The sequence below is a fragment of the Nonomuraea purpurea genome, assembly GCF_042650645.1.
Lineage (GTDB): Bacteria > Actinomycetota > Actinomycetes > Streptosporangiales > Streptosporangiaceae > Nonomuraea > Nonomuraea purpurea.
In genome coordinates, this window is the sequence record NZ_JBHSBI010000008.1 from 57672 (window position 1) to 114323 (window position 56652).

The window sequence follows — 56652 nt, forward strand, 5'->3', positions numbered from 1 at the left end:
CGGATGATGTCGCCGTCGGCGAAGTCCTGCCAGACGACCGGGTTGGTGTAGTCGCCGGCGGCGGAGGCACTCTGGTTGCCGCTCGCAGACGCCGGGGCCGTGAGGAACACGCCCATGAGAAGCAGAGACGAGACAATCGCGAGCACCCGCCTCACAGGAACCTCCAGAGGTTGTTGTTCGAGCCGTCGTCGTCGGCGAGCACGACCTGCGCGCCCTGGGACGTCCCGCCGAGGCCGAGAACCCGTCCGCCGTTGGCGCACTGGATGCGGAAGGCGGCGGCCGACCCGTAGCGGAGCCGCCAGCGGTGGTCGGCGGTGCCGTTGTCGGTCCACTGGACGGCCGGACCGCCGTCTGCGGTGGACATGTTCTGGATGCCGAGGGCCAGCCCGCTGGCCACGTTGAGCAGCCGGAAGGTGGCCGCGCCGGTACCGCCCTGGCCGGCGGTGTTCCAGTAGACGACGTAGTTGTGGTCGTGGGCGTCGTAGAACGGCCCCAGCTGGACCGATGTCTCATTGGCGGTGGCCGTGAAGGCCAGGGACGAGGTGCTGGTGCGGGTGATCGATGCGGCGGTCAGGGCCGGGGCCGAGGACAGGCTGGTGTTGCCGTAGTTGCCCGACAGTACGACAGGGCCGTAGGTGACGGCCTGCACGTTGGGGTTGTCGTTGGCGGCCTTCATGACCGCCCGCATGGGCAGCCGCACGGTCACGGTGTCGCCCGACGTCCACGACCGGGTGAGGTCGGCGTAGGTGCCCGGGGTGACGGAGACGTTCTGCTGCGCGCCGTTGACGCTGATGGTCGCACCCTGGGTCCAGGCCGGGATGCGGATGCGCATCGTCCACGATCCGCTCGCATTGCCGGTGACCTGCAGGGACGTGGTGTCGTTGACCGGGTAGGAGGTGGTTTGGGTGACCGTGATGCCGCGTTGGCTCCAGTTGAGCGTGGAGGGCGCGAAAAGGTTCACGAACAGCGTGGTGCCGTTGTGGAAGTAGATCGAGTCCATCAGCTTGGTATTGGTCTCGATGCCGGTGCCCTGGCAGCACCAGAAGGAGTTGTAGTCCGTGCTCCAGGTGCCCCCGCCCCAGGCCGGGCCGACGCCCCGGCGCCCGCCGGGGTTGAGCGGGGTGAAGTAGGTGACGTGCCCGCGTGCGTCGGCCGGGTTCTGCTGCCCGAGCAGATGGTTGAGCAGGGCGTTCTCGTAGTAGTCGAAGTAGTCGGCCCGGGTCGGCGACAGCAGCCACAACTCCCGGGTCAGCTTGAGCATGTTGTAGGTGTTGCACGCCTCGCCGGTGTCCCTGGCCAGGTGGGCGGCGATCGCGTTGGGGGCACGGAAGAACTCGCCCTGGCTGTTGGAGCCGTTCGCATACGTGTGCGCGCCGATGGTGATGGACCAGGCGTTGGCGGCGATGTCGCGGTAACGGGTGGTGCCTGTCGCCTTGTACTCCCGGGCCGCCCCGATCCATTTGGGCACCTGGGTGTTGGCGTGCAACCCGTTGAGCTGGTCCTGGTTCGCGGCCAGCGGGTTGAACACGGCCGCGTGGTCGAACCGCTGGGCCGTGGTCAGCCAGCGGGGGTCGCCGGTCATCTGGTAGAGGTCGGTCAGCACGGCGTTCATGCCGCCGAACTCGGTGCCGAGCATGGTCTGCATCTGGCTTGAGCTGAGCCGGGACGTGCGGGTGTCCACCCAGCCGGCCAGGGCCAGCAGGACGGTCCTGGCCTGGGTGTTGCCGATCAGCCGCCACACGTCCAGCAGCCCGGCCAGGGTCTTGTGGATGCAGTAGTAGGGCACGTTGCCGTTGGTCAGGGTGCGGTTCTCCAGCGCTGTGATCTCGGACTCGGGGAAGCCCGACAGGTAGCCGCCGCTGAACCCGGCGGCGCCGTTGTTGGCCTGGCATTTGGCCAGTTCGGCGACCATCTGGTTGGCCTTGTCCCGGCAGACGGTGTCGCCGAGCACGGCATGGGCCTGAGCCCACGCCGTCAGGAAATGGCCCTGCATGTGGGACCGGAACGGGAAGCTGGGCGCGTCCCAGCCTCCGTTGGACGCCGCGCCGTTGGTGGACAGGCGGTGGTTGGCCCGAAAGACGTACAGCAGCCGGTCGACATCGACGAATCGCAGGTAGTTCAGGGTGCGGTTCTGGTTGTCCAGCAGGCGGCCGGAATTCAGCCGGACCTGGCCGAGGTCGAACTCGTAGGCCGAGACGCCGATGTCGGATCTGGCCCAGGGGAGTGCGGCCAGAGCGGGGGACGCGCCGACCACCTGGCCGGCGGCCGAGAGCGCGACGGTCGCGCCGGCGGCCTGTAAGAGCTGACGACGGCTCAGGGACATGCGGAGCTCCTTCGGACGGGGCGGTGATCCGGCCGTGGCCACGCAACCGGTTCACCGGATCAGGCCGATGGAGCGACCGGCCATGGCTTTCGGCGCGGATACGCCTGGTGTTAGCGATAACATTCGATCCTGCAAAAGTGCGCGGCGACTCCGGTGACGGAGTACACCCGATGGTCGGATGCGGCGTCAACAACGGGCGTTTCTTGCTGCCTGGGCGTTGCTGTCAGAGCGTTGCCCCGCCTGGACGTTCGTCCGCCAGGAGATCACTCTGCGGTTCCCCCGCATGTGAAAGTTTCACAGAAGTTGCCAGGCCGGCATCTGGGCAATTTGCCGTCATGTTGAGTTAACTTGCCGCTCGGCCGCCGGGTGCAACCGCCGCTCACCGCCCTGTGGACGGTTGACGAGCCGTAGCAGGGGCTTTACCTTCCCGCTGGAGATGTTAACGCGAACAAGGGCGGGGCTCCCGAAAGTTTCGGCCGTCCGGCACCTCCTGTCGAAAAGACAACTGCGTAGCCATTCTGAAGAGGAGGAGACATGACGCAAGGCCGGAACGAGCTGAGCCGGAGAACCGTCCTGGCGACGATGGGGGCCGTGCCGGTCCTCACGGCCACGACGTCTGCCGCTGCGGCGATCATTGATGCGTCGGCGCAGCGGCAGACGATCCGAGGCTTCGGCGGCATGACCCACACGGCCTGGATCGGCGACCTGACAGCGGCCCAGCGGGACACGGCGTTCGGCACCGGCGAGGGCCGGCTGGGGTTCTCCGTGCTCAGGATCCCCGTCCCCGAGAACCAGGCGGACTGGAGCCGTGACCTGGCGACGGCGAGGCGCGCGACCGAGCTCGGGGTGAGCGTCATCGCCTCGCCGTGGAATCCTCCTGCCCGCATGGTCGAGACCTTCGTTCGCGGGAGTCAGACCGATGCGAGACGTCTCAGGTACGACATGTACGGCGCCTACGCCCAGCACCTGAACGACTTCAACGGGTTCCTGCGGAACAACGGGGTGAACCTGTACGGCATATCAGTGCAGAACGAGCCCGATTACGCGCATGACTGGACATGGTGGACTCCCACAGAAATAGTCAGATTCCTTAGGGAGAACGCCGGATCGATCGGCACCAGGGTCATCGCTCCCGAGTCCTTCCAGTATCTGAAGAACATCTCGGACCCGATCCTCAACGACGCCACGGCACTCGCCAACGTGGACATCATCGGGGCTCATCTCTACGGCACGCCGTTCGCGAACTTCCCGTATCCCCTCTTCAAGCAGAAGGGCGCGGGCAAAGAACTCTGGATGACCGAGGTTTACCACCCGAACAGCAGCGATTCGGCGGACCTCTGGCCGCAGGCGCTCGACGTGGGGGAGCACATCCACCGCGCCATGGTGAACGGCGAGTTCCAGGCCTACATCTGGTGGTACATCCGGCGCAGCTACGGCCCCATGCGGGAGGACGGTCAGATCAGCAAGCGCGGCGCCAACATGGCGCACTTCGCCAGGTTCGTCCGCCCCGGATATGTGCGGATCGAGGCGACGGCGAACCCGGCGTCGAATGTCTACGTCTCGGCGTATCGGGGTGGCAGTTCCAAGGTCGTCGTCGTTGCCGTCAACAAGGGGACCTCCGCGGCGAGCCAGCAGTTCACCCTGGTGAACAGCGCCGCCGCCAATGTCTCGTCCTGGCTGACCGACGCGAGCAGGAACGTCGCGCCCCAGGGCACGGCCGGCGTGTCGAACGGGTCCTTCACCGTCACGCTTCCCGCTCGAAGCGTGATGACCTTCGTGGCCGGCTGACTATGGTGGGCTGATACGGATGGATCGGGTGGTGGTCGTCGGGGCGGGTGGCAGCGGCAAGTCGTACGTGGCCCGCGAGCTCGGCCGGATCCTGGCGGCTCCCGTCACGCATCTGGACGCGCTCTACTACGACGAGGCGTGGAACCCGCTCCCGCCCGAGGAGTTCGAGGCCGCACAGCGTGAACTCGTGGCCGGGTCACGCTGGATCATGGACGGCAACTACAACAGCACCTTGGAGACCCGCCTGCGCGCCTGCGACACCGTGGTGATGATGGATGTCTCCACCTGGACGGCGATGCGTGGCCTGTTGTCCCGTCAGGCCCGTCACGGGGCGGGGCAGCACCCGTCGGGCGTCTACAACCGCATCAACTCGGACGTGATCGCCTACGTGCTCGGCTACCGGCGCCGGATGCGGCCCCGGGTGCTGGCCAAGATCCGCGAGTTCGCGGCCGGCAAGGAGGTGGTGTTCCTGAAGGGCCGCGTCCGGACGCGTCGTTGGCTGGAGGAGGTAGCGGGCCGCTGACAGGCGGCTCAGTCTCCGGCCGGTGCGGAGGCGGTGGAAGCGCGGTAGACCATGGACACGGGAAGGATGACGTCGTCCGGCGGTGTGCTTCTGGACGCGATGCGTTCGAGGAGGAGACGGACGGCGGCCGCTCCGGCGTCGAAGAACGGCATGTGGACGGTCGTCAGCGGCGGGATGGTCCGGGCGGCGACCGGGTGGTCGTCACAGCCGACGACCGAGCAGTCGTCAGGGACTCGGCGCCCTCGCTCGTGCAGCGCGTTGAGCACGCCGACCGCCATGAGGTCGTTCTGCACGTAGATCGCGGTGATGCCGGGGGCCCGGTCGAGCAGCCGGTGGGTGGCGGCGTATCCGCCCTCGACCTCCCATTCGCCGTCCTCGACGAGGAGGGGATCGTAGGGCAGGCCGTGTTCGGTCAGCACCTGCCGGTAGATGGCGGTGCGCCGCTGCGCGCTGTGACGTCGCTGGAAGCCGGTCACCATGGCTATCCGGCGATGACCGAGCGCGAGCAGGTGGCGGATCGGGAACGCCGCGGTGCCCTCGGACTCGAGGCCGACGAACGGGACGCCGCCGCCGGCGATGTCGTGCAGGCTGACGGAGGGAGGCCCGGCACGCAGCAGTCGGCCGACCTCCTCGTCCTCCTCGGTCGCCGGGGCGTTCATGATGATCCCGTCGACCCGGCGCTCCATCAGCACGCGCAGATAACGCACGCAGTCGGAGCCGTCCGGCTCGAGGCTGCTGAGGATCACGCTGAGGCCGTGCCGCCGTGCTTCGCGCTCGATGCCGACGAGGAACTGCGCCGGCGTCGTGTTGCTGAAGTCGACGGTGATCACTCCGAGGGTCAGGGAGCTGCGTGACTGCAGGCTGCGGGCCAGCGCGTTGGGGATGTAGCCGATTTCTTCCGCGGCCTCGATGATGCGTTGCCGGGTGGCCGGCGTGACGTTGCCTTTGCCGTTGAGCACTTTGCTCACCGTCTGGAAGCTCACGTTGGCGCGCGCGGCGACGTCCCTGAGCGAGACACTGGCCACGGCGGTTACCTCCGGAAGGCGAACGTTCGCATTGTAAGCGACATTACCAGTTGGTAAACAGCTCTTCAACGCCATGGCTTTCAGGGGTTGACGGAGTCGCGTGGGGTGGCACAGCATAGGCGAACGTTCGCCTTGGGATGTCGCCAGTGGCGAAGTCTTGCCCATCACCCCCCATCTCAGTTCTCGCGCATCGGTTCCGGCGGGAAGGAGAGGACCTCCATGACGACGTTCGGCCGTCGGCGATTCCTCGGGCTGTCCGGTGCCGCTCTCGCGGGCGCCCTCGGCGTCGCCGGGTGCACCCGCACCTCGCAGCAGGAGGCCGCCACGGCGGCCGGCGGCGGCGTGATTCGCTGGTGGGATCACTTCCAGCCGCTGAAACCGTTGAACGAGCGCATCTTCGCCGAGTACGGCAAGGCCCACCCGGGCGTTCGGGTGGAGCACGAGGTGTACAACCCCAACGAAATGGGCCAGGCGCTGCAGCTCGCGTTCAAGAGCAACCAGATCGCCGACGTGCACTCGATCGCCGGACTTGGATCGTCCGAGGCGTCCCTGGTCGCGGGCGGCTGGTTCTCGCCGCTGGCGGGACAGGACGCGATCCGCGCGAAGCTCCCCGCCGACAGCCTGCTCGAAGGGCTGCACGTCTTCGACGGCAAGCTCTACAGCTTCCCCATCTTCAGCGCCCGGCAGTACGCCACGCTCAACTGGTTCAACCGCGAGCTGGTCGAGAAAGCCGGTGGCGATCCGGACAACGGCCCGGCGACCTGGGACGAATTCCGCTCCCTCGCCGCGCGGATCACCAAGGACGGCGGCGGACGGGCCTACGGCTGGATCCAGGGCCTGCAGTTCCACGAGCGGCTGCAGAGCCACGTGATCGAGCTGGCGATGTCCGCCGGCGCCCCGCTCGCCATGGCCCAGGGGGAGAACACGATGGGTCTGGTGGACCCGCGGACCGGCGAATACGCCTTCGCGGGCGAGCCGTTCGTCCAGGCGCTGGAGTTCCTGCTGTCCCTGGTCCGCGACAAGGTCGTGTTCCCCGCCTCGACCTCGCTGGACGCCAGGACTGCCCGGGCCAGATGGGCGACCGGGGTGGCGGGCATGTTCTTCGACGGGTCCTGGAACATCGGGGTCGTCAACGGGCAGTTCAAGCAGTTCATCGACAAGGTCGGGATCGGTCCCATTCCCTCACCCGACGGCAAGCCGGTCCTCTACGGTGCTCCCGCCTCGGGCCAGTTGTTCGTGTCCAGCCAGTCGAAGCACGTGGAGACGGCCTCGGACCTGCTCGCCCGGTTCACCGGCCCCGAGTTCTCCAAGGGGCTGGCCACGTTCATGGACCAGGTTCCCCTCGACCTGGAGGCCGTGGCGACGGCGGAGGTGCATCCGTCCTACAAACGCGCGGCCGAGCTGTTCGGCCGGACCGTACGGCTCGCGCCCAGCCCCATCGCCCGCAACCCCGCCGTCGCGCAGGTGATGAACGAGATGAAGGCGCCGAGGCCCACGCTCGGCGAGATCACTCAGGGCATCCTCAGCGGTGAGGTCACCGACATCCGGAAAGCGTTGCGCGAATACAGCGGAAAGCTCACCGCCGAGCGGGAACGCGCCACGCGGGTCGTGTCAGGCAAGGGCGTGAAGGTGAGCCTGGACGACTGGAAGTTCCCGAATTGGCAGCCGGGCAAGGACTACACAGCGGAGATGTACCAGTAGCCATGAGCAGCGTGACGCGAAAGAGCTCGGGCCTCGCCTCCAGGATCTGGGCGGAGCGGTGGGTATACCTCTTCCTGCTGCCCACCCTGCTGTTGTTCGGCGCGTACACGGTCTGGCCGATCATCTCCAGCCTGTACTACTCGATGCTCGACTGGAACGGGCTGGGCAGCGAACGGCAGTTCATCGGCCTGGCCAACTACCGTGAGGCGTTCGGCGACCCGCTTTTCTGGACGTCGCTCGGGATCACGTTGACGATCATCGGGGTGACCGTGCCTCTGCGGGTCGGGCTGAGCCTGCTGGTCGCGCTCGTCCTGAACAACCCCAGGCTGCCGCTCGCCAAGCTGTTCAGAACCGCGCTGTTCGTTCCGGCGGTGACGACGACGGCGATCATCGGCATCGTCATGGGGTTCATCTTCGACCCCTCCGGCGGGCCGGTGAACCAGTTGCTGCTCGACCTCGGGATCGTCGACCAGCCGATCGACTTCTTGGGAGACCCGGGAACGTCCCTGTGGACCGTGATGGGCGTTCACATGTGGAAGTGGTTCGGCATCACCCTCGTCTATTGGCTCGCCGCGCTCCAGACGATCCCGACCACCGTGTACGAGGCCGCCAGGACGGACGGCGCGGGCAGCTGGGCGGCGCTGCGCCACGTGACGCTTCCGATGCTCAAGCCCTTTCTGGTCATCATCGTTCTCCTCACGGCCATCGAGACCATGCAGATCTTCGACCTGGTCCTGACGATGACCAACGGCGGGCCGTTCTTCTCCACCCTCGCCACGGAGGTCTACATCTACCAGCAGGCCTTCGCCAACTCCACGCCCCGGCTCGGATACGGTGCGGCGCTCGGCGTGCTGTTCGGGCTCGTCACGCTCGTTTTCGCCGCGATCCAGGCCATCGGCATCCGCTACGCCAACCGCGCCAGGAGCAACTCATGAGCGCCGCCGCCAATCGCCGCCGTCTCGGGATCTGGGCACAGGTGATCGTGCTCGCCGTCATCAGCCTGGTGTGGATCTACCCGTTGTTGTGGATCGTCTCGGCGTCGCTGAAGGATTCGCTGGGAGTCTTCTCCGGAGGGCTTGGTCTGATCCCCGAATCGTGGCACTTCGAGAACTACGTGCGTGCCTGGCAGGACGCCGAATTCGGGCTGTACACCGTGAACAGCGTGGTCGTCACCCTGGGAACGGTGGCGCTGGTCGTCCTGCGCTGCGCCCTGGCCGGCTATGTCATCGCCCGCCGGAACTTCATCGGCAAGCGGGCGGTGGTCGTCGTGCTCGTCGCGACGCTGTTCGCGCCGGGCGCGCTCACCATCATCCCGGTGGTCGAACTCAGCGACCTCATGGGACTGCTGAACTCGCGCACCGGCATCATCCTCGCCCTCGCGGGCAGCGGCCACGTCGCCGCCGTCCTGCTCTACGCCGGCTATTTCAGCCGCATCCCGCGTGAGCTCGAAGAAGCGGCGATCATGGACGGCGCCGGCTTCCTGCGCACGTTCTTCCGGGTCATGCTGCCGCTCGCGGGACCGGTGACCGCGACGGTGGGCGTCATGACCTTCCTGGCGGCCTGGAACAACTTCCTCCTGCCGCTGGTGTTCACCTTCAGCCGCCCGGACCTGCGCACGCTCTCGGTGGGCATGCTCGCCTTCCGCGGCACCAACTCCACCGACTGGTCCGGCCTCGCCGCCGCGGGCACCATCTCCCTGATTCCGCTGCTCCTCGTCTTCCTCGCGCTCCAGCGCCACTTCGTCGAAGGCGTCGCCGGGGCCGTGAAGTCCTGAAGCGCCCAACTCAAATGAGAGAAATGAACCGACCGAACATCCTGCTCATCTGCACCGACCAGCAACGCTTCGACGCGATGGGCGCCTACGGCAACGACGAGATCGACACGCCCAACCTCGACCGCCTGGCAGCCCAGGGCGTGCTGTACGAGAACTGCTACGTCCAGAACCCCGTCTGCGGCCCCTCCCGCGCCAGCCTGATGTCCGGCCGCTACGTCCACGCGCACGGCGCCTGGGCCAACGGCGTCGGGCTGCCCGCACACGAGCACCTGTTCTCGCGCACCCTGGCCGACCACGGCTACGACTGCGGCCTGGTCGGCAAGTTCCACGTCGGCGGGGCCTGCTTCGGCGGCCGTCTCGAACCGCGCCTGGACGACGGCTTCCGCGTGTTCCGGTGGGCGCACGACCCTTACCCGGGATCGTCCGAGAACGCCTACCACCGCTGGCTGCGGGCCGCACGCCCGGACCTGTACGAGGCCGCCGCCCAGCCCGATTCCGGGACGAGCTTCGACACGCTCCCGACGGAGTTCCACTACAGCCGGTGGATCGGCAACGAGACCATCGACTACCTGCGGCACTCGCGTGACGCGGACAAGCCGTTCTTCTTCGTGGCCAACTTCTTCGACCCGCACCACGGGTTCGGCGCGCCGAAAGAATACGTCGATCGTTACCGAGAAAAGCCTCTGCGGCGTCCGATCACCCGGGACCAGGAACTCGCCGGCAAGCCGCCCGTGCTGACCGAGGCCTCGCACCGCTCCTACGCCGGCCACGCCCGCGGCTATACGGAGTACACCGAAGCCGAGCTCCACGATGTCAGGGTCAACTACTACGCGATGGTGAGTTTCGTCGACGACGAGGTCGGCCGGATTCTCGCCGCTCTCGACGAGGCGGGCCTGACCGAGGACACATTGGTCGTCTTCACCAGCGACCACGGCGAGATGCTCGGTGATCACCAGCTCATGCTGAAGGGTCCGATGATGTACGAGTGCGCCGTCCGCGTGCCGCTCGTCATGCGCTGGCCGGCCGGGTTGCCCGCCGGTGAGCGGCGGGTCGAGCTGGTCCAGTGGATCGACCTGGCGACGACGTTCCTCGCGGCCGCGGGCGCGCCGCCGCTTCCCCGCGGGCAGGGGCTGAACCTCCTGCCGCTGGCCCGAGGGGAGCGGGACGCGCCGGTCAGGGGGTGGGCGCTGTGCGAGTACCGCAACAGCGGCCACCCCTATGAGGAGCCCGTGCACACCACGATGCTCAGGCGCGACCGCTGGAAGGTCGTCGTCTACCATGGCGCGCCGTCCACGACTCGGGCGCGCTGCGGCGAGCTGTACGACCTGGAGGCCGATCCGATGGAGCTGGACAACCTGTGGGACGACCCGGCTCATGCGACGACCCGGGCCGAGCTACAGGAGATGCTGCTCGACGTCCTGGTCGCCACCGAAGATCGTAGCCAGCCACGGACGGCGCACTGGTAAAGGTTCAGCTCCGCTGCAGCGCACGGAAGTCGTCGAGCCAGTAGCCGCGCCCCGACAGGACGCCCCGGGGCTGCACGGTGTAGGGGGCGTAGACGCTGTTGAGCAGCCACGGGGCCTTGTCGGGGCCGAAATTGGCGACCATCAGGTCGTCCTGCTTGAAGCCGTACGTGGCGACCGCGAGCCGCCCGGTGCCCCGGTACAGCTCCATCTGGTCGCGCAGGAAGCCCGCCTGGCTGGTGAACCACGGGCTGCCGGCCAGGAACTCCTCCCACTTCCGCTCGCTGAACGGCTCGTCGATGGCGGCCTTGATGACCTGCCAGACCTGGGTGCCGGGGGCGAAGCCGTACTTCTGGGCGAACTGGGCCGGGACCGGGTCCTTCAGGTGCTGCTGCCAGTACCAGACGAGCGAGAACTCGGTGACCAGGAACGTCTGGTCGGGACGCATCCGCGGCAGGATGTAGTCCAGGAACGGCTGAGCGTTCTCCGGCGCGGGGATGTGCGGGTGGATGTCCACGCCCTCGATCTCCGGCGTCTCGCGCACGAAGGTCATCCAGCGCTCGGCCGCCGGCGTGCGGCGGTCGGGCAGGTCGAGCCGGTTCAGCGCGCCCATGTAGAGCGTGGTGCCGCAGTCCGCGCCGCACCGCTCACGCCGGTAGTCGATCACGTGCCGGGCGACGGTCTCGTAGAAGGTGTTGAGCCGCTGGTCACGTTCGGCGGGCAGGCTCTCGATGAAGGGCTCGTTGCCGATCGTGAGGATGTCCACCTTGCCCATCACGGTGGGCAGCACCTTGTCCAGCCGGGCGAGCTCGGCGGCCATCTTCGCGCTGCCGGGTGCGGGGAAGGACGTCGCGTCATAGGGGAACTTCAGGCTGAAGACGGTGTCGAAGCCGCGTGCGGCCGCCTCGGTGATGGTGCTGATCGCGAAGTGCCCGGCGGGGTCGCCCTGGTCGGTGGCGGGCATCGGGAAGAACCCGCGGACCCACTGGGCGCGGGCCTCGCGCAGTTCCCGGTAGTCGAGGGCGTCGAGGTTCTGGTTGAAGTTGGCTCCCAGAGCGCCGTACGCGAGCGGTTTGTCGGTCACGGGTTCGGCTCCTTCCGCCGCGGCGGCGTGGGTGATGGTCGAGACGGCGAGGATCGCCGTTAAGGCGATGGCCGGCAGACGGCGCAGCATGTGACCTGCTTTCTCAGAAGGGGGCACATTCATGTTTGCGCTAACTTCAGCGGCCTGTCAACGGCCCCGGGCGGTGGGGGTCAGCGGCGCGGCGGCGCGGTGGAGGCCCGCACCACCAGCTCCGGCAGGACGAACCTGCTGGCCGGAGCGGGCGCCTCGGCCCTCTGCGGGGCCTCGATCTGCGCGATCAGGTGCTCGAGGCAGCGGCGGCCCACCGCGGCGAGGTCCTGGCGGACGGTCGTCAGCGGCGGGGTCAGGAACGGCGCGACGTCGAGGTCGTCGAAGCCGACGACGCTCAGATCGCCGGGAACCCTGCGGCCCAGCTCGGCCGCCGCCCGCAGGACGCCCACGGCCATCTGGTCGTTGGCGGCGAAGACGGCGGTCACGTCGTCGCCGGCCAGCAGGCGGCGCGCGGCCTCGTACCCCGACTGCGGGGACCAGTCGCCGACGGCGGGCGGCGGGGCGGCGCGGCCCGACCGCTTCAGCAGCCGCTGCCAGGCGTCCCGGCGTCGCTGCGCCGGGTTCGAGCCGGTCGGCCCGGCCACGTGGTGGACGGTGGCGTGGCCGAGCCCGAGCAGGTGATCGACGGCGGCGCGGGCGCCGGCGGCCTCGTCCGTGCCGAACGTGGGGTGCCGGTGCGCCGACCTGCTGTCGACGATCACCACCGGCACCTCCTCGGGAAGCTGCAGGTGCGGGGTGTCGAGCACCCGGGCCTCGATCACGATCACGCCGTCCACCGCGCGGTCGGCCAGGCCGCGGACGGCGGCGCGGATGTCCTTCTCGGTCGGGCCGTCGACTATCGCGACGCTCACCGAGTAGCCGCGGGCCTGGGCGCCGGTCACGACGGCCTCGACGATGCGGACGTTGAGCACGGCGCTGAGGTTGAACATGACGACGCCGATCGTGCCGAACCGGCCGGTGGCCAGCGCCCGCGCGGCGATGTTGGCGCGGTAGCCGAGCTGTCTCATGGCCGTCTCGACCTTGAGCCGCGTGGCGGCGGTGACCCGGTCGTTGCCGTTCACGACCCGCGAGACGGTCTGTCCTGACACACCGGCGAGCTTGGCGACGTCCGCCATCGACGGGCCGCCGGACGCCCCCGTTCCTGGTTGCCGAGCCACGCGGGTGCTCTCCCTTCCTCGTAGCAGCGCTGAACAAGGTCAGGCCAGGCCCTGGTGATTGGCCCCTTCGAAGTCGCTCAAGGACGTGTCGTAGTCCTTGCCGCCGACAGCGTACATCGACGTCATCCAGTGGTGGAAATTGTCGCCGGAGGCCCTAAGCCGCTGGTAGAGACGGCCGATCAGCGCCGACTGGACCTCGCCGAGCGCCGGGTCGCCGTAGCGGTTGGTCAGCTCGGACGGATCTTCTTCCAGATCGTAGAGTTCGTTGACGCTCTCCGGGTTGACCACCAGCTTGAACCGGCGTGTGCGCAGCATGCGCTGCGGATAGGGGAAGTGGTGGCCGTGGAACTCCGCGGTGATGTCCTCGCGCCAGCCGGCGGGTTCTTCTCCCAGCGCGAACGGCACCAGGCTGCGGCCGTCGGCGTCCGGCTCGGGGCCGGCCCCCGCCAGGTCGAGTATCGTCGCGGTGAAGTCGACCAGGCTGACGAAGGCCCCGGTCGACCCGCCGCCCGGCGAGCCGGGCACACGCAGCAGGCCGGGGATGCGGTAGATGTCGTCGTACATGGCCGGGCCCTTGTCGTGCAGGCGGTGGGCGCCGGTGAACTCGCCGTGGTCGGCGGTGAAGGCCACGGCCGTGCTGCCGGTCAGGCCGAGCCGCTCCAGGGCCTCGGTCAGGCGGCCGACCTGCTCGTCGATGAGCGTCACATACCCCCAGTAGGCGGCCACGAGCCGGCGCGTGGTCTCCTCGCCGAGCGTGTCGTGCGTCCAGTGCTCGCTGTAGCGCCGCTGGACGGGCGGCTTGTTCTCGAACGTCTCCTTGATCGACTCGGGCAGCTCGACCAGGTCGGGCGAGTACATCTCCAGGTACTCGCGCGGCAGCAGGTAGGGAAGGTGCGGCCCGTAGAAGTGCACGGCCATGAAGAAGGGGCGGCCGTCGCGGTGGTGGTCCTCGGCGTAGCGTTCGAGCCGCTCGATCGTGCGGTCGGTGAGGAAGCGCTCGAACGTGGCCTCCGCCGGCTGGTGCAGGACGCCCGCGAGCAGGTTGCCGGGCTCCCCGTTGGGGAAGACCCCGCGCACCTCTTCGCTGATCTCGGGTTCCGGCAGGCCGTGGCGCTCCAGCCAGGCCAGGTAGTCGGGGTGCCCCACCGGGTTGTGCCAGCCCGGGTAGTGGGCGCCGTCGAAGCCGAACTCACCGGGGCCGCGCCGCCGCCCGACGTGCCACTTGCCCTCGATGCCGACGTTGTAGCCGCGCTCGCGCAGGCGGCGGGAGAAGGGCGTGAACTCCTCCGACAGCTCCTCCGAGTACCCCACGTTGCGCTCGTAGTTGGCCAGCAGCCGGTGCCGGAACGGCAGCACGCCGGTCAGCAGGCTGGCCCTGGCGGGGGTGCAGATGGCCGACGGGGTGAAGCAGGCGTCGAAGCGGGTGCCCGAGGCGGCGAGGGCGTCCAGGTGTGGGGTGGACACGTGGGGGTTGCCGTAGCAGCCGAGGGTGTCGACGCGGTGCTGGTCGGTCATCAGGAAGAGCACGTTCGAGGGTTGGCTCATACTGGGCCTCCATGCTTGTTTCCGCAAACATCGGATTCGCCGTCAGCGGTGAAGGTCATGGCGTCTGAGCTGCTTTTCAAAGAACCTCACCGTCATGACCTTGACGTTGATAGGGGACGGCCATAGGTTAGCGCAAACATAGATCCGCTTCGCGGGGGGTCCCTGAAGATTCAGGGCCGGGCGGGATCGTGACCGAGCCGACCACGAAGAGGAGTCGCCATGGGGTCGCATCGCCGGATCCTTGGAACCATGCCCGGCATGGCAGGCGCCGGGCGCCGTGACGTCAGCCGCCGCCAGTTCCTCGGCGGCACGAGCGCCGCCGTCCTGGCGGCCGCGCTGACCGCGTGCACCGGCGGCGGGCAGATGAGCCGCCAGGGCCAGGCCGCCGGCAACGCGCTGCAGTGGTGGGACCAGTTCAGACCGCTGACCAAGATGCTGGAGAGCGACCTCTTCACCCCCTACGAGCAGAGCCACGCGGGCGTCACGATCGAACGGCGCCAGATGGACCTGGCCGACCTGGGCCAGGCGCTGCAGGTGGCCAGGCGCAGCAACCAGATGCCGGACGTGCACTCGCTGGCGGGGCTGGGCGGAGTCTCCCCGGCCGCCCTGGTCAGCGAGGGCTGGTTCCAACCGGTCGGCAAGCTCGCCGACTTCGCCGGCAGCCCGGTCGCCGACCAGCTTTATGACGGCATCCACCGCTTCAACGGCGAGATCTACTCCATCCCGCCGTTCTCCGGCCGCTGGCACGAGGCGGTGCCGTGGTTCAACACCGCGCTGCTCCAGGAGGCCAAGGTGGACGCCGAGGACGAGCCGGCCACCTGGGACGACCTGCGCGAGGTCGCCCGTCGCGTGACCAAGGGGACCGCCGACGACGTGTACGGGATGGTGATTCCGCTCAAGGACCCCGCGTACCTGGAGGCGCTGGTGCACCGGCTCGCCATGGCCGCGGGCGCCCCCGGGTTCGGTGCCATCGACTGGACGACGGGCGCGTACGTCTTCGACTCCCAGCCGTACATCGACGCCATCGAGTTCCTCGTCTCGCTGCAGAAGGACAAGGTCGTCCACCCGGCGTCCGCGTCGATGGGGCCCCGCGACGCCCGCGCCCGCTGGGCCGCCGGGCAGGCGGCCATCTACCCGTGGGGCGCGTGGTTCATCGGCGGCCTGCGCGTGGACGAGCCCGAGGCGGTCGAGCGCGGGGTCGGCGTGTGGCACATCCCGTGCCCCGAGACCACCAGGAACTTCATCTACAGCCCGCCGCAGCCCGGCACGTTCTGGGTGTCGAGCCAGTCGAAGAAGGCCCAGGCCGCGGCCGATCTGCTGCTGCGGATGACCACCAAGGAATTCCAGCTCAAGCTGGCCGCCGCCATGGACCAGCCGCCCGCGCTGGCCGAGGTGGTGGAGGAGGCGCAGGTGCACCCCGCCTACCGGCAGTGCGTCGCCAACTTCCAGGACGACGTGCGCATCGGACCGGTGCCCGAGGTCGGCACGCCGGGTGTGTGGCAGGTGCTCGCCGAGATGCGCGACATCCAGCCCAACCTCGGCGGCATCGTCCAGTCGGTGCTGACCGGCGCCAACGTCGACGTGGGCGGCCGGCTCCGGCGCTTCAAGGACCAGATCAGCGCCGAGCGCGAGCGCGCCATCAAGGCGGTCAGGGAGGAGAAGGGGGTCGAGGTCAGCCTGGACGCCTGGGTCTTCGCCAACTGGGACCGCAAGAAGGACTACGAGCAGCAGGATTACGCCGACCGCTGAGAGGCGGCCGGACAGGAGCGCCATGACGACAACCCACGGGCAGACCCCCGCGCACTCCCGGCCAGGATGGCTGAGACGCCTGCGCGAGGACTGGTGGATCTACCTCTTCCTGCTGCCGACCCTCGTCGGGTACGGCGCGTACACCATCTATCCCCTCCTGGCGTCGTGGTGGTTCGCCTTCCTCGACTGGCCGGGCTTCGCCAGCGCCGGGACGTTCATCGGCGTCGAGAACTTCGCCCGGCTGATCGAGGACGATCTGTTCTGGAACGCCTTCTGGAACTCGATCGTGTTCCTCGTGATCGCCGTGCCCCTGCGGGTCGGGCTGGCGCTCGCGCTGGCGATCGTGCTCAACCGGAAGAAGACGCCGTTCAAGGGCTTCTTCCGCACGCTGTTCTTCCTGCCGGTCGTCACCACGGGCGCCATCGTCGGCATCGTGTTCACACTGCTGCTGGACGCCAGCGGCCCGGTGAGCATGTCGCTGGTCTGGGCCGGCCTGATCGAGTCGCCGGCGAACTTCGCCGCCGACGCCGGCACCTCGCTGTTCGCCGGGATCGCCGTCTGGGTGTGGAAGTGGCTGGGCATCACCCTCATCTACTGGCTGGCCGCGCTGCAGACGATCCCGCAGGGCATCCACGAGGCCGCGATGATCGACGGCGCGGGTGCCTGGGCGGAGTTCCGGCGCGTCACGCTGCCGCTGCTGGTGCCGTTCCTGGTGATCATCACGTTGATCGACACCGTGGCGGCGTTCAACGTCTTCGACCTGATGCAGACCCTCACCGGCGGGGGCCCGTCCTTCTCATCCGAGGTGATCGAGATCTTCATCTTCCGCACGGCTTTCCAGGCCACCGTCCCCCAACTCGGGTACGCCTCCGCCGCGGCGGTGCTGTTCGGGCTGATCACCATGGCCCTCGCGATCGTCCAGGCGCTGGGCATGCGCTGGGCCAGGAGCCGGATGGGCTCGGCATGACCGCGCCCGCGGCCACCGGCCGCCTGCTTGTCGGACGGGCGGCCCCGCGCCGCCGGCCGAGCGCCGGGCAGGTGGTGACCGTCGTCCTGCTGCTCGTGCTCGGCGCCCTGTGGATCTACCCGTTCGTCTGGCTGGTCTCGGCGTCGCTGAAGACCTCGCCCGAGATCTTCGGCACGGGGCTCGGCCTGCTGCCCGAGGAGCCGGTCTGGGAGAACTACGCCCGCGCCTGGAGCGAGGTCGGCTTCGCCAGGTATTTCGTCAACACCCTCGTCATCACCGTCGGCACGGTGGTGCTCGTCGTCGTGCGCAGCGCCCTGGCGGGCTATGTGCTGGGCCGCTACGACTTCATCGGCAAGAAGTTCATCATCGGCCTGTTCCTGGTCACGTTCTTCCTGCCCGAGGGGTACACGATCATCTCGATCACCCAGCTGACCGACCAGCTCGGGCTGCTCAACACCCACGCCGGCCTGATACTCGGCCTGGGCGCGGGCGGGCAGATCGCCTCGACCCTCCTCTACGCCGGGTTCTTCAGGAAGCTGCCGCAGGAACTGGAGGAGTCCGCCCGCCTGGACGGCGCGGGCCACTTCACCGTCTTCTTCCGCGTGATGCTCCCGCTGGCCTGGCCGATCACCGCCACGGTGGTCATCCTCACGTACCTGTTCGCCTGGAACGTCTACCTGCTTCCGCTGGTGTTCACGCTCAGCGAGCCCGACCTGCGGACGCTGGCCGTGGGCATGACGGTCTTCGTGGGCGAGCGGGAAACGGACTGGTCGGGGATGGCCGCGGCCGCCGTGATCTCGCTGATCCCGGTGATCGCCGTCTTCGTCGTCCTCCAGCGGAAGTTCGTCGACAGCATCGCGGGAGCGGTGAAGCAGTGACAGGAACGGAGTTCTGAAACATATGTCTGTCCATGGCCGTGAGGCACTCGTGACGATCGACACCCGCCACCCGGCGGGCCGGATCGACGACGACGTCTACGGACATTTCCTGGAATCGGCGTTCTTCGGCAACATCGAGGGCGGCGTGTTCGACGAGGGCTCACCCCTGTCCGTCGCCGAGCCCGGCCTGCTCAACGGCGTCCGCACCGACGTGCTCGACCTGGTCCGCGAACTGGGCCCGGGGCCGATCCGCTGGCCGGGCGGCAACTTCACCTCCGCCTACCACTGGGAGGACGGCATCGGCCCGCGCGAGACGCGGCCGAGCCGGCTGGAACTGGCCTGGGGCGGGCAGGAGTCCAACCGCTTCGGCACCGACGAGTTCCTGGCCTGGTGCCAAGCGGCGGGCGCGGAGCCGTACCTGGTGCACTCCTGCAGGAACGTGGACGACGCCGTGCGCTGGGTCGAGTACACCAACTCCGCCCGCGCGACCACGCTCACCGGCCGCCGCGCCCAGAACGGGCGGGCCGAGCCGTGGAAGGTGCGCTACTGGGGCGTCGGCAACGAGGTCTACGGCCCGTGGCAGATGGGCCACCGCACGGCCGAGGAGTACGCCGCCGCCGCCCGCGAGCACGCCCGGTTCATGCGCCTGGTCGACCCCGAGATCCGCCTGATCGGCGTCGGCATCCCCTGGCAGCAGGAGCAGTGGACGCGCCCGCTGCTGGCCCGCGCGGGCAAGCTGCTGGACTACCTGTCCCTGCACCTGTACGGCGCGAGCACCCACCTGTGGACCGGCGACGACTATGACGCCATCGTGGCCCAGGCGCTGTACTTCGAGCGGGAGATCCACGCCTACTCCCAGCTCGTCACCGAACTCGCCGCCGAGGTGGGCCTGGAGCGCCCGCCCGCGCTCACGCTCGACGAGTGGACCATGCGCCACCTCGAACCCGAGGACTGGCCGCAGCCGCTGCCCGGCGACGACGGCGGCGTGGCCGCACGCGAGCTGCCCGAGGCGGGCGACGGTCCTGGACGCCGGGTGCGGGTCAACCGGTGGAGCCCCCGCACGGTCGCCGACCTGGTCTTCTGCGCCGGAGTGTTCCACGCCGTCCACCGCTCCGCCGGCCTGCCCGCGCCCGTGGCCATGGCCAACCCGGTCAACCTGGTCAACGCCAACGGCCTGGTGGTCGCCCGTCCCGGCGGAGCCCTGCGCTCGGCGATCTACCACGTCTGGCACCTCTACCGGCACCACACCGGCAGGACCGTGCTGCCGTCCGAGGTGGACGGCCCGGCCAGGACGGCCGCGGTCCGGCTCGGCGACACCTGGGGCCCGGACGGCCGGCTGCTCACCGCGCCCATGACCGTCCCGTACATCGACGTGTCGGCCACCCGCGCCGACGACGGCTCGGTGCGGGTGGCCGTCGTCAACCGGCACCGCGACGAGAACATCCGTGTACGGCTCGTCCTCGACGGCAGCGCCGGCGCCACCCCCGCCCGCGCGCACGTGCGCACCGTCGGCGGCGACGTCCCCGGCCTGGGCGCGGTCAACACGCTCGGCGCGCAGGACACGATCGCCGTGCGGGACCTGGGCGAGGTCGAGGCGAGCGGCGGGGCGTGGGACATCGCGGCCCACTCGGTGACCGTACTGACCCTTCTCGAGGAACTTTCGTGACCCACGCTTCCGACTACCCCCGACCCCTCCTCGTCCGCCCGCACTGGCAGGACCTGTGCGGCGAGTGGGGCTACGCGACCGACGACCAAGACCGCGGTCTGGCCGAGGGCCGGCACCGCGACGCCGGGGCCTTCACCCGCGCGATCACCGTGCCGTACCCGCCAGAGAGCGAGCTGTCCGGCATCCACGAGCCCGAGCCGCACCCGATCGTGTGGTACCGCCGCACGCTGCGCCTGGAGCGCGAGCCTGGGCCGGACGAGCGGCTCCTGCTGCACTTCGGGGCGGTGGACTACCGGGCGCGGGTGTGGTTCAACGGCGAGTACGCCGGCGAGCACGAGGGCGGTCACACGCCCTTCACCTTCGACGTCACCGAGGCCATCGTCCCCGGCGAAGAGCAGGTCGTGGTGGTCCGCGCGCAGGACGAGTGCGACGACGCGACCCAGCCGCGCGGCAAGCAGGACTGGCGCGGGGAGCCCCACGACATCTGGTACCACCGCACCACCGGCATCTGGCAGCCGGTCTGGGCGGAGGTCGTGCCCGGCCTGCATGTCCGCGGTCTGCACTGGACCCCCGACGTCCCCGGCGCGTCCGTCACCGTCGAGGTCGAGCTGTCCCGTCGGCCGGACCCCGCCGTGGACGTCCGCGTCGTCCTCAGCCTGGGCGAGGAGATCCTGGCGGACCAGAGGTGCCGCACCGACCGGCGGGACGGCCGCTGGACGATCGCCATCCCGGCAGCCCGGCACCAGATGGAGCAGGGCCGCCTGCTGTGGACGCCGGAGCGGCCGACCCTGCTGGCCGCCAGGGTCGAGGTGATCGGGGGCGACGGCTCGCCGATCGACGCGGTCACCTCCTACGTCGGCCTGCGCAGCGCCGGCATCAGGGACGGCCGTTTCCTCCTCAACGGCCAGCCGCGCTTTTTGCGCCTGGTCCTGGCCCAGAACTACTGGCCCCGCTCACACCTGGCCGCGCCTGACGCCGCCGCGCTGCGCCGGGAGGTCGAGCTGGCCAAGGAACTGGGGTTCAACGGCGTCAGGATCCACCAGAAGGTCGAGGACCCGCGTTTCCTGGCCTGGTGCGACCGGCTCGGCATGCTGGTGTGGAGTGAGATGCCCAGCGCGTACGAGTACGCGCCCCGCACCGTCGAGCGGCTGACCCGTGAATGGCTGGAGGTCGTGGCCCGCGACCGCAGCCATCCGTGCGTGGTGACGTGGGTGCCGTTCAACGAGAGCTGGGGCGTCTGGCACGGCGCGGACGTACCCGAGCAGCGGCATGCCACCGCCGCGCTCTACCACCTCACCAAGGCGCTTGACGGCACCCGGCCGGCGATCTCCAATGACGGGTGGGAGCACACGGAGAGCGACATCTGGGGACTGCACGACTACGCGCCGACCGGCGAGTCGATCCGCGAGCGCTACGCCGGCCCCGAGGCGCTGGGGCGCATCCTCGGCGACCGCCCGCCCGCGCGGCGCGTCGCCCTGCTCGGCGACCCGGTCCGGCGCGGGCAGCCGGTGGTGCTGTCCGAGATCGGCGGCACCAGCCTCCGCCCGGCACAGGACGAGCCCTGGCACGGGTACGGCACCGTCGGCTCCACCGAGGAACTGGCCGAGCGGTTCCGGCAGATCGTGGACGCGGTCCTGGACAATCCGGAGCTGGCCGGTCTGTGCTGGACCCAGCTGACGGACACCGAGCAGGAGAGCAACGGGCTGCTGACCGAGGACCGCGAGCCCAAGGTGGCCGCGGAGACCATCCGCCGCATCCTCACCCGCCCGGCCCGGTCGGCGCCCGCCGAGGCCATCGACGCGGCCCGCCGCGCGGCCAGGGACCGCTAGGTGACCGGTGCGCGATCCGTCGGGGACTCGGATCAGCTCCGGTGGGGGAGATCGTGCGGGGCCGGCGTCCGGTATCGGCCGGGCGCCACACCGAAGGTTCGACAGAACGCGCGGGAGAAGGCGAACTCCGAAACAGGGCCTGGATTTCCATTCCAGAAGTTCTGTTCGGCTTGACCGCAGGTAAGCGCTCGGTAGCTCCGTGCTCGTCAGGTGGTGCGCTGCGAAGATCGGTATTCTGGAAGAAATTTCCTGAACCGGGCAAGTACGGGCCCTTTCGCGATCGTCCATGTCGGATTGGGTGCAGCGTGCTGAGCAGCCGCGCGGTACTGCCGGGGCGCAGGGGTCACGTCCAGGGAGGAAACATGTCCGAGCACGACATCAATCGGCGTCGGCTACTGACCGCGGCCGGCGGCCTGTCTCTGGGGCTGGCGGCCGTCCCGGCCGGCGCGCAGGCCGCGTCCTTATCCGGGGCCCGCACCAGCCGCAGCGCCGTGACGTGGGAGAACATCATCGAGAAGTCGTCCTTCGACAGTTGGACGGCTTTCAACCAGGAGTGGAATCACCTTTATCCCTGGGACGGCGACGCCGACACCCACAACGGCGCCGCCCGGATGCACGCCAGTCAGGTGTCGCTCTCCCAGGGGGTGCTGACCCTGACGGCGACCCGGCTGTCCTCGGCGGACGGCACCAGCCCGCACCAGCCGCACGCCCCTGTGTGGTATCGCTCCGGAGCCATCCACGCCAAGGAGCAGATCGTCGTCAACGACCAGTTCCCCGAGTACGACATTGAGGGCGAGTTCAGCGCGCAGACCGGGCTGGGCATCTGGCCGGCGTTCTGGACGACCGGAACCTGGCCGGAGTGGCCGCCGGAGAGCGACATTCTGGAGTTTGTGGGGAACTCGACCAACCTCTTCAACACCTGGAACAAGACATCCAGCGGCGACGACGGCGAAGAGGAGGGGCAGGACCACTTCGTCACGCGAGCGCCGGTTCCCGTCGTGAACTCCATCGGCTGGCACAAGTACCGTGTCTGGCTGTACAAGGAGGGCGACGACGTCATGCTCGACTACTACTTCGACGGCGACTGGGTGGCGACCCACCGCGGGAAGGGCTGGGCCGGCATCCCGCAGAGGCTCATCATCAATCTGCAGATGGGCTCGTACGCGTCCGAGCTGAGCGGGCCCGGCGATGACGGTTGGGACGAGCAGTTGCCGGGGCCTGCCGGCGACACCCACCTCCGCGCTCGCAACGTGTGGGTCGGCCGCACGCGCGTTTGGTGACCATGGGACCTGCGGGCGAGAGCCGAACAACGGACCGGCAACCAGGTGAAGCGCCAGGCATCATCGCCCGCATCCGCACGATGCGCTCTTCCTTTGTCGTGCGCTTCTGCCAGCGGCTCGGCCTGCGCGGCTACCAGGCCCTGAAGCTGGCGATCGCCAGTGAGGTCGGTGCCGGCAACAGCTCGGCCGCGCCACGCATCCAGGCAGAAGACAGTCCGCCGGGTGTTTTGCCCGGTCCCCGCTGACGTCCGTCGCCGACGCGGTGTTGGTGGCGGGAGGTCGGGAGGCCTCGTTCCGCGTTGAGGCGATGGCCAGCCGGATCGCTCACCTGTCGTTGTTGGACGCGATCTTCGTCTGCCTGGCGATGCGCCGGCCATCTGCGGCCTCCGTTGCCCTGGAACTGACCGGTGTCGTGCTGGCGGAGCACCGCTTCTGAGTACTGGCGCAGGAGCGCCTCCCCGTGCTCTGGCCAGGAGAAGTTCTTTTTCTTGAGGAGCTTTCCCAACACCACGCCGGCGTTGTCCGGGTCGGGTTCGGTCAGAAGCCTGATGCCTGTCTGGGAGCAGGGTCCCAGCGTGGAATCCTCCGGCAGGCCGATGGAACCCGCGACGAGGCGGGCCAGGCTGGAGGCATGATCGTCAAAGCTCTGGGACCGGTACTCGCCGCAGCCCTGTTTCCCGGCACCCCAGCCCCTCCGACCGACCTGCATGAGTGCGCGACCGCGACCACACGTTGCGACGGCACCATCGAGGTCCCCCTCAATTGGGACAACCCCTCCTCCGAACGCATCTCTGTGGCCTTCACCTTCATCCCGGCCAAGGACGCCGACGGCACGGTGGCGGCCAACCGCGGCGGGCCGCAACCGGCCCTTCCGGAGATACCCGTGATCCAGCAAACTCTCGGGCCCGTCCTTGACCAGAAGAACCTCCTGGTCATGGATCCGCGCGGGATGGGAAAGTCCTCGCCGCTGCTGTGCCCGGGAGCCGACCCCTTCAAGCCGGCGACCATCGCGGCCTGCGCCAAGAGCGTGGGTCCGCGGGGCGCCTATTTCACCGCTGACCAGGCTTCGCACGATCTCGACGCGGTACGGCGAGCGCTCGGCCTGGGCAAGATGAGCTACTTCGGCAACTCCTACGGCACCCTGTATGCCCAGGCGTACGCGGCCCGGTACCCGAAGAGCCTGGACGCGATCTTCCTGGACAGCTCCATGGTCATCGGTCGCGACGGGTACGCCGAGCAGGAGTTCGACGCCCGGCTCGACTATCTCGATCTCATCTGCGGGCGGTCGAAGGCGTGCGACGCGCTGCCGGGCAAAGCCTCCGGCATCTGGACGAGGCTGGTGGACCGGTTGCGAAAGCAGCCCGACCCGGAGGTGACGTTACACCAGGCACTCACGCTACGTGAGCCGGCCGAAGCGGTGGTCGGCCGGGAGAATGTCGCGGCCGCGCACGCCTACCTCAACGGTGACCCGGCTCCACTACGCCGTCTGGCCCGGCTGACTCCCAAGACCATCCCGCCGTTCAACCCTCCCTGGCTTGCGGGCCATGTGGCCTTCCGTTGCGGCGACGGTTCCTTCCCCTTCGACCGGTTGGCATCGGCGGCAGAGCGTCAAGCGCAGGCCGAGCGGTACTACGAGCGGGAACGTCCGATGGCGCCCTACCAGCCCACCGACGTCTTCCCCACCGAGGCGGTCGCCAGCCAGGAGTGGTGTGTCAACTGGCCGACGCCGCGACACAGCCCACCGCGCCCGCCAGGACAGGTGCTGCCCGACATTCCCGTCCTGGTGGTGGCAGGGGACTTCGACCTCAACCGCCCCGCGGAGGTGGCGCGTTCGCTTCGGGTCTTCCCGAACGCGACCGTCATCCGGATTCCGTTCGGGATCCACGCGCAGTCCCTTTTCCCGTCGCCGATGGGGGAGTGCGTGCGTGGCATGCTGCGTACCTTCCTGACCACCAAGCGGGTGGTCGACCAGAAATGCACCGGCGAAAACTACCGCGCCGTCGGCGCGTTCCCGCAAAAGCTCACAGACGTGGCGCCGCACCCGTCCCGCAAGCTCAGCACCGGCCAGCGGCGGATCCTCGCGGCCACCTTCGCCACCGCCGCCGACGCCACCGCCCGCCGCAATCCGCACGCCTTCTACTCCTTCGGGCGGCCGAACGAGCCGGGGCTGCGCGGCGGCCAGGTCACCTTCGGCCAGGGCATCACCCTCGACAGCGTGCGGTTCGTGCGCGACCTGCGGGTCAGCGGACCCATCAAGCTCACCCCGGACGGCCACGCCACCGCCACGCTCCGCGCCGAGACCGGAGGGCGTACCCACGAGGTGACGCTGACCTGGACGGCATTCTCCACCCGCCCATCCCTGTCGGGCACCTTCGACGGCGTCCCCTTCGCGTAAGAGCTGGGCGCGCGTCTCTGACCGTGGGGAGATGGCGGGTACCACTCTGGGTGGATGTGTGTGGAACTGGCGGTTTCTACGATGGGCGGGTGGTGGTGACTCCCCGCCGGCTGTTGCCGGCCGGCCTCGGGCTGCTGATACTGCTGATCGGGCTGTCGTGGGCGCAAACGATCATGCGGGGCTGCGATTCCGTGTGGCCGTTCGCCGGAGGGGGCGCCTTCGTCGTTCTCTGTCTCGTCATCGTGCGTACGGTGTCGCGCCGTTCCGCCGAGGTGGCCGGTCTCCTGGCTCCAGCGGCCATAGCGGCGCTGACAGGGCTCGCGGTCAACAGCATCGGCTGGTTCGTCCTGGTGCTCTACAGCTTGTTCGTCGCGTTGACCATGCGACTCTGGCCGGGCATCGTCATGTGGCTCGCCTCGCTTTCCGTGGTGGTCGCGGCGGCGTTCACCTCGCCGGACCCCGGATGGCCGAACTGGCTGGCCGCCGTGACGCTTGTCTTCTGGGGCGGATGGGCCGCGCGTTACCGCATTGAGGTGGGAGAGCGGCTGCACCACGCGGAGAGCGCCGCCACCGCTGCCGCCGCTCTGGCCGAGCGGCAGCGGCTCGCCGCCGATCTGCACGACATCGTCGCGCACACGCTCGCCGTGACGGTCCTGCATCTGGGGGGTGCACGGCTGGCGATCGAGCACGATCCCAAGGAAGCCGCGGCGGGGATCGCCGAGGCCGAGCGCCTTGCCCGGCAGAGCATGGCGGAGCTGCGGAAGGTGGTTCGTGTTCTCGCGGAAGAAGGCTCCGATCCTGCCGTGGTCGCCCCCCAGCCCACCGCGCCCCGGCTACCCGAGCTGTTCGAGGAATACCGGACGGCGGGTCTGGAACTCGAGTCGAGCGTCGACGGCGAGCTGACGGCGGTGAGCCCGACGACCGGGATGGTGCTCTACCGGCTGGTTCAAGAGGCACTGGCCAACGCGAGCCGCCACGCGCCACGGGGCTCCGTCGAGGTACGGCTGCGCGTATCGGAGGAAGGCGCTGTGCGGGCCACGGTCACCAATCCCTTGCCTGACCGCCCACCTCGGCACAATGGCGGCATGGGACTTCGCGCGATGGCCGACAGAGTGCGCATGGTCGGCGGCCACGTCACCGCCGGCCCCGAGGACGACCGGTGGGTCGTGCGGACGGAGCTGCCGGCATGATCTCGGTGGTGCTCGTCGACGACCAGGAACTGGCCAGGGCGGGGCTGCGAACGATCCTTCGCCAGCCGTACGGATTCGACGTGGTCGGCGAAGCGGCCGACGGCCAGGCCGCGCTGGCGGAGGTCGCGCGTGTCCGGCCCGACGCCGTGGTCATGGACATCCGCATGCCGCGGATGGACGGGGTCGAGGCCACCCGTGCTCTCCTGGCCGCGGATCCGGCGTCCCGCATCCTGGTGCTGACCACGTTCGGCGAGGACAGCGTGCTCGCGGCCGCTCTGCGGGCCGGCGCGTCAGGATTCTGCCTCAAGGACGCTCCGGCCGAGGACATCCAGCGGGCCGTCCGGGCGGTGGCGGCAGGCGACGGCTGGCTGGACCCCGCTGTCTGCGGGCGGGTCCTGCGGCGTTATCGCGCGGATCCGGTGACCGACCCCGACGCGGTCCGGCGGCTCGACGACCTCACCTCTCGCGAGCTCGACGTGCTCAAGCTCATCGGACGAGGGCTCACGAACGCCGAGATCGCCCGTCATCTCGTGATCGGCGAGGGCACGATCAAAACCCACGTCGGCCGGATCTTCACGAAGCTGGCGGTGCGCGACCGGGCCGCGGCGGTCGTCTTCGCCTTCGACCACGGCGTGGTCCGCCCTGGGGAGCCGCCGCCTATGCCTGGGGTCTGACTCCACGTTCTGTTCCCCGCCAGACGACAGGCGGCGGCGCCATCGGAAACCGTGGAGGCATGCTTGTCCAAACCCCCCGTTCTCGGATCACCGCTTCCTCGCTCCCGGCGCTCGCCTGGCGGACCACCGGTCCCATCGCGGGCGTCGTCGTGGTCACCTTGCTGCTGCTGAGCCCGTGGTACGGCTACCACCGCGACGAGCTCTACTTCCGCATGCTCGGTCACTCTCCCGCCTGGGGGTACTTCGACCAGCCTCCGCTGACCCCGCTCCTGGCGCGGCTGTCCACGGAGCTGTTCGGGGACACCATCACCGGGCTGCGGGTCGTCCCCGCGCTGTGCGCAGGACTGCTGATCCTCATCGGCGCCGCGATCACGCGGGAGCTCGGCGGTCGGAGAAACGCGCAGACGCTCGCCGCCGCCGGCCTCGGCGCCGGGATGTTCCCCCTGGTCGCAGGGCACACCCTGCTGACCCAATCGGCCGACTTCGTGTTCTGGACGGCCTGCATGCTCTTCGTGCTGCGTGCCCTGCTGCGCGGCGACGGGCGGTGGTGGGTGGCGGCCGGCGCCATCGCGGGGGCCGCCACGTTCAACAAACACCTCATCGTCCTGCTGATCACAGGACTGGCCACCGGCCTGCTCATCACCGTCGGCATGGCGGTGAAGGGGCCGCGTGCCGTCTTCGGTGACAGGTGGTTCTGGTCCGGGGCGTTCCTGGCCGCCGTCATCGCCTCTCCGAACCTGCTCTACCAGGCCGCCAACGGCTGGCCTCAGCTCACCATGGCTGCCACGCTCAGCGAACCCGTGAATCGGATCATGTTCGTGCCCATGCTGGTGGCGCTGCTCAGCATGGGAGCTTTCGTGATCGCCGTCGTCGGGTGGCTCTGGCTGCGCGGGCGGCAGGAGACCCGGCCACTGGCGATCGCGGCCCTGGTGACGATCCTGCTCGGCTGGGCGTCAGGAGGACGGGCGGACTACGTCGCCGGGAGCCTGATCTTCGCCTTCGTGGCCGGCTGCGTGCCCGCCGCCGCGTGGATGGACAGCCGGGCCGCCCGGCGTCGAGCGGCGTGGTGGGGGCTGCTCGGCACCTCGGTCATCGGGATCGTCGTGGCGTTGCCCCTGCTCCCGCTGCCGGCGCTCGGTTACTCGCCCAACGAGGTGTCCAGGGAGTCGGTGGGCTGGCCGCGCTTCGTCGCCCAGGTGGCCGGGGTGCACCGGGCGCTGCCGTCGGGGACGATCGTGCTCACCTCGAACTACGGCGAGGCCGGCGCGCTGAACCGGTTCGCGCCGGCCATTCCCGTCTACAGCGGCCACAACGAGCTGTGGTACCAAGGCCCACCGCCGGAAACGGCCCGGACGGTCGTCGCCGTGGGGTTGCCGCCGGAGCGTTTGCGGCTGCGCTTCGCGCGCTGCGAATCCGCAGGGGTCGTCGACCACGGCACCGGAGTCGCGAACGAGGAGCAGGGCCTGCCCATCACGGTCTGCTCCGGACCGCGCACATCCTGGACGACCGCCTGGCCCGACTTTCGGCACGCGAGCTGAGGAGCGGTCATGAGCACCGTCTTGGTCATCACGCCGACCTACAACGAACGAGACACCCTCCCGGGCGTCGTCGCCAGGATCCGCGCGGCCGTGCCCGCCGCCCACATCCTCGTCGTCGACGACAACAGCCCGGACGGGACCGGCCTGATCGCGGACAGGCTCGCGTCCGAACTCGACGGCGTGCACGTCCTGCATCGGGAGCGCAAGCAAGGGCTGGGCGCCGCGTACCTGGCGGGCTTCCGCTGGGGACTCGCCCGGGGGTTCGACCTGCTGGCGGAGATCGACGCCGACGGCTCGCACCCTCCTGAGCGGCTCCCTGCCCTGCTGAACGCGGCGGAGCGGGCCGACCTCGTCATCGGCTCACGCTGGGTGCCCGGCGGCCGGGTGGTGAACTGGCCGAGGAAACGGGAGCTGCTCTCACGACTCGCCAACCGTTACGTACGGCTGATGCTCCGGCTTCCCGTCGCCGACGCCACGGGCGGGTTCCGCGTCTACCGGGCCGCCGCACTCGAAAAGATCCTGCTCGGAGGTGTGGAGTCGCGGGGTTACTGCTTCCAGGTGGACCTCACGCTGCGAGCCGTACGTCACGGATACGCGGTGGCGGAGGTGCCGATCACCTTCGTCGACCGGACGAGCGGGACGAGCAAGATGAGCGTCGGCGTCCTCTTCGAGGCGCTCCGGCGGGTGACCGTTTGGGCGGTCGTGCGCTGAGGAACTCGCTCCTGGAGGAGTTTTTTGTAGTGTGACTATAAAGTGATACTTTAAATCAATGCCTGACGTCAAGAACCCCAAAGGACGCTCCGCGCAGACCAAAGGCCGCATCGTGCAGGCCGCGTACGAGCTGTTCGTGGTGCGGGGATACGCCGGGACGACCTTCCAGCAGGTCGCCGACACGGCCGAGGTGTCGGTGCAGACGGTGTACTTCCACTACGGGAGCAAGAGCCGGCTACTCAAACACGTGGTCGACGCCGCGTCCGCCGGAGACGACGAGCCCGTGCCGCTTTTGGACCGGCCCTGGTTCGCGGCCCTGCGGGCGGAGCAGGACCCGGTGGCCGTCATCCGGGGGTGGACCCACGCGAGCGGCGTCATCCTCGGCCGGGTCGCCCCCGTGCTGGCGGTCGTCCGCGACGCGGCAGCCGTCGACGCCGACATGGCCGCCCAATGGGCGGCCAACAGCGAGCAGCGGCAGACCGCGCACGGGGCGTTCGTCGCCATCCTGTCCGGGCTGCGTGCCTTGCGGCCCGGCCTGACCAAACGGCGGGCCACCGACATCACCGTCGGGCTGCTGTCGCCGGACCTGTTTCTCGTGATGATCCGCGAATGCGGATGGACGACCGGGCAGTGGGAGAGCTGGGCCGCGGACCAACTGGCGCACGCCCTGCTGCCGCACTGACGATCCAGGACCTTTCCACCGCCGTTGTGACGTGTCCGCCAGTTCAGCTCGAACCGACACCGCGGTCTTCGCGCCGCATGTCCCCGGCACCGGGAGTGCCAGCGCCCAGGCCGTAACGCAGGAGCACAGCGCCTTTGGACGAGGTGACGGGCGGCTCGCGGAGCACCAGGTTGGCAGGCACCGCGCCGCCGTCGAACACCTTCTTGCCGACGCCGAGCACGATGGGGAAGATCCACAGGTCGAGGCGGTCGAAGAGGCGCTCGCGCAGGAGGGTCTGCACCAGGTTCAGGCTTCCGATCACGTGGACGTGCTCATGCCTGTCACGCAACTCGTGCACCGCGCTCACCAGATCGGGCCCCACCCGCGTCGAGCCCGCCCAGCCCAGATCCGGGTTGCCGCGCGAGGCGACGTACTTCGGGATGCTGTTGAACAGCGTGGCGATCCCGCCGTCGACGCCGTCGGCCTGGTCCGGCCAGAACGCGGCGAAGATGTCGTAGGTCCTGCGGCCCAGCAGCAGGGCGTCCATGCCCTCCATACCGGCGCCGACGTGCCGGCCGACCGTCTCGTCGAACAAGGGCGCCTGTCATCCCCCGAACGGAAAGCCGTCGGGGTCCTCCTCGGGCTCACCCGGCGCCTGGCCAACCAGGTCAAGCGTCGCGAACAGGTCGATGTGGATCGTGCCCATGGTGTCCTCCTGCTTGTGTGCCGGCACGAACATAGACCGGCGTCCGGGCACAAACTCATCGAACGACCACGACTACAGGGTGTCGACGAAGTCCAGTGCGATGGCCCAGGCGCGCTCGGCGGCCGGGGCGTTGTAGTCGGGCAGGTCAGGGTCGGTGAACAGGTGGCCGACGCCCGGATAGCGGAAGACCTCCACCTCGGCCCGCGCCCGGCGCAGCTGGATGTACCAGGCGTTCAACCAGTCGGCGGGTTCGTTGGTGTCGGGGTCGGCCACGTGAAGCTGGACAGGCAGGTCATCGGCCGAGACACCCTCGGCCATGTCGGAGGTGCCGTGCATCAGCAGCAGCCCTCGAGCCCGCTCGTCGCCCAAGGCGAGGTTCTGCGCGATCGCCGCGCCGAGTGAGAAGCCCGCGTACACCAGACCGTCGGCGGGCAACCGGGCAGCCGCGGCCACGGCCCGCTTCAGCAACTCCTCCCGGCCGATCTCCTCCTTGATCGCGATCCCCTCCTCGGGCGTGTCAACGACTCGGCCGTCGTACAGATCGGGGACGTGCACCTCGTGGCCGGCCGTCCGGAACCGGTCGGCGGCCTGGTGGACGGCGGGCCGCAGGCCGTACATCGAGTGCAAGAGGAGAATCCGTGCCATGCGCGCAGCTTAGCCAGCGTTCGCGGTCGTGGTGGTTCCACCATGGCCGCGCATCGTGAACGCATCGCGAAGCTATCAACCGGGCCTCGCAGGATTGGCGTCACAAGAAAGCACCAGTTCAAGGGAGCGTCCCTCATGTCCGCCACCGCTACCGTCGCCACCGTCCTGGCCGCCCTCTGGGTGGGTTTCTCCGCCTTCTCCCTTCTTCGCCGCGCCGAGTGGGTCGTGACGCCGCTGACGGACTACGGCGTCCCCCGCTCGTGGTGGACCTGGCTCGGCGCCGCCAAGGCCGCAGGGTCCGCAGGACTGCTGGCCGGGCTGTTCGTGCCGGTCGTCGGCGTCCTGGCCGGGATCGGCCTGGTCCTGTACTTCACCGGAGCCGTCGTCACCGTGCTCCGGGCGCGCTCGTACTCGACCGTCGTCTTCCCTCTCCTGTACATGGGCCCGGTGATCGCCGCCCTGGTGCTGGGATACGTCGCCTGACCGCAGCGCGGATCTCCGGTCGGCGAGTTGGTCTACATCCCAAGTTTCGCTCGAAGGCTGGTGGGACCTCGTTGATCGTTTATGACGAACGACGTAGAGGCATTTCTCGCCGCCCTGATCAACCACGTCGCCGCGTGAGCCCTCAATAGAGTAATGTTCGCCTCGATATGAGAATTGGTGGAAGTGTAGGTGTAGGTCCATTCCGGGCGAGCGCTCGCGTGAGTTCGCGTGACGCGGCCGGTGGCTGTGCGGGCATCATGGTCATCGGGCTGGTCGTACTTTTCGCGATCTGGCCACACATGTTGTTCACTTCGATGGCCCGCGAGCTGCATCTAGGCGCCTTCGCCGAATCCGGGCTGGCATGGGGTGCCGAAGCCCTGTGGATCGAATTCCTGTTCGTGCTGATGATCGCCGCGAATGGCGGCGGCTCTTTCCTTCGAACTCTTTATCTGGGAGAGCCGGGCCGGGGAGCAGGAGCGCGAATGCTTCGGTGCTGCGCGGTCGCGGTGCTCCCTGCCACCCTTGCGGCGACGACGGCGATGGCCGTTACAGGCCAGTAAGGTCTTCCTGAACAGGCATTCCCGTCCTCAGCTCCGACAATCGCGCAGAGCCCGACGCGAAAAGCGATCACGCCGCCCCCGGGAGTTCCAGATGAGGCCCAGGGAGCCGACGTGGTCCGCCTTCTCAGAGGAAATGGCGTGCGCGTGCGGCTCCAGGAAACCGGCGTCTGTGCACCGAAAGGTCAGGAACGTTATGCGAGCGAGTCCACGGCGTCGCTGAGGGCCGTTCTCTCTCCCGGTGCACGCGTCTGACTCGCGGAGAACTCCGACGGCGACCGTTGCCCTCAGTGTTTCTTTGCGACGACCATGTGGGTTCACTGGTGAATGGGCAGGCCATTACCTATGGCATTACCCGAATTGTGCGGTTCGGTGATTGTGGGGGTTTCGTCGAGCGGGAGGAGCGCGCGACGGTCGCCAAATTGGCATGTGGTCCGCCACCGCGTAGCCACGCTAGGCTCGTACTCCCGCGTCACGCAGGGCTGTGAAGAGTGCTCGTAACGCTCCGACGTTCGAGCACTGCCAGACGAGATCGATGTCCGGCCCGGTGACGGTAAGACGGCCGTACTCGACAATGGGCAACTCTCGGTTGTCCTTGAAACGTCTGTCGGGCCCGCCGTTTTTGTTGACATAGAGCCATGTGCTGCCGATGATTCGCGTGTCGGACGGCACCTGCTCGTCCTCCACCGTTCGCGTGCATGCGAACCCAGCGTGCAACGCCCGATAGGGCAGGCTGAGAGTCTGACCGCCGCCTTGCAGCAGGACCGTGTCGGGAAAGAGATGCAGCCGGAAGCCCTTCACCCGTACCGTGGGTACGGGAACGTTGGCGATGAGCGCCTTCGGACCGGTCAGGTGTGGGTGCGCGGCCTCGCGTCGGAATAGTGCGGAGGCACCGGCGTTGGTCTTGCGCTGGTGATCGTTCGTTACGGCCTGCTCGTGGGCGACGAGCCACAAGCGCTGCGCCTGCTGAAGACCTCTCATGGCGTCGACCACCTCGCGAAATGCGGGTGGGACGCGCTGAGGGTCGTAGTGGACGGTGACCTTGGCGCGGCGGCGGTCGAGTAGCCCGATCAGCAGGGTCACCGGTAGTCCGACAGCGTTGACGAGCAGGCCACGCTCCATGAGGGCGAGCGAGACCACCTCAGTGACCAGGAGGGCGACGGGCCACCATCGCCAACGGGTGGCGGCCTGACGTAGCCGCAGGGCGACGTCGTCCGCCGGAACTGCTGGAAGGCTGCTACTCATGTGCTCACCGTGCCGAGCAGTACCCTGCGTAGAAAGCGCCCGTACGAGACGTGCCGGTACGCCTGTAGTTCCCTGAGCAGGTCCTGCTCCTCCTGGATAAGTGCCTGGTGTCGCATCCGCTCCTCCGAGATGCGCCGGTTGATGTCCTGCGCCGCGAGGGTCGCGCTCCGGGTTCGCAGGTTGTGTTTGTCGGTCCGTTGCTTCATTTCCTGAGCCTGTTTCTGGGCGAGGGCGACGCGATGGGAAGCCCTGTCCTGTCGTACGGCGTCGCGCTGAACCTCGATGCGCCGGCGCTCGGCGGCCCACCTCGCTTCGATCTGCTGGAACTTGGTCTGCGGCAGGGCGGTTGGCAAGCCGGGCTGCCGCATGGCGCGGTCGAGATGCGCCCTGCGCCATTCGCGTAACGCCACGGCGCGAGTCTCGCCCACGCCGTGCACATGGACGGACCGGCCGTGAGCGAGAACGATGTGCACCTCAGGACGCTGACCGTAGCCGCCGGCCGTGTAGACCACGTCTGTGAAATCGGCGGGCGTGGTGATGCCGTGAGCCCGAAGGCTGGCCACGGTGCCCTCACCGATGCCGGTGACATGGCCGGATCGCAGGACGAAGCGCTTGAGATAGGAGATCACGAACTCCTGCTGCAACAGCGCCAGAGCGTCATTGATCTCCTCTCTTTCCTTGGCCGATACCGACATGATGTGCGCGTTGAACGGACTCAATCGCTCCGTTGTCGTCCGGTCGAACGCGTCGAGCTCATGACGCTGGCGTTGCCGCAGATCCTGCATCTCCTTGGAGCTGGCCTGCGCCTGTCGCGAGTCGTCCGCCTGCTGCCGGTCGCGCTCCTTCTCGAGGCTCGCCGTCGTCTTGGCCGCCACGTTGGTGTGCCGGTGGGCCTGGCGGTGCTGGTCCGCGATTGCCTTACGAATCTTGTGCTCCGGTAGGAAGGCATAGGTGGCCCTGCTGGACAGGAGCGCGAGAGCGAGGCCGAGCGTCGCCATCACGCACGCGGCCAGGCCGGTTACGGCGATCATCACCGCTGACAGAGCGGTCGCGATACCCAGCCCAAGCATGGTGAGGCGCGTCCACCGCACCAGCCGGTGGTGATCGCCTAGCGGCACGGGAACCGGCGGCGGTGGCGATACCCGAGTCACGTGCCCCGCCATCCACGGCGGCAGGCCTGGCTGAGCGGGTGCCGGTTTGCTTGGGGCCGGGACAGAGATCTCCGGCAGCGGGATGAGGTCAGGCAACGCTGACAGCGGCCGGGTGGCGAGATCGGCGACCTGCGTGGCCAGCCGGCCGATGTCGGGGACGTGGTGCCGCATCAGCGCCGCCATCCTGGTGGACGTCGAGACGTCGGCGAAGTCGGCGTCCGTGAGCAGGAGATGTTCGCCGCCCGGCTCGTGCAGGGTGTGCCAGAGCGTCACGTCCATAGAGATGGCGACCAGAGAAAAGTAGATCAGCCAGTTGGAGAAGCGGTCCAGGTCGGGCCCGAATCCCGCATTGGCGCGGCCCGGGGGCTGGTAGTGGCGATGGCCATGCTCTGTGGCGGGCATGCCCGCGAGAGCGGGGACGTACATGCCGTCGTAGTCGACGAGCTTCAGGGAGCCGTTGGGGGTGACGAGCAGATTGCCGTGCTGAAGGTCGCCGTGGGCGATCCCGGCCCTGGCCAGATCATCGACCATTTCGGCGAAATGGCGGGCCAGGGTGAGCAGAGCTTCGCGGTCGCCGAGATGGCCCTCGATCCAGCGGATCAGGCTGACGGCCTCCACCCATTCCATACGGAGGATGGGATACGACTCCCCGCTCACCATGATGCCCGTGGGTTGGTAATCAAAGCCGATCTTCCAGCGGTGTGGCAGCGTTCGGAGGTGGTCGCTTACCGCGCGGTATCTCTTCTCCTGATCAGGGATGTTCCTGGTAAAACACTTGACGGCATACCGCTTGCCCGCCGCCGTGGTCACCGAGAACACGCTGGCGAAGTTGCCGGAGATCGCTTTGGGCCGGCCGAGGGAATCGGTCTGCGGGCGTGCTGACCGCAATTCGGGGTCGTGAAAGCAGATACGGGGATTCTGCAGGGCGTCGACGTACTGGCCGCCGCTCGGGAAGCGTGTGACAGCGGTCATCCGTCACCACACGGTCACGTGGATCAGGGTGGAATCGTCGTTGCGCATCCGCCCGCCCGTTCGTTCCTCGTCTACGAGGTCGGCGAAGGTCGGGCCGTCGGCGGTGTCCAGGTCTTCGAGGGTCTCCCACGGGCGGTTCTGGCATTCGGCCTGACCGAGAAACCAAGCGGCGACCGCGTCGGTGCAGATGTAGAGGTCGTCCTTCTGCCGCAGGATGCCCACGTGTGTCTTCATCCGGTCGGCGATGAGATCACGGTCGTGGCTCTTGCTGTTGAGCAGAGCCGGATTGCTGGTGAACTCAGCGGAATCAGTCATGGGGAACGATGTGAGGAGCCGGTTGTCGCGGACATGGAAGAGGGCGCAGTCGCCTATTCCGGCGGCCACCCATGTCGCCAGTGAGCTGCCGTCTTCTTGTTGCATGACCGACAAGCCCGCGACCAGGAGGGTCGCAAAAGCACCGCGATCCATCTTGGGCTGCTCGTACCACTGGATCGGGCGCCCCGCTGCCTCTCTCTCCGCGACGTATTCGCCGATGGAGAGTTTCCATTGCTCCGCAGCACCAACAGCGTGGTTGGCGAATGCGTCGCGGGTGCCGAGCACGTCTGGAATGGCCGCAGTGAAATGCCGCACCAACAGCCGCGCCCACCGTCCGGCGAGAATGCTCTCCGACGCGCCGTCGGAAATGGCGATTCCGAGCCCGTCCGCGGCGACGTCCTCCAGTCTGCGCATGTCGGGGGTGGTCGCGAAGGCGTCCTCGTACTCCTCCTCCGAGCCGCCGCCCTTGTGCAGGTAGTGGGAGGAGACGTTGGCTCGCATCGTCACCGCAGATCGGACGCGCGCGTGCCGATGTCGAGGAACTGCACCACGGAGGTGATGTCGGCGTTGTAGACGAAGCCTCGCGTGCCGTCGCTGACGGAGAAGCCCTCCTGCGCGGCGTACGAGCGCATGTGCGAGGGAAGCGGGCTGGACATTCCGAACAGCGTACGGGCGTAGGCATCGGGCAGGCCCGAGTCGGAGTCCGGGAAGGTCACCGGCGAGCCGCCCGCGTCCGACACATGCAGATTGAACAGCAGCACGGGGCCGTCGGCGCTGGCCAGGGACTGGATGGCGGCAGCAGGGACCGTCGGGTCGCCGTCGTTGGCCTCGCCGTCGGTGAGGTTGAGGACTATGGGCGGGAAGCACGCGGGGTGCTCCGAGAGCCATTTGTCCACCAGACGGTGCGCGTACTCGATGGCCTGCCGCATCGGCGTGCCGCCGTTGTTCACCGGATCCATCCAGACGGGGAAGGTGACCGTGGTCTCGACCAGTCCGCCCGCCCCGTCGGGGACCTTCTTCGAGCGCTGCTCCACGCGCGCAGGATTCTCCGCGATCTGGCTCAGCGGTACGAGGTCGCGGCCGGCCAGCGTCCCGCCATAGGCCGAGCCGACGCTGTTGTGGCCGTAACCCACGACGGCGACGTGAAAGTAGTCGCGAACGCCCTCTTCTTTGGCGCATTTTACGGAAAGCTCGGTGAGCAACCGATTGATCGCGTCGGACACCACGGATGCCTTGCTTCTGGGTGTCTCCCTGCCGATGGGATCGCTCATAGACGCCGATTGATCGACGAGGAAGACGAAACAGGTCGGATTCGACCGGCTGATCTCCGCCGAGTAAGGCATGGGCAATCGCCCTTTCTCGCGACCATTTGTATGAGCTTTGCGATCCTAGGTGTTGGAACGTTACATGTCCATGACGCAAAACAAGCCATACGGGCATATCGTGTACCGGTTTGATAAAGCCCGCTCAGGCCGCTTGTCCCCGGATTTGGTCAGGAGGCCGAGTGCGCTGGGCCGGACCGTAAAGGTGTTGCTGGGAGCCGGGACGTCATGTCAGATCCTGGCAGAGGGGCTCTTGGCGGCTGTGATGTTTCACGTCTGGCCCGGCGAAGGACATGCTCGAAGTTGAAGGTCGCCGAGGACGACCGGTACGAACCACTGACCGCGGCGCTGGTCGACACCCGGGGACTGCTCGCAGAAGTGGCCCGTCACGGCCTTCGCGGTGACCCGGACCGACGACTCTGACGAGGCGGTCGAGCAGGCTGGATCGACGCTTACCTGCGCCCGGAGGTTGCCCTGGACCTGAACTGACCGACCTGGCCCGCTTGCCGGTTCCTGACGACGCCGACCAGGTGATGGGAGGGCTCGCGGGCAGGAGATGCCGGCTGACGCCCCCATCAAAGTTCTGGAGGGAGTCCCACGAGGCGGGCGCTTTCGGTCCAGAGCTGATCGCATCGGTCGATGTCGGTGGTGTGCGGTGCCGTGGGCACCTGCTTGCGGCGCACGAAGAAGCGGCCCGTGACGTCGCGGACCTCGGGTGAGGTGGCCAGCCAAACCGGTGTGTCGGCGCCGGTGCCGGGGCCCGGCGTGACCTGGTTGAGGGCGGCGCCGAAAAGTCGGAGCGCGCCGCGGTTGTCCCGGCCGAGTCCGGTTCCCTTGATGATGCCTGGATGCGCGCCGTTCACCGTGATGCGCGTGCTGCCGAGCCGGCGGGCGAGGGCGTAGACGAACATCGTGTTCATGTTCTTGGTGCGGGCGTAGGCGGTGAACGGCCGGAAACTGGGCAGTGGCCCCAGCCCTCGGCCGGTTCGGCAGTTCAGGTCTGCGAGGTCGACCGGCACCCGGGCGAGTCCTCGCGGGGAGGCGCCCACGACGACGAAGCGCGCGGGGCGGGAGCCGATGGGGCCGATCAGTGAGCGCAGCAGGAGGTAGGGAGCGAGGTGGTTGGTGGCCAGGGTGCGCTGGATCCCTTCGGGGGTGATGTCGCCGACGTCGGCGATGACGGCCGCGTTGCTGACCACGATGTCGGGTGCGGGGTCGCGGGCGAGCCGCCCGGTCAGGTCCCGGACGTCGGCGAGCAGGGACAGATCAGCGCGTTCAAGGCGTAGGTCGGCGTCCGGGACGGTGGTGAGCACCCGTTCTCGCGCGTCGTCGAGCCGTGGGCCGCTGCGTCCGACCATGACAACGGTCATTCCGGACGCGGCGAGTGAACGTGTGATCGCTTCCCCGATGCCGCCGGTCGCTCCGGTGACGACCGCTCGTTGCTGGTGCATCTTCACGCTTCCGATCGAGCTGGGTTGACGTCGTCAACCTAGCTCTCATAGTTGACAACGTCAACCGCGGCTATGATGGGCCGATGCCTCCGGACACCCGTGACCAACTGGTCGAGATGGCGGCACGCCTGCTGGACGAGGGCGGCGTGGAGGCTGTGACACTGCGTGAGGTCGGCCGTCTGGTCGGTGTGTCCCACAACGCCCCGTACAAGCATTTCGCCAGCAAAGAGGCGTTGCTCGCCGCGATCGCCGCACGAGAGCTGGTGCGCCAGCGTACGGCGCTCGCGCAGGCGATCGGGCGGGGCCGCTCCGCTGAAGCGGTCCTGCGCATGGCGCTGCGCCGCTACGTCGCCTGGGCGCAGGATCATCCGGCCCGGTTCAAGTTGACGTTCGGCACCTGGTCGATCGATTCAGAGGGCTTGCGTCTGGCCGCGCACGAGGCGCAGGCCATGCTGGTCGACATCGTCGCCGCCACCCAGGAAGCCGGCGCCCTGCCCCCAGGCGACCCTGTACGTCTGGCGTCGCTGCTGCGCGCGCTGGCGCACGGGGCAGCCGACCTCGCTTCGGCCGGACATCTCGCATCCGACGGCAAGGGCCACGCAAGCCCCGACGATCTCGTTGACGACCTGCTTCACTACCTGCGAGACGCCGTGACGTCCCGGCGCGGCCACTCATCGGCGTGACAGGTACCTCGTCAACGGCTGGCGACGAACGCCGTTCTGGGCCCACCTGACATGGGGCGCCGTCTGGAGTGCGACACCGTCCCGGCCGTTCAGGGCGACAGCTCCGGGTACGGAACCGCTCAAAGTCCCGAGGCGAGGGTGGGTGTCTGGTCGCCGCGGTCGATGTGGTCGGCGTGGTAGAGCCCCTGGGTGAGCAGGCGGCGCACGTGTTCGTCGGCGGCGGTGTAGTAGACGAAGGTGCCCTCGCGGCGGCCCTTGACCAGTCCGGCCAGGCGGAGTTTGGCCAGGTGCTGGCTGACCGCGGTGGGGGCGGCGTCGGCCAGCTCGGCCAGGCAGGCCACTGACGACTCGCCCTGGAGCAACGCCCACAAGATCTTGATGCGGGTGGGGTCGGAGAGTAGCCGGAACGACTCGGCGGCCAGGTGCACCTGTTCCTCGTTCGGCATGTCGAAGTCGGGCAGCGAGGTGTGCATGACGTCAGCATACCTCTAACCTCACTACTTGCGTATCTTCGTGAGTACGCATATACGATGGTTCGGTGACGACTGAACTGACACGCCCTCCCGCCGCCGCAGTTGCCGCGCCCTCCCGTGTGGGCCGGTGGTGGCGGACCGGCGCCGGATCGCTGATGGAGGTGCGCTGGGCGGCCGCGGCCACCACGCTGTTCGCCGCCGGCGGCCTCGTCCATCTGGCCGGGGCACCGTCCTGGTTGTGGTGGACCCTCTATCTGGCCTGCTACGCCGCCGGCGGTTGGGAGCCCGGCCTGGCTGGGCTGAAGGCGCTGCGCGAGCGGACGCTGGACGTCGATCTACTCATGGTGGTCGCGGCGATCGGCGCCGCGGCGATCGGGCAGGTCTTCGACGGCGCGCTGCTGATCGTCATCTTCGCCACCTCAGGCGCGCTGGAGGCGGTGGCCACCAAGCGCACAGAAGACTCGGTTCGTGGCCTGCTCGACCTGGCACCCGAGCAGGCCACCCGTGTCGGCGAGGCCGGCGATGAGGAGGTTGTCCCGGTCGCCGGCCTTCGGGTCGGCGACGTCATCGTGGTACGGCCCGGGGAACGCATCGGCGCGGACGGTCAGGTGGTGGCCGGGGCCAGCGACGTCGACCAGGCCTCCATCACCGGCGAGAGCCTGCCCGTGGACAAGGAAGCGGGCGATGAGGTGTTCGCCGGCACCCTGAACGGCACCGGCGCCCTGCGCGTGCGCGTCACCCGCCCGGCCTCGGAGACGGTGATCGCCCGGATCGTGGCCATGGTGGAACAGGCCGGCGCCACCAAGGCGCGCACCCAGTTGTTCATCGAGAAGGTCGAGCAGCGCTACTCGATCGTCATGGTCGCCGCCACCATCGCCCTGTTCGCGCTGCCGCTGGCCTTCGGCGCGGGAGTCCAAGACAGTCTGCTGCGGGCGATGACGTTCATGATCGTGGCCTCGCCGTGCGCGGTGGTACTGGCCACCATGCCGCCGCTGCTGGCCGCCATCGCCACCGCGGGCCGTAACGGCGTGCTGGTCAAATCCGCCGTGGTGATGGAACACCTGGCCGACGTCACGGCCGTGGCCTTCGACAAGACCGGCACCCTGACCGAAGGCCGCCCGCACCTGTCCGACCTGCGCCCTCTGCCCGGCTTGCGGCCCCTACCTGACTTGCACTCCCCGGCCGATCTGCGGCCCCTGCCTGATCTGCGGCCTCTGCTCGGCCCGCGGCCTCTGCCCGGCCCGGCAGACGGCCTGGCAGACGGCCTGCCGGTGGACCCGGCGGCCCACACTGCGGCTGCGGCGCAGGAACTGCTGGCGCTGGCCGCCGCGGCCGAGCAGGGCTCTGAGCATCCGCTGGGCCGGGCCATCGTGGACGCCGCCCGCGAGCAGGGCTTGCTTCTGCCTGCGGCAACGGAATTCGCCGCCGTGCCCGGACGCGGCGTGCGCGCCCGCGTCGACGGGCACCTGGTCGAGATCGGCAGCCCCGCCCACCTGTTGGACGACGTCCCGGGCGGCGGTGTCGAGAGCGACCGTTTGGACGACGTCCCGGGTGGTGGTGCCGTGAGCGACCGTTTGGTGGACGACGTCCGGGGCGGTGGTGTCGAGAGCGACCGTTTGGTGGACGACGTCCCGGGTGGTGGTGTCGAGAGCGCCCGCCTGATGGGCGACGTCCGGGGCGGTGGCGCTGAGCACGTCCGCGATGTGGTGGCCGAGTTCGAGCACGGGGGGCACACCGCTGTGGTGATGCTGCTGGACGGCCGCCCCGCTGCGGTGCTCGGTCTGGCCGACCGCGTGCGCGCCGGCGCGGCCGAGGCCGTGACCGGCCTGACCGCCCTGACCGGGACCACCCCGGTGCTGCTGACCGGCGACAACCCCCGGGCGGCGAACCGGCTGGCCACCCAGGCCGGCATCACCGACGTGCGTGCGGGCCTGCTGCCTGAGGACAAGGTCGCCGCGGTGCGCGAACTGCAACGGGACGGGACGCGGGTGGCTCTGGTCGGCGACGGGATCAACGACGCTCCCGCCCTGGTCACCGCGCACGCCGGAATCGCGATGGGCCGCGCCGGTGCCGATCTGGCCCTGGACACTGCCGATGCGGTCATCACCCGCGACGAGTTGGCCACCATCCCGGCCGTCATCGCCCTAGCCAGGCGCGCCCGCCGTCTGGTGGTCGCCAACCTCGTCATCGCCGGCACCTTCATCGCCGTGCTGGTGGCCTGGGACCTGTTCGGCGACCTGCCCCTGCCGCTCGGCGTGGCCGGACACGAAGGCTCCACCGTCATCGTCGGCCTCAACGGGCTGCGCCTGCTGCGCAACGCCGCCTGGCGCCGCGCCACCACCACGACCTCAAGCAGGCAGACATGACCACCACGGAGGAGGCGGAACCGGTCAGTGAGGTGGGCGCCGCCGGCGACTGGCCGAACAGTAACCGCCGCTACCCGGAGATTTCCTGCGATCGAAAGTTCTTGCAACGAGGACGCCGGCCTGTGCGTCCCTGGAAGGTGGAGTTCGAGGAGTTCGTCCGCGCCAGGAGCCATGCGTTGCTGCGCTACGGCCTGGTGCTGACCGGCAGCGCCGATGATGCGGCCGATCTGGTCCAGGAGGCGCTGCTCAAGCTGAACTCCTCGTGGCGGCGTGTACGTAACAAGGACGACCCCGAGGGCTACGTGAGAACGATCATGGCCCGGCAGCATGTGAGCTGGTGGCGCAGGCGGCGGCGGGAGCATCTCACCTCTGAGGTTCCCTCGCCGGTGCATCAAGACGAATACGAGCTCGGCGAGATCTGGCAGCGCCTGCGGGCCTTGCCGGCCAGACAGCGCGCGGTGCTGGTACTGCGCTACTACGAGGATCTCGCCGATGAGGAGATCGCGGCGAGGCTCGGCATCTCGCAGGCGACTGTTCGCAGCCAGGCCTCGCGCGCGCTGGCCACACTCCGCGTCCGCGCGGATGCACTCCAGGGGAGGTGGAGATGACATCTGAGGAAAAGCTGGCCCAGGCGTTGCGCACCATCGCCGATCGGGCCGAGAACCAGGATGTGCTGCCCGGCGTGATGGCGAAGCGGCGACGCCGGGCGCGCAGGAGGGTTCGAGGGACGCTCGCGGTGGTCTGCGCGGCGACCTTGGGATGGGGCATGCTGGTCGCCTGGCCCGCACCGCCTACTGTCGTGGACACCGCGGGGCCGGGAGGAAACGCGGTCGAGCGGGTGTGGCCACAGGCCGTGTTCACCATGCTCGGGCGCTCCAGGCCGCTGGCGGCGATCAGCGCCACAGAGGTGCTGGTCTGGGCCGAGCGGGGAACGCTCGAGGTCTACGACGCCGCCTCCAAGCGTTCACGAACCCTCGCCGCCCTGCCGCAGGCTCCGCGGTATCTGGCCGTCGACCGTGAGCGGGTGCTCTGGCTTGCCGACGGGCATGCCTGGGTCGCCCCCTTGCGGGCCGGTGGGCAGGCGAGGAAGGTCGGCCCGATCGCAGGAGAGAACGTCGATCGCATCGCGCTCGCCGGGCAGGACCTCGTCTGGTCGGCACCGTTGGATGGCGTCTGGCGGATGAGGATCGACGGCGGAGCCCCCGAACGGGTGGCCAAGTCCAAGGGGCTGCAGCTCGTGGAGTGGCCGTGGGCGACCGACGAGCCTGTCGATGTTCGCGCGAATCCGACGCGAGTCGTCAACCTGCAGACGGGGCGCACCATCAAGATCAGCCCCGCGTCAGGGGTTGAGGGCCTGCGCTGTGGGGCGACCTGGTGCACCGGGAAACGTGGGGAGGATTCCGTCGTGCAGCGCAGCGACGGTAGCTGGAACCAGGTCCGCCAAGGGTTGCGCGGCTACCCGTACCGGGATCGGTTTTTCACCGGTTCCGGAGAAATCTACGACGCCCGCACGGAGACGACCGTGACCTTCGAGGGAGCCAAGCTCGGGACGTCAGGTGGCAGGCAGTGGTCGGCAGGCAGCGGCGTCATTTTCTGGACGCAGGGCGGCGGAGTACGCGTGGTGAACCTGGCAGCCATTCCTCAGCCATAGAACGTGTCGAGCGAATTGCTGCGCCCAAGCGTGACTGGCTGAACGCATAATTGGGGTGGACGCCCCGATCCCCCGTCCCGGGAGACGCGAATGGCCAAGAACAAGCGGGTTCGCACGAAGAAGCGAGAGGAACCCACGCCGGAGGAACCCGAGCCGAAACCATTATGGGAACGGCTGCTGTCGGGGCCGCGCTTCGTCGTGGTGACGGTCCTTACCGTGGCCATCGGGGCGGCGGTGCCGAAGGTCATCGACATGACGGCCAACAGCGTCCTTCCTGAGGTCCACGCGATTGCGATGGAGGACGACCAGGTCACCAAGGACTGGTCGAAGTCGTCTCCTGACGTGATCGCCCCCGACATGGTCGCCGGGCTGGTTCGCGGCGAGCAGATGTTCGGGAACCCCAAGGTGGCGGCACGCCTGGTCAAGACAGGCATGCAGGGGGTCAGGCTGGTCATCGAGGGGTCCAGGAACGAGGCCGTGAGGATCATCGGGATGCGGGCTCGGGTGCACAGGACCGGGCCGGTCGTGGCGGGGACGTATTTCAAGTTCGGTCCGCAGGGGGAAGAGGACAGCGTGCAGGTGGGCTTCGATCTGAGATCGCCACAGCCGCTCGCTCGGGACGTACTCGACAAGGCCGACGTGCACCTCGGCGGTTTCTATTTCGGTGGGCGGAGCGTAGTGCTCAAGAAGGGCGAATCCAAGGTTTACGACGTGACCGCAATCGCCGGACCTTTCACCTACGAGTGGGACATTCAGATAGATCTGGCCGCCCAGGGACGGACCTGGTCCATTTACCGGCCTGAGCGACCTCTGGTCGTGTCCGGAAAGGCCACGAAATATGCGGCCGCCTATGAATTAGACCTCGCGGGCGACCTTAACCGCTGGGTCCCGCTCAAGGGGACCGGCCTGTGAAGGGCGGCGTCCGGCTGGGCATCCTCGCGATCGCGGGCGTCGCTGCCTTCGCGCTCTCCTGGTTCCTGCCCCCGGAGGATCCTCCCGAGCCGGCACGCACCGACATTCATTCCAAGACCGAGTTGCTGCGGCTGCTGCCCGGGTTGGGTGATGTCCCCGAATTGGAGAATCTCTCGACCAACAGCTTCATCCAAGGTGTGGTCGTCGCCTCCTTGTCGCCGAACTGCCTGCCCCGACTGACGCAGAGCACCGTGGACATCGCGCCGCCCTTCATCATGGCGCGTTACGACTTGGTCGGCGGCCCCAGCGTGGCGGTGGAGTTCGGCCGAATCGGTCCCGACTCTGCGGACAAGGCACGTTACCTGCTTCGATCGGCGAAACAGCGGTGCTCGGAAGAGGGGGCCGCCTACGAGGTCGACCCCAAGGGCACCTGGACGTTCCAACAGGTGACGCAGCCCCGGATCGGCGAGGTCTCCGTCGCCTTCACCGGTGACTACGCGCCGCCGTCCGACACGGCCAGGGACAGTGAGGCGCGCATCGTGTGTGCGATCTCCAAGGAATGGGCGATCACCTTCATCACCGACGAGGCATCGGGCAAGACACTGGACACGCTCATGCCCCGCATCCTCGCCGGCCTGGACGCGAACGTGGGATCCGCGTTCACAGGCTGAGGTGATCAGCACATGTGCAAACGTTCGTGCGCTGTGACGGCGAGGGGCGCCCGCCGGTGAGCGATGACCACCCAGTGAGCCGGTCCTGAGGTTCGGTTCATAAGGCGGCCGACCCGCGACCGTGCACGTGGTGGACGATCGCGGGTCAAAGGAAGGTCAGAGGGTGCTGCCGGCCGAGGCGGCCCAGGTGTTGCACGCGCCGGGAGTCCCGGCGTTGTAGCCGCGCGTCATCCAGGCGGCCTGCGTCGGGCCCCTGCCGTGGTCGTTCTGCGGCCACTGCTTGGCGCCGTTCTTCCTGAACCAGTCCACCGTGTACGTCCAGTCGGAGCTGTTGAACTTGCCCCGCATGGTGCTCATGAACACCGAGGACAGGCACTCGGCCTGCAGCTCGGACCTGCGCGAGAGCTGCAGCTGCGTGGACTTGCTCGCCCGGGCCCTGGCGGCCCAGTAGTAGTTCCAGATGCCGGAGACCTGCTGGACGTGGTGCCCGTACTCGTGGGCGACCAGCCGGGTGATGCCCAGCGCGAACGGCTGCCTGAGCTGCGTCTTCGTGATCAGCATGTACATCGTGCGGTCGCCCGAGCAGTAGACGGCGTCGGCGCCGGTGTTCCACCTGCCGCAGGGCGTCCTGACCTTGCTGGTGACGATGCGCATGCGCGGGGTGGAGAAGCGCATCCCGGCCTTGCGGAACTGGGAGCTCCATGCCTTGTTGAGGCAGTTCATCACGCGGGTCAGGAATTTGCGATACGCGGCGGTGCTTCCGCGCGGCAGGCTCCCCGGGGTGCAGTTCACGTTGGTCAGGCGTCCGGTCTTGTAGATCCGGTTCGCCGTCGCCGCCGACTTGGGCGCGGCCTGCTGGCTCGCGCCGGCGGCCTGGGGAGAGAGCTGCTGGTTCGTGCTGAGCGGCTTCGCCGAGGCCGAGGCCGTGTCGGCCAGGGCGAGCACTGAACCGGTTGAAGCCAGGGCAAGCGTGAGCATGGTTGCTGAGAGTTTACGATTGAGCACAGAGTTCATAGGACACCAAAGAGTAGGGCAAGATCTGCCATTGTGGGTGGATTTGGCTCGATACAGTCAGTGAGGTGTCTGTGAACAAAGTGCGCGACGATGCGCCCGGCGCGGGTGAGAACGCCGGGCACCGGAGGTGGGGGCGGGGGAGCGGGGCGCGCTTTTCATGATCGGCGCAAAGCCTGTCTGACCTGCACTGATGTGGACGGCCAGGTCTTGCGCGCCCGGGTGCCCACGAGGCTCGCCGATCGTTCGCGGGAGTCTTCACCCGATGTTCATCCGTGATCCGAAACGGCTCCGGGTCACGATGAGGTAAAGGGCGGCCCGTCGGCGAGCCGGATTAGCCGCGTACCCGTCGCACGAGGTCGTCGACGGCCTCCGGCCACTGCGGGTAATCGAAGGAGAAGCCCGCTTCGAGCAGACGGCCGGGGACGACGCGGCGGCTTTTCAACAGGAGTTCGGTGTCGGAACGCAGCGCGAACGCGCCGAGCTCGACCATCCACTTCGTCGCGGGCAGGCCCACAGGAACACCCCACGCCGCGCGCAGCACGCGCATGAACGCGCCTTGCGGCACAGGCGCGGGAGCGGCGAGGTTCACGGGCCCGGCGAGGTCGTCCCGGCCGATCAGGAACTCGACGGCGCGGACGAAGTCACGGTCGTGGATCCAGGACATGTACTGCGCGCCGCCGGCGATCGGGCCGCCGAGGCCGAGGCGGGCGAGCCGCAGCAGGACGTCGAAGACACCGCCGCGATCGGGACTCATCACCATGGCGGCGCGCATGCCGACCTTGCGCGTGTGCGGGGTTCGCGCTTGTTCCTGCGCCCGCTCCCACGCTTTCGCGATCTCGACGCTGTAGGCCCAGTAGCCCGGCACGCCGGGTTCGGCGCCGCCGAGCATGCCGGTCGCCTCGTCGTTGGGGGCGTCGAAGCGGTGGGCGTAGAGCGTGGCGGTGCTCATCTGCAACCAGATCCGGGGAGGCCGTACGGCGGCCGCGATCGCCTCACCCACCACCCGGGTGGAGCGCACCCGCGAATCCATCATGGCCCGCAGGTTGTCCGGCGTGTATCGGCAGTTGACGCTGCGTCCGGCCAGGTTGATCACGGCGTCGCTGCCGTCGATCTCCTTCGCCCATGGGCCCAGGGACTCGGCGTCCCAGGGGGCGTCGCGGTCGTGCACCGGTCGTCTGGTCAGGATGACGACGTCATGGCCCGCGGCGGTCAGCGCGCGATTGAGGATGGTGCCTAACTGTCCGGTTCCCCCGGGTATCACGATCTTCATTGGGACAAGCGTAACGTGGTGGCTGAACACGTTCAAAACAACCACGCAGCAGCCCATGCACCGGGTGTCGCCTCGACAAGCGATTCAACGTTGATTAGAAAGGATCACAGCCAGGAGCTGGGGACTTACACGTGGCCTTCCACCGGCTACAGATCGATCGGATGTGGGATCGGGGCGCGGATGAACCCACTCTCCACGCGGGCGCCCCGGTACGTCTCCTTCCTGCCGGCCGCCCTGATCGTCATCGGCGCCGTCTTCAACCTGTTGTCCCCGTCCTACTACTGGGGTGACTACCTGCTGGGCGCCGCGGTGGTGATGGCAGGGACGCTGCTGTCGCCGCGGCACACGATCGCGGTCGCGGCGGCCACCGTCCTGGTCCAGCTGGCGTTGCTGATCAAGGACGGTTACTTCGGTCATCTCGTCGGCACGCTCTCGTTGGCCAGCGCCGTGTTCACCGCGCTCGTGGGCCTCGGGGTGAACCGCGTGATCGCCGGCCATGGCCGCCGGCTGGAAGTGGTGCGTTCCGTCGCCGAGACCGCTCAGCGTGCCGTGCTGCCCGCACCGCCGGCACGTGTCGGCCCGCTGGCCATCGCCGCGGTCTACAAGACGGCGCAGATCGAGGCGTTGATCGGCGGAGACGCCTACGCCGTCCAGGACACGCCGTACGGCACCAGGCTGCTGATCGCGGACGTGCGGGGCAAGGGCCTGGGCGCGGTCGGCACGGTGGCCGTGCTGCTGGGCGCGTTCAGGGAGGCGGCGGACCAGGCGGCCGATCTCGTGGCGCTGGCCGAGCGCATGGAGCGCGCACTGGTCAAGGAGGCATCCTCACGCGAGGAGAGCGTCCGGATGGAGGGGTTCGTCACGGCGGTGCTCGGCGAGATCACACCGGGCGCGGACGGTGTGCGGCTGCTGAACTGCGGCCACCCCTCGCCGTATCTCCTTGAGGGGGACACCGTGTCCTGCCTGGATCCGGGCGAGCCGAGTCTTCCCCTGGGCATGAGCGGCCTGGGCGTGCCGAGGGCGGGCCCCCGGCACTGGCCGTTCCCTGGCGGGGCCACGCTCCTGCTCGTCACCGATGGGGTGACGGAGGCCAGGGGCCGGGGCGGGGCTTTCTACGATCCGGTGAGCCGGCTCGCAGGGCTGGGCCCGTTCCTGCAGCCGGAGGAGGCGGTCGAGGTCCTGGCGCGGGATGTCGAGCGCTGGACCGGCGGTCCGCGCGACGATGACATGGCGATTCTGGCGATCACCCGGCGCGGCCCGGCCTCGGAGGCTCAGAGGCGCACCACCGCGGTGTGAGCGTGACCTCGGCTGCCGCCGACTTCCACCTTGACCGCTTTCTTGGCCTTGCGCACGCTGCGGTCGCCTGATTCAACCGATTTCACCGGCCAGGGCAGCGTGATCTTCACCTTGTCGGCGGTCCTGGACGGGTCGGACACCGCGAGCCGTACCTGCTTGTGGTCGCGGCGGATCAGCAGCGTGCACGGGCCGTCGGCGGCGAGCGGCCCGTCCGCGGTCTCGACGGTCCCCGCGCGCCAGAAGACGGCGGCGAGCACGTTGTCGCGGGAAATGGCCTGCACCGTTCTGGAGTTGGCGAGGACCTTGATCCGCTTGCCGTAAGCCGAGGTCTGCGCGACGGAGGCGTCGGGCAGGACGGCATAGGCATAGCGCGCCCTGCGCGGGTCGACGCCGTGGTTGATGAGGATCGTCGTGTAGTGCCTGGTGACGCGGGTCTTGTCACCTCCGGTGGTGGCGCCCTTGTCGATGTCCCGCCAGCGGCCTGTGCGCTTCTTACGGATCACCTTCGTGTCGGCGTCGTCGAGCAGCGCGTAGCCTGCCACACCGGACAGGTGGAACCAGCCGTCGCCCCGGGTCAGCGGCGGATGCGCGGCGTGGGTGTTGCGGTTCTCCACGATGGTCTCGATGCGGCGGCCGTCGGAGGCGGTGATGCCGGTGCCGAGGGCGATCACCGCGTCGTCGAGAAGGAACCACGCCTTCTTGGCCCGCAGCGAGGAGCCGTCGGCGATCAGCTTCATGGCCGCCACGCCGTACCCGTCGAGTGCCACACCGCCCGCCCACGGGGTGGGCGGCAGGCGGCGCTTGCCGTGCGGGAGATCGGTGCGTCTGCGGGTGTCGACCGTCGTGCCCGGCAGCCGGTAGGGGTCGATCGTCGGCCACAGGTCGTCGTTCCAGTGGGTGAGGTCACCGGTGTAGAGGTAGGTCATGCCGTCGCCGGTGTACCAGCCGTGCAGGTTCTCCCGGTTCATGGCCTCGGCCGCGCCGATGCGCTCCGAGCTCATCGCGATCGCGTAGGCCCAGGTGGGACGGCGGTGCACGACCCGGTCCATGTCGGCGTAGACGTACGTGCCCGTCATGCGCGGGCCGACCGGCACCGACGGGTCCTCCAGCAGGGCCCTGGCCCCCGCGATGCTCGCCAGAGGCGCGAGCGTGTCGTAGGGGATGGCCTGGTTGCGGGTGAGCCAGCCCTTCACCAGCGGTCGCCAGCGCTGGGCGTACTGCTCGGGCGCCGCCTCCAGCAGGGTGAGGATGGCCTCGACCGTCTTCTGCCCCGAGTGGTAGTCGCGGTGGCCCTGCACCGAGATCTGCCGGCCGCGTACGCAGTCCATCATCAGCCCGTCGAAGATGAACGGCGTGAACGAGCGGTCCACGATGTCGTAGACGTTCCCGATCCCGGAGATCTCCCACGGCGACCTCGCGAGCACGGCGATCAGCTTGGCCACGCCCTCCAGGTAGTCCACACCGTAGCTGCCGGTGTAGGCGTACACGTCGTGCTGGATGAAGGAGCCGTCACGGTAGAAGCCGTCGCCGGGGCCCTTGGTCGGCCGCAGCAGGTCGGAGACCGCGTCCCTGGCCCGCGTGATCAGGCGCGCGTCGTGGGTGAGCACTCCGCGCATCGCCACCGCCATGGCCTTGCCGGCCCGGTTGGCGCCGGTCTCGACGACGCCGGGGTGGCTGACGCGGCGCTCCGGGTCGGGACACCAGCGGCGTAACGGGCGCAGCCAGCGCTCGAGCCGGTCCTTGGGCAGGCCGTCGTGCAGCAGGGCGCAGGTGTCGGTCAGCGCGCGGGGGACGCCGATCTCCCACCAGAACCAGTTGCTGCCCCGCGGGTCGAGCCTCTCGTGGTAGGCGTGCTCGTACAGGAAGTCCAGCGCCCTGACCGCGGTCTCGGCGACCTGCCAGTCGCGGTGCATGGCGGTGCCCGGTGTGGCCCAGCCGAGCGCCAGTGTGCGCATGCGGTTGTAGGCGCGGTTGAAGTTGCCCGTCCGGGGGTCCTCAAGGGGCAGGTCGGGCCACAGGCTCGGGCGGCCGGGGGAGGGGTTCAGTTTGCGCAGCACCGCGTTGGCCGAACCCTCGATCGCCTGGGTCTTGTCGGTGTAGGCGGGGTTGTACGACCCGCCGGCCAGCAGGCTCACCCATCGCTCGCGCGCGGCGTCGAACGCGGCGGTGCCGACTGCCTCGGCCGGTCTGTTGTCCCACAGGGCGAGGCCGGCCACGGCCGCGGCGCCCAGCAGGGCGGACCGCCGACTGAGGGGGTGGGTCATGAAGGCCTTTCCGACAATCGGGCAAATCTCAGCTTAAGGATCATATGTCGGTGCGCGGGTGGGTTATTTCGACTCTGTCCGGAGGGCGGACGCGGGGCTTGCGCTGGACTGTCATCACTGAGAGTATCGCTATCGTCACTTATCGTGTGCGCAGCCTTCTGGAGGCTCCCGTGCCCGGTCCCCCAGTGCTTCCAGCCGATCACCTCCCTGCCGGCCTCGATACGCCCAGTCGGTCCCGGGGAGGCCCCATGAACCGCCTGTCGGGCGCGCTGGCCGTCGTCGTCATCCTGCTTGCCGCCGGCTGCTCCGACCCGATCAACCAGACATCCCCGCAGAACGTGGTCAACCTCCACCTGTACCAGAAGCCGAAACGGTTCTCCCCGCTGGATCCGCCCACCGGCCCCGACCAGCAGGTCATGACGTTGATCTTCGACAACCTGCTGGCCGTCGACGATTCCTACGCCTACGCGCCGCGCCTGGCCGAGCGCTGGGAGGTGGACGAGGACCTGATCACCTTCCACCTGCGCCAGGGGCTGAAGTGGAGCGACGGCACGCCGTTCACCAGCAAGGACGTGCTGTTCACCTACAGGCTGCTGGCCGATTCCAGGAGCGGCAGCGCGATGGCGGGCAGGCTGGCGGGGGCCGCCTTCGAGGCCCCGGACGACACCACGTTCGTGATCAGGCCGGCCAGGCCGAACGTCGGCTTCCTCAGCCTGATCGCCGGGCCGTTCGCCTTCATCCTGCCCGAGCACGTGCTCGGCGACGAGCCGGTGAACAAGATCGCGGGCAGCGCCTTCTTCAACAACCCGACGGTCGGCATGGGCCCGTACACCTTCGTGAGCTACCAGACCGACCAGTACGTGGAGTTGGTCGCCAACCCGCACTACCGCAAGCCCGTCGCGATCCCCAGGATCTTCCTCAAGCCCATCAGCTCGGACGTGGCGACCGCGCAACTCGGCACCGGCGAGATGGACCTGGTCCAGATCTCTCCCACCGACCTGCGGGCGGTGAAGGCGCTGCGGGGCGTCACCGTCTCGGCCAAGCCGAGCCCCGGCTTCATCAGGGTGGCGGTCGACCAGAGCGACGAACGCTTCGCCGATCCCAGGGTACGGCGCGCGATGCTCCACGCGATCGACCGCCAGGCGCTGGTCGCCAAGCTCCTGGCCGGCAGGGGCCGGGTGCAGAACTCCTCGTTCGTCACCTCCTGGGCGCTGCCCGGCACGCTGGAGGAGTACGCCTACGACCCGGACAAGGCCAGGTCGCTGCTGGCCGAGGCGGGCTGGAAGACCGGCGAGAAGGTGACGCTGTCGTGGATCCCCGGCCAGCGCGACCGCGACGTGGTGGCCACGGTGATGCAGGGCGCGCTGAGCGCGGCGGGCATGACCGTCGAGCTCAAGCAGGTACAGGTGGCCGAACTGCTGGAATCCTTTGAGCGGCGCACGTTCGACCTGGCGCTCTTCGGCGGCGGCATCTACGCCGTGGACCCCTCCAGCAGCGTGCCAAGCGTCAGTTGCGCCACGTTCTACCCCACGGGGGGAAACATCAGTAACTTCTGTGACGAGTCGCTGGACACCCTCACCGCGCAAGCCGATGCCCGCACCGACCCGGACCAGCGCGCCAAGCTCTACCAGCAGGCCGCGCGCAAGGACAACGCCCTGGTCCCGTACCTGTGGTTGTACAACCCCGACACCCTGTGGGCCACCAGTTCGCGGCTGCGCGGCTTCAAACCCAACGGCGACTTCACCACCGGTTTCTGGAACGCCGACGAGTGGACCCTGGCCGGCTGATGCTCGCCCACCTCGTGCGCCGGCTCCTGACCAACGCCGCCGTCTTCCTGCTCATCAGCGTCGGCGTGTTCCTCCTGGTTCGCGCCGCGCCCGGCGACCCGGTCCGGATGATGATCAGCCCCGAGCAACTGGCCTCGGGCGGCCCGGCGTTCGTCGCCGCCAAACGCGCCGAACTCGGCCTGGACCAGCCGGTCCTGGTCACGTACGGCATCTGGCTGCGCGGCACGCTGGGCGGCGACCTCGGCTACTCCTTCGTCAGCGGTCGCCCGGTGGCCGAGATGCTCGGCGAGCGGATGGGGCCCACCGTGCTGCTCATGAGCACCGCCCTGGCGATCGGCTTGGTGCTGGCGGTCGCGGCGGGCACGCTGGCCGCCGTCCGGCGCAACACCGCGATCGACTACGCCACCACCGTCGCCGGCCTCAGCACGATCTCGGTGCCCAGCTTCTTCCTGGGCATCGCCGCGATCTATCTCTTCTCGCTGAAGCTCGGCTGGGCGCCGTCGTCCGGCATGTCCACACCGGGCGACGGCAGTGGTGCCGACATCCTGGCCCACCTGGTGCTGCCCGCGGCCATCCTCGGGTTGTCCATCGCCGGGCCGTTCACCCGGTACGTGCGAGCCGGGCTGCTGACGGAGCTCGGCGCCGACTACGTGCGCACGGCCGAGGCCAAGGGCGCCGGTCCCGGCCGGGTGCTGATCCGGCACGCGCTGCACAACGCGCTGGTCCCGCTCATCACCGTCGTGATGATCTACATCCCGCAGTTGCTGGCCGGGGCGGTCGCCCTGGAACAGGTCTTCGCCTGGCCCGGCATGGGGCAGCTCGCCGTCAGCTCGATCGCCCAGCTCGACTACCCGGTGATGATCGGGTTCGCGATGTTCGTCGCGGTGCTCGTGCTGGTCTGCAACCTCGCCGCCGACCTGCTCTACGCGGTGGCCGACCCGAGGATCAGCCTGTCATGACCACGACCGTCGCACCCACCTCACCGCGCTCGCCGGCCGCGCTGGCCGTCCGGCGCTTCCGGCGCAACCGCATGGCGCTGGCCGGCGCCCTGTTCCTCACCGCCGTCGGCGTGCTGGCGCTGGCCGCGCCGCTGGTGGCCGGGCATGACCCGAACGCGGTGGATCTGGCCGCCTTCCGCGAGCCGCCGTCGGCGGCGCACCTGTTCGGCACCGACTCCGCCGGGCGCGACGTGTTCGCCAGGCTCGTGCACGCAGGCCGGATCTCGCTGCTGGTCGGCCTGCTGTCGTCGCTGGCGGCGGTCGCCCTCGGCACGCTGCTCGGCGCCCTGGCCGGCATGTTCGGCGGACCGGTCGACGCCGTCGTCATGCGCGCCGCCGACGTGGTGCTCTCCTTCCCTTCGCTGGTCGTCATCGTCGTGCTGGCCGGCGTGCTCGGGCCGGGCATCGCGATGCTCGTGCTCGTCTTCGCCGCGTGCGGCTGGCCGACCGCCTGCCGCGTGGTGCGCGGGCTGACGTTGTCGCTGCGCGAGCAGGAGTACGTCCAGGCGGCGCGCGCCTTCGGCGCCGGGCGGCTGGCGGTGATCGGCCGCCACGTGCTGCCCGCCGTCCTGTCGCAGGTCGCGGTGGTCGGCACGGTGCTGGTGGCGCAGCTGATCCTGCTGGAGGCGGTGCTGTCCTTCCTCGGTCTCGGCGTGCAGCCGCCACGGGCGAGCTGGGGCAACATGCTGACCGACGCGCAGAACCTCACCCTCCTGCAGACCATGCCGTGGTTGTGGCTGCCGCCCGGCCTGGCCATCGCGCTGACCGTCCTGGCCGTGAACTTCGTCGGCGACGGCCTGCGCGACGCCGTCGACCCGAAGGGAGCCCGCGGATGACGCCGCTGCTCGTGGTCGACGACCTCGCGGTCGAGTTCCCCACGGAGGACGGCGTGCTGCGCGCCGTCGACGGGGTCAGCCTGGAGGTGGGGCAGGGCGAGATCCTCGGCGTGGTCGGTGAGTCCGGCTCGGGCAAGAGCGTCACCGCGATGTCGGTGCTCGGCCTGGTCAGGCCGCCGGGACGGGTGGTGCGCGGCAGCGTGCGCTTCGACGGCGAGGACCTGCTGGCCCTGCCCGCGCGCCGGCTGCGCCGGATCAGGGGCCGCCGCATCGCGATGATCTTCCAGGACCCGATGACGGCGCTCAACCCGGTCGTCCCGGTCGGCGCCCAGATCGCCGAGGCCATCAGGCTGCACCAGCCGCGCCTGGCCCGCGCCGCCGTGCGGGCCCGCGTGCTGGAGCTGCTGGCCTCCGTCGGCATCGCCGACCCCGCAGACCGGTACGGCCGCCACCCCCACGAATACTCCGGCGGCATGCGCCAGCGCGCGCTGATCGCGATGGCTCTGGCCAACGAGCCCGACCTGCTCATCGCCGACGAACCGACGACCGCGCTGGACGTCACCATCCAGTCGCAGGTGCTCGGCCTGCTCGACACGGCCAGAAGGGAGAGCGGCGCGGCCGCGGTGCTCATCACCCACGACCTGGGCGTGATCGCCGAGCTGGCCGACCGGGTCGCGGTCATGTACGCGGGCCGCGTCGTCGAGCACGGCGACGTGCACCAGGTCTTCACCACGCCCCGCCACCCCTACACGCGTGGCCTGCTGTCCAGCCGGCCCGGCCTGGCGTCGGCGACGGGGGAGCTGGTGCCGATCCCGGGCAGTCCGCCCGACCTGCTGGCGCCGCCGCCCGGCTGCGCCTTCGAGCCGCGCTGCGCGTTGGGCGTCGGCCGCGCCGCCTGCCGGACGAAGCGCCCCGACCCGGTCGCGGCGGCCGGCGGTCACCGGTCAGCCTGCCATTTCCACGGGGAGTCGGCGTGAGCGAACCCGTGCTGGCCGTCGAGGGCCTGACCAAGCACTTCCCGATCCGCAGCGGGGTCCTGCGCAGGCAGACCGGGACGGTCAGGGCCGTGGACGGCGTGGACCTGGCGCTGCACCCCGGCCGCACCCTCGGGTTGGTCGGCGAGTCCGGCTGCGGCAAGACCACGACGGGCCGGCTCGTCGTGCGCCTGGCCGAGCCCACCTCCGGCCGCATCCTGTACGGCGGGCGCGACCTGGCCCCCATGTCGCACGCCGAGCTCCGCCCGCTGCGCGGCGAGATCCAGATCGTCTTCCAGGACCCGTACGCGTCCCTGTCGCCGAGGCTGACCGTGCACGAGATCGTCGCCGAGCCGCTGCGCACCCAGGGTCGCTACCGCGACGGCGGCAGGGAACGGGTCGGCGAGCTGCTGGAGCTGGTGGGCCTGTCGCCCGAGCACGCGGGCCGCTACCCGCACGAGTTCTCCGGCGGCCAGCGCCAGCGCGTCGGCATCGCCAGGGCGCTGGCCCTGAACCCGCGCGTGCTGGTGCTGGACGAGCCCGTCTCGGCGCTGGACGTCTCGATTCAGGCGCAGGTCGTCAACCAGCTCGTCCACCTGCAGCGCGAGCTGGGCCTGGCCTACCTGTTCATCTCGCAT

At 69.0% G+C, this 56652-nt stretch carries 51 protein-coding genes (2 of these 51 running past the window's edge); 34 read left to right on the plus strand and 17 right to left on the minus strand.

What is annotated here, in order from left to right; translation table 11 throughout:
- Both ACFOY2_RS17295 and ACFOY2_RS17300 read right to left on the minus strand, forming a co-directional pair.
- Positions 1-155: the 5' portion of a glycoside hydrolase family 43 protein gene (locus ACFOY2_RS17295; protein WP_379529056.1), read on the minus strand. It extends 1438 nt beyond the left edge of the window; the window shows 155 of its 1593 coding nt (coding positions 1-155); it begins with the start codon at positions 153-155; its stop codon lies off the left edge, out of view.
- Positions 152-2323 carry a beta-L-arabinofuranosidase domain-containing protein gene (locus ACFOY2_RS17300; protein WP_379529057.1) on the minus strand — a complete coding sequence of 724 codons (2172 nt, stop codon included), beginning with the start codon at positions 2321-2323 and terminating at the stop codon, positions 152-154. The genes ACFOY2_RS17295 and ACFOY2_RS17300 overlap by 4 nt, the downstream gene beginning before the upstream one ends.
- Positions 2324-2857: 534 nt before the next feature.
- Between ACFOY2_RS17300 and ACFOY2_RS17305 the strand changes: the two genes are divergently transcribed.
- Positions 2858-4111 carry a glycoside hydrolase family 30 beta sandwich domain-containing protein gene (locus tag ACFOY2_RS17305; protein WP_379529058.1) on the plus strand — a complete coding sequence of 418 codons (1254 nt, stop codon included), beginning with the start codon at positions 2858-2860 and terminating at the stop codon, positions 4109-4111.
- Between the two features lie 19 nt (positions 4112-4130).
- The gene (locus ACFOY2_RS17310; protein WP_379529059.1) at positions 4131-4634 is read left to right on the plus strand and encodes a topology modulation protein; all 504 of its coding nucleotides are present in this window, start codon (positions 4131-4133) and stop codon (positions 4632-4634) included.
- Between the two features lie 8 nt (positions 4635-4642).
- Here the strand turns inward: ACFOY2_RS17310 and ACFOY2_RS17315 are convergent, their stop codons facing one another.
- Positions 4643-5659 (minus strand): LacI family DNA-binding transcriptional regulator, encoded by a 1017-nt coding sequence (locus ACFOY2_RS17315; RefSeq protein WP_379529060.1) that lies wholly within the window; start codon positions 5657-5659, stop codon positions 4643-4645.
- Positions 5660-5878: 219 nt separating this feature from the next.
- Here ACFOY2_RS17315 and ACFOY2_RS17320 point away from each other — a divergent pair, with 219 nt between their 5' ends.
- Genes ACFOY2_RS17320 through ACFOY2_RS17335 form a run of 4 tightly spaced genes read left to right on the plus strand, consistent with a single transcriptional unit; the run spans position 5879 to position 10600 of the window.
- On the plus strand, positions 5879-7360 hold the full coding sequence (locus ACFOY2_RS17320) for an ABC transporter substrate-binding protein (RefSeq protein WP_379529061.1): 1482 nt from the start codon (positions 5879-5881) through the stop codon (positions 7358-7360).
- Between the two features lie 11 nt (positions 7361-7371).
- Positions 7372-8295 (plus strand): carbohydrate ABC transporter permease, encoded by a 924-nt coding sequence (locus ACFOY2_RS17325; protein ID WP_379529062.1) that lies wholly within the window; start codon positions 7372-7374, stop codon positions 8293-8295.
- Positions 8292-9134 (plus strand): carbohydrate ABC transporter permease, encoded by an 843-nt coding sequence (locus tag ACFOY2_RS17330; RefSeq protein ID WP_379529063.1) that lies wholly within the window; start codon positions 8292-8294, stop codon positions 9132-9134. The genes ACFOY2_RS17325 and ACFOY2_RS17330 overlap by 4 nt, the downstream gene beginning before the upstream one ends.
- Positions 9135-9157: 23 nt before the next feature.
- Positions 9158-10600, plus strand: a complete 1443-nt coding sequence (locus ACFOY2_RS17335; RefSeq protein ID WP_379529064.1) for a sulfatase family protein — start codon at positions 9158-9160, stop codon at positions 10598-10600.
- 4 nt (positions 10601-10604) lie between these two features.
- Here the strand turns inward: ACFOY2_RS17335 and ACFOY2_RS17340 are convergent, their stop codons facing one another.
- From ACFOY2_RS17340 to ACFOY2_RS17350, 3 genes are all read right to left on the minus strand, one after another.
- Positions 10605-11771 carry a hypothetical protein gene (locus ACFOY2_RS17340; RefSeq protein ID WP_379529065.1) on the minus strand — a complete coding sequence of 389 codons (1167 nt, stop codon included), beginning with the start codon at positions 11769-11771 and terminating at the stop codon, positions 10605-10607.
- A gap of 80 nt (positions 11772-11851) precedes the next feature.
- Positions 11852-12889, minus strand: coding sequence for a LacI family DNA-binding transcriptional regulator (locus tag ACFOY2_RS17345; RefSeq protein WP_379529066.1), 1038 nt, complete (start codon positions 12887-12889; stop codon positions 11852-11854).
- Between the two features lie 39 nt (positions 12890-12928).
- Positions 12929-14434 (minus strand): sulfatase-like hydrolase/transferase, encoded by a 1506-nt coding sequence (locus ACFOY2_RS17350; protein ID WP_379529067.1) that lies wholly within the window; start codon positions 14432-14434, stop codon positions 12929-12931.
- Between the two features lie 249 nt (positions 14435-14683).
- Between ACFOY2_RS17350 and ACFOY2_RS17355 the strand changes: the two genes are divergently transcribed.
- From ACFOY2_RS17355 to ACFOY2_RS17420, 14 genes are all read left to right on the plus strand, one after another.
- Positions 14684-16183 carry an ABC transporter substrate-binding protein gene (locus tag ACFOY2_RS17355; protein WP_379529068.1) on the plus strand — a complete coding sequence of 500 codons (1500 nt, stop codon included), beginning with the start codon at positions 14684-14686 and terminating at the stop codon, positions 16181-16183.
- Between the two features lie 22 nt (positions 16184-16205).
- On the plus strand, positions 16206-17150 hold the full coding sequence (locus tag ACFOY2_RS17360) for a carbohydrate ABC transporter permease (protein ID WP_379529069.1): 945 nt from the start codon (positions 16206-16208) through the stop codon (positions 17148-17150).
- Positions 17147-18028: a carbohydrate ABC transporter permease gene (locus tag ACFOY2_RS17365; RefSeq protein WP_379529070.1), complete on the plus strand. Its 882-nt coding sequence runs from the start codon at positions 17147-17149 to the stop codon at positions 18026-18028. The genes ACFOY2_RS17360 and ACFOY2_RS17365 overlap by 4 nt, the downstream gene beginning before the upstream one ends.
- A gap of 49 nt (positions 18029-18077) precedes the next feature.
- Positions 18078-19694 carry an alpha-L-arabinofuranosidase C-terminal domain-containing protein gene (locus tag ACFOY2_RS17370; RefSeq protein ID WP_379529071.1) on the plus strand — a complete coding sequence of 539 codons (1617 nt, stop codon included), beginning with the start codon at positions 18078-18080 and terminating at the stop codon, positions 19692-19694.
- Positions 19691-21523 (plus strand): glycoside hydrolase family 2 protein, encoded by a 1833-nt coding sequence (locus tag ACFOY2_RS17375; protein ID WP_379529072.1) that lies wholly within the window; start codon positions 19691-19693, stop codon positions 21521-21523. Before ACFOY2_RS17370 ends, ACFOY2_RS17375 begins: the two co-directional genes overlap by 4 nt.
- A gap of 362 nt (positions 21524-21885) precedes the next feature.
- Positions 21886-22803, plus strand: coding sequence for a glycoside hydrolase family 16 protein (locus ACFOY2_RS17380; RefSeq protein WP_379529073.1), 918 nt, complete (start codon positions 21886-21888; stop codon positions 22801-22803).
- Positions 22804-22805: 2 nt separating this feature from the next.
- Complete coding sequence (locus ACFOY2_RS17385; protein WP_379529321.1) at positions 22806-23048, plus strand: hypothetical protein; 243 nt, start codon at positions 22806-22808, stop codon at positions 23046-23048.
- Positions 23049-23110: 62 nt separating this feature from the next.
- Positions 23111-23239 carry a hypothetical protein gene (locus ACFOY2_RS17390; RefSeq protein ID WP_379529074.1) on the plus strand — a complete coding sequence of 43 codons (129 nt, stop codon included), beginning with the start codon at positions 23111-23113 and terminating at the stop codon, positions 23237-23239.
- 195 nt (positions 23240-23434) lie between these two features.
- A complete protein-coding gene (locus ACFOY2_RS17395; protein WP_379529075.1) occupies positions 23435-25198 on the plus strand; it encodes an alpha/beta fold hydrolase in 1764 nt (587 codons plus the stop codon).
- Positions 25199-25287: 89 nt separating this feature from the next.
- Complete coding sequence (locus ACFOY2_RS17400; RefSeq protein ID WP_379529076.1) at positions 25288-26388, plus strand: sensor histidine kinase; 1101 nt, start codon at positions 25288-25290, stop codon at positions 26386-26388.
- The gene (locus tag ACFOY2_RS17405; RefSeq protein ID WP_379529077.1) at positions 26385-27062 is read left to right on the plus strand and encodes a response regulator; all 678 of its coding nucleotides are present in this window, start codon (positions 26385-26387) and stop codon (positions 27060-27062) included. The genes ACFOY2_RS17400 and ACFOY2_RS17405 overlap by 4 nt, the downstream gene beginning before the upstream one ends.
- 59 nt (positions 27063-27121) lie before the next feature.
- The gene (locus ACFOY2_RS17410; RefSeq protein ID WP_379529078.1) at positions 27122-28600 is read left to right on the plus strand and encodes a glycosyltransferase family 39 protein; all 1479 of its coding nucleotides are present in this window, start codon (positions 27122-27124) and stop codon (positions 28598-28600) included.
- 9 nt (positions 28601-28609) lie between these two features.
- Positions 28610-29311 carry a polyprenol monophosphomannose synthase gene (locus ACFOY2_RS17415; RefSeq protein WP_379529079.1) on the plus strand — a complete coding sequence of 234 codons (702 nt, stop codon included), beginning with the start codon at positions 28610-28612 and terminating at the stop codon, positions 29309-29311.
- A 58-nt stretch (positions 29312-29369) separates the two neighbouring features.
- Positions 29370-29993 carry a TetR/AcrR family transcriptional regulator gene (locus ACFOY2_RS17420; RefSeq protein ID WP_379529080.1) on the plus strand — a complete coding sequence of 208 codons (624 nt, stop codon included), beginning with the start codon at positions 29370-29372 and terminating at the stop codon, positions 29991-29993.
- A 43-nt stretch (positions 29994-30036) separates the two neighbouring features.
- Here the strand turns inward: ACFOY2_RS17420 and ACFOY2_RS17425 are convergent, their stop codons facing one another.
- Both ACFOY2_RS17425 and ACFOY2_RS17430 read right to left on the minus strand, forming a co-directional pair.
- Complete coding sequence (locus ACFOY2_RS17425) at positions 30037-30567, minus strand: dihydrofolate reductase family protein (RefSeq protein WP_379529081.1); 531 nt, start codon at positions 30565-30567, stop codon at positions 30037-30039.
- Between the two features lie 183 nt (positions 30568-30750).
- On the minus strand, positions 30751-31323 hold the full coding sequence (locus ACFOY2_RS17430; RefSeq protein WP_379529082.1) for a dienelactone hydrolase family protein: 573 nt from the start codon (positions 31321-31323) through the stop codon (positions 30751-30753).
- A gap of 135 nt (positions 31324-31458) precedes the next feature.
- On the opposite strand from ACFOY2_RS17430, the gene ACFOY2_RS17435 reads away from it, so the two are divergent.
- Entirely contained in the window at positions 31459-31806 is a 348-nt protein-coding gene (locus tag ACFOY2_RS17435; protein WP_379529083.1) for a DoxX family protein, read from the plus strand.
- Positions 31807-32024: 218 nt separating this feature from the next.
- Positions 32025-32366, plus strand: coding sequence for a hypothetical protein (locus tag ACFOY2_RS17440; RefSeq protein ID WP_379529084.1), 342 nt, complete (start codon positions 32025-32027; stop codon positions 32364-32366).
- A 450-nt stretch (positions 32367-32816) separates the two neighbouring features.
- Here ACFOY2_RS17440 and ACFOY2_RS17445 read toward each other — a convergent pair whose 3' ends face one another.
- The 5 genes from ACFOY2_RS17445 to ACFOY2_RS17465 all read right to left on the minus strand — a co-directional run bounded on the left by ACFOY2_RS17445 (position 32817) and on the right by ACFOY2_RS17465 (position 38819).
- Positions 32817-33608: a hypothetical protein gene (locus ACFOY2_RS17445; RefSeq protein ID WP_379529085.1), complete on the minus strand. Its 792-nt coding sequence runs from the start codon at positions 33606-33608 to the stop codon at positions 32817-32819.
- Complete coding sequence (locus tag ACFOY2_RS17450) at positions 33605-35578, minus strand: hypothetical protein (RefSeq protein ID WP_379529086.1); 1974 nt, start codon at positions 35576-35578, stop codon at positions 33605-33607. Before ACFOY2_RS17450 ends, ACFOY2_RS17445 begins: the two co-directional genes overlap by 4 nt.
- A 156-nt stretch (positions 35579-35734) precedes the next feature.
- Complete coding sequence (locus tag ACFOY2_RS17455) at positions 35735-36547, minus strand: hypothetical protein (protein ID WP_379529087.1); 813 nt, start codon at positions 36545-36547, stop codon at positions 35735-35737.
- Positions 36548-36549: 2 nt separating this feature from the next.
- Positions 36550-37317 carry a hypothetical protein gene (locus tag ACFOY2_RS17460; protein ID WP_379529088.1) on the minus strand — a complete coding sequence of 256 codons (768 nt, stop codon included), beginning with the start codon at positions 37315-37317 and terminating at the stop codon, positions 36550-36552.
- Positions 37318-37943: 626 nt separating this feature from the next.
- Positions 37944-38819, minus strand: a complete 876-nt coding sequence (locus ACFOY2_RS17465; RefSeq protein ID WP_379529089.1) for an SDR family NAD(P)-dependent oxidoreductase — start codon at positions 38817-38819, stop codon at positions 37944-37946.
- Positions 38820-38902: 83 nt separating this feature from the next.
- Between ACFOY2_RS17465 and ACFOY2_RS17470 the strand changes: the two genes are divergently transcribed.
- On the plus strand, positions 38903-39502 hold the full coding sequence (locus ACFOY2_RS17470) for a TetR/AcrR family transcriptional regulator (RefSeq protein WP_379529090.1): 600 nt from the start codon (positions 38903-38905) through the stop codon (positions 39500-39502).
- Positions 39503-39621: 119 nt separating this feature from the next.
- On the opposite strand, the gene ACFOY2_RS17475 is transcribed toward ACFOY2_RS17470, so the two are convergent.
- On the minus strand, positions 39622-39975 hold the full coding sequence (locus ACFOY2_RS17475) for an ArsR/SmtB family transcription factor (RefSeq protein WP_379529091.1): 354 nt from the start codon (positions 39973-39975) through the stop codon (positions 39622-39624).
- A 155-nt stretch (positions 39976-40130) separates the two neighbouring features.
- Here ACFOY2_RS17475 and ACFOY2_RS17480 point away from each other — a divergent pair, with 155 nt between their 5' ends.
- The 5 genes from ACFOY2_RS17480 to ACFOY2_RS17500 all read left to right on the plus strand — a co-directional run bounded on the left by ACFOY2_RS17480 (position 40131) and on the right by ACFOY2_RS17500 (position 45575).
- Complete coding sequence (locus ACFOY2_RS17480) at positions 40131-42341, plus strand: HAD-IC family P-type ATPase (protein WP_379529322.1); 2211 nt, start codon at positions 40131-40133, stop codon at positions 42339-42341.
- Positions 42338-42949, plus strand: coding sequence for a SigE family RNA polymerase sigma factor (locus ACFOY2_RS17485; RefSeq protein WP_379529092.1), 612 nt, complete (start codon positions 42338-42340; stop codon positions 42947-42949). Before ACFOY2_RS17480 ends, ACFOY2_RS17485 begins: the two co-directional genes overlap by 4 nt.
- Positions 42946-43992 (plus strand): hypothetical protein, encoded by a 1047-nt coding sequence (locus ACFOY2_RS17490; protein ID WP_379529093.1) that lies wholly within the window; start codon positions 42946-42948, stop codon positions 43990-43992. Before ACFOY2_RS17485 ends, ACFOY2_RS17490 begins: the two co-directional genes overlap by 4 nt.
- 90 nt (positions 43993-44082) lie before the next feature.
- Complete coding sequence (locus ACFOY2_RS17495; RefSeq protein WP_379529094.1) at positions 44083-44904, plus strand: hypothetical protein; 822 nt, start codon at positions 44083-44085, stop codon at positions 44902-44904.
- A complete protein-coding gene (locus tag ACFOY2_RS17500) occupies positions 44901-45575 on the plus strand; it encodes a hypothetical protein (protein ID WP_379529095.1) in 675 nt (224 codons plus the stop codon). The genes ACFOY2_RS17495 and ACFOY2_RS17500 overlap by 4 nt, the downstream gene beginning before the upstream one ends.
- Positions 45576-45731: 156 nt before the next feature.
- Here the strand turns inward: ACFOY2_RS17500 and ACFOY2_RS17505 are convergent, their stop codons facing one another.
- Together ACFOY2_RS17505 and ACFOY2_RS17510 are read right to left on the minus strand one after the other, a co-directional pair.
- The gene (locus ACFOY2_RS17505) at positions 45732-46553 is read right to left on the minus strand and encodes a neutral zinc metallopeptidase (RefSeq protein ID WP_379529096.1); all 822 of its coding nucleotides are present in this window, start codon (positions 46551-46553) and stop codon (positions 45732-45734) included.
- Between the two features lie 367 nt (positions 46554-46920).
- The gene (locus tag ACFOY2_RS17510; protein ID WP_379529097.1) at positions 46921-47859 is read right to left on the minus strand and encodes a TIGR01777 family oxidoreductase; all 939 of its coding nucleotides are present in this window, start codon (positions 47857-47859) and stop codon (positions 46921-46923) included.
- Positions 47860-48039: 180 nt separating this feature from the next.
- On the opposite strand from ACFOY2_RS17510, the gene ACFOY2_RS17515 reads away from it, so the two are divergent.
- A complete protein-coding gene (locus tag ACFOY2_RS17515) occupies positions 48040-49155 on the plus strand; it encodes a PP2C family protein-serine/threonine phosphatase (RefSeq protein ID WP_379529098.1) in 1116 nt (371 codons plus the stop codon).
- Here the strand turns inward: ACFOY2_RS17515 and ACFOY2_RS17520 are convergent.
- Positions 49131-51419, minus strand: coding sequence for a polysaccharide lyase 8 family protein (locus ACFOY2_RS17520; protein WP_379529099.1), 2289 nt, complete (start codon positions 51417-51419; stop codon positions 49131-49133). The genes ACFOY2_RS17515 and ACFOY2_RS17520 overlap by 25 nt on opposite strands.
- 248 nt (positions 51420-51667) lie before the next feature.
- Between ACFOY2_RS17520 and ACFOY2_RS17525 the strand changes: the two genes are divergently transcribed.
- The 5 genes in view from ACFOY2_RS17525 to ACFOY2_RS17545 are tightly spaced (each overlapping or abutting the next) and all read left to right on the plus strand, a layout consistent with a single transcriptional unit that may run on beyond the window.
- The gene (locus ACFOY2_RS17525) at positions 51668-53206 is read left to right on the plus strand and encodes an ABC transporter substrate-binding protein (RefSeq protein ID WP_379529100.1); all 1539 of its coding nucleotides are present in this window, start codon (positions 51668-51670) and stop codon (positions 53204-53206) included.
- Positions 53206-54165, plus strand: a complete 960-nt coding sequence (locus ACFOY2_RS17530; RefSeq protein ID WP_379529101.1) for an ABC transporter permease — start codon at positions 53206-53208, stop codon at positions 54163-54165. Before ACFOY2_RS17525 ends, ACFOY2_RS17530 begins: the two co-directional genes overlap by 1 nt.
- Positions 54162-55040 (plus strand): oligopeptide ABC transporter permease, encoded by an 879-nt coding sequence (opp4C, locus tag ACFOY2_RS17535; RefSeq protein ID WP_379529102.1) that lies wholly within the window; start codon positions 54162-54164, stop codon positions 55038-55040. Before ACFOY2_RS17530 ends, opp4C begins: the two co-directional genes overlap by 4 nt.
- The gene (locus ACFOY2_RS17540) at positions 55037-56017 is read left to right on the plus strand and encodes an ABC transporter ATP-binding protein (protein WP_379529103.1); all 981 of its coding nucleotides are present in this window, start codon (positions 55037-55039) and stop codon (positions 56015-56017) included. Before opp4C ends, ACFOY2_RS17540 begins: the two co-directional genes overlap by 4 nt.
- A protein-coding gene (locus ACFOY2_RS17545) for an ABC transporter ATP-binding protein (protein WP_379529104.1) crosses the window boundary here: on the plus strand, positions 56014-56652 show its 5' portion. The gene runs 351 nt beyond the window's last position; only the first 639 of its 990 coding nucleotides appear in the window; the start codon lies at positions 56014-56016; the stop codon falls past the right edge of the window. Before ACFOY2_RS17540 ends, ACFOY2_RS17545 begins: the two co-directional genes overlap by 4 nt.

Bases quoted from the DNA above. Each gene is read 5' to 3' on its own strand.
- ACFOY2_RS17435 (WP_379529083.1), top strand. From the start codon at position 31,459: ATGTCCGCCACCGCTACCGTCGCCACCGTCCTGGCCGCCCTCTGGGTG.
- ACFOY2_RS17335 (WP_379529064.1), top strand. From the start codon at position 9,158: ATGAACCGACCGAACATCCTGCTCATCTGCACCGACCAGCAACGCTTC.
- ACFOY2_RS17305 (WP_379529058.1), top strand. From the start codon at position 2,858: ATGACGCAAGGCCGGAACGAGCTGAGCCGGAGAACCGTCCTGGCGACG.
- ACFOY2_RS17430 (WP_379529082.1), bottom strand. From the start codon at position 31,323: ATGGCACGGATTCTCCTCTTGCACTCGATGTACGGCCTGCGGCCCGCC.
- ACFOY2_RS17415 (WP_379529079.1), top strand. From the start codon at position 28,610: ATGAGCACCGTCTTGGTCATCACGCCGACCTACAACGAACGAGACACC.
- opp4C (WP_379529102.1), top strand. From the start codon at position 54,162: ATGACCACGACCGTCGCACCCACCTCACCGCGCTCGCCGGCCGCGCTG.
- ACFOY2_RS17410 (WP_379529078.1), top strand. From the start codon at position 27,122: ATGCTTGTCCAAACCCCCCGTTCTCGGATCACCGCTTCCTCGCTCCCG.
- ACFOY2_RS17330 (WP_379529063.1), top strand. From the start codon at position 8,292: ATGAGCGCCGCCGCCAATCGCCGCCGTCTCGGGATCTGGGCACAGGTG.
- ACFOY2_RS17350 (WP_379529067.1), bottom strand. From the start codon at position 14,434: ATGAGCCAACCCTCGAACGTGCTCTTCCTGATGACCGACCAGCACCGC.
- ACFOY2_RS17460 (WP_379529088.1), bottom strand. From the start codon at position 37,317: ATGAGCGATCCCATCGGCAGGGAGACACCCAGAAGCAAGGCATCCGTG.
- ACFOY2_RS17510 (WP_379529097.1), bottom strand. From the start codon at position 47,859: ATGAAGATCGTGATACCCGGGGGAACCGGACAGTTAGGCACCATCCTC.
- ACFOY2_RS17420 (WP_379529080.1), top strand. From the start codon at position 29,370: ATGCCTGACGTCAAGAACCCCAAAGGACGCTCCGCGCAGACCAAAGGC.
- ACFOY2_RS17505 (WP_379529096.1), bottom strand. From the start codon at position 46,553: ATGCTCACGCTTGCCCTGGCTTCAACCGGTTCAGTGCTCGCCCTGGCC.
- ACFOY2_RS17320 (WP_379529061.1), top strand. From the start codon at position 5,879: ATGACGACGTTCGGCCGTCGGCGATTCCTCGGGCTGTCCGGTGCCGCT.
- ACFOY2_RS17390 (WP_379529074.1), top strand. From the start codon at position 23,111: ATGGCCAGCCGGATCGCTCACCTGTCGTTGTTGGACGCGATCTTCGTC.
- ACFOY2_RS17515 (WP_379529098.1), top strand. From the start codon at position 48,040: ATGAACCCACTCTCCACGCGGGCGCCCCGGTACGTCTCCTTCCTGCCG.
- ACFOY2_RS17465 (WP_379529089.1), bottom strand. From the start codon at position 38,819: ATGCACCAGCAACGAGCGGTCGTCACCGGAGCGACCGGCGGCATCGGG.
- ACFOY2_RS17485 (WP_379529092.1), top strand. From the start codon at position 42,338: ATGACCACCACGGAGGAGGCGGAACCGGTCAGTGAGGTGGGCGCCGCC.
- ACFOY2_RS17530 (WP_379529101.1), top strand. From the start codon at position 53,206: ATGCTCGCCCACCTCGTGCGCCGGCTCCTGACCAACGCCGCCGTCTTC.
- ACFOY2_RS17365 (WP_379529070.1), top strand. From the start codon at position 17,147: ATGACCGCGCCCGCGGCCACCGGCCGCCTGCTTGTCGGACGGGCGGCC.
- ACFOY2_RS17310 (WP_379529059.1), top strand. From the start codon at position 4,131: ATGGATCGGGTGGTGGTCGTCGGGGCGGGTGGCAGCGGCAAGTCGTAC.
- ACFOY2_RS17475 (WP_379529091.1), bottom strand. From the start codon at position 39,975: ATGCACACCTCGCTGCCCGACTTCGACATGCCGAACGAGGAACAGGTG.
- ACFOY2_RS17470 (WP_379529090.1), top strand. From the start codon at position 38,903: ATGCCTCCGGACACCCGTGACCAACTGGTCGAGATGGCGGCACGCCTG.
- ACFOY2_RS17385 (WP_379529321.1), top strand. From the start codon at position 22,806: ATGGGACCTGCGGGCGAGAGCCGAACAACGGACCGGCAACCAGGTGAA.
- ACFOY2_RS17380 (WP_379529073.1), top strand. From the start codon at position 21,886: ATGTCCGAGCACGACATCAATCGGCGTCGGCTACTGACCGCGGCCGGC.
- ACFOY2_RS17540 (WP_379529103.1), top strand. From the start codon at position 55,037: ATGACGCCGCTGCTCGTGGTCGACGACCTCGCGGTCGAGTTCCCCACG.
- ACFOY2_RS17360 (WP_379529069.1), top strand. From the start codon at position 16,206: ATGACGACAACCCACGGGCAGACCCCCGCGCACTCCCGGCCAGGATGG.
- ACFOY2_RS17445 (WP_379529085.1), bottom strand. From the start codon at position 33,608: ATGAGTAGCAGCCTTCCAGCAGTTCCGGCGGACGACGTCGCCCTGCGG.
- ACFOY2_RS17355 (WP_379529068.1), top strand. From the start codon at position 14,684: ATGCCCGGCATGGCAGGCGCCGGGCGCCGTGACGTCAGCCGCCGCCAG.
- ACFOY2_RS17455 (WP_379529087.1), bottom strand. From the start codon at position 36,547: ATGCGAGCCAACGTCTCCTCCCACTACCTGCACAAGGGCGGCGGCTCG.
- ACFOY2_RS17480 (WP_379529322.1), top strand. From the start codon at position 40,131: ATGGAGGTGCGCTGGGCGGCCGCGGCCACCACGCTGTTCGCCGCCGGC.
- ACFOY2_RS17340 (WP_379529065.1), bottom strand. From the start codon at position 11,771: ATGCTGCGCCGTCTGCCGGCCATCGCCTTAACGGCGATCCTCGCCGTC.
- ACFOY2_RS17520 (WP_379529099.1), bottom strand. From the start codon at position 51,419: ATGACCCACCCCCTCAGTCGGCGGTCCGCCCTGCTGGGCGCCGCGGCC.
- ACFOY2_RS17490 (WP_379529093.1), top strand. From the start codon at position 42,946: ATGACATCTGAGGAAAAGCTGGCCCAGGCGTTGCGCACCATCGCCGAT.
- ACFOY2_RS17395 (WP_379529075.1), top strand. From the start codon at position 23,435: ATGATCGTCAAAGCTCTGGGACCGGTACTCGCCGCAGCCCTGTTTCCC.
- ACFOY2_RS17525 (WP_379529100.1), top strand. From the start codon at position 51,668: ATGAACCGCCTGTCGGGCGCGCTGGCCGTCGTCGTCATCCTGCTTGCC.
- ACFOY2_RS17300 (WP_379529057.1), bottom strand. From the start codon at position 2,323: ATGTCCCTGAGCCGTCGTCAGCTCTTACAGGCCGCCGGCGCGACCGTC.
- ACFOY2_RS17405 (WP_379529077.1), top strand. From the start codon at position 26,385: ATGATCTCGGTGGTGCTCGTCGACGACCAGGAACTGGCCAGGGCGGGG.
- ACFOY2_RS17495 (WP_379529094.1), top strand. From the start codon at position 44,083: ATGGCCAAGAACAAGCGGGTTCGCACGAAGAAGCGAGAGGAACCCACG.